Annotated in this window: 48 protein-coding genes; 13 read left to right on the plus strand and 35 right to left on the minus strand. The window is 50.9% G+C overall.

Annotation, left to right across the window (positions count from 1 at the left end):
* Positions 1 to 580: efflux RND transporter periplasmic adaptor subunit (locus tag NP589_RS13905; RefSeq protein ID WP_256607533.1), on the minus strand; the 580-nt coding region annotated here is incomplete at its 3' end.
* 62 nt (positions 581 to 642) lie between these two features.
* Positions 643 to 1,455: an oxidoreductase gene (locus NP589_RS13910; RefSeq protein ID WP_256607534.1), complete on the minus strand. Its 813-nt coding sequence runs from the start codon at positions 1,453 to 1,455 to the stop codon at positions 643 to 645.
* Positions 1,456 to 1,558: 103 nt separating this feature from the next.
* Between NP589_RS13910 and NP589_RS13915 the strand changes: the two genes are divergently transcribed.
* Positions 1,559 to 2,002: a winged helix-turn-helix transcriptional regulator gene (locus tag NP589_RS13915; protein WP_256607535.1), complete on the plus strand. Its 444-nt coding sequence runs from the start codon at positions 1,559 to 1,561 to the stop codon at positions 2,000 to 2,002.
* Positions 2,003 to 2,490: 488 nt separating this feature from the next.
* Here NP589_RS13915 and pmbA read toward each other — a convergent pair whose 3' ends face one another.
* The 6 genes from pmbA to NP589_RS13945 are packed head-to-tail and all read right to left on the minus strand — an operon-like array spanning position 2,491 to position 8,329.
* On the minus strand, positions 2,491 to 3,822 hold the full coding sequence (pmbA, locus tag NP589_RS13920; protein ID WP_256607536.1) for a metalloprotease PmbA: 1,332 nt from the start codon (positions 3,820 to 3,822) through the stop codon (positions 2,491 to 2,493).
* 57 nt (positions 3,823 to 3,879) lie between these two features.
* Entirely contained in the window at positions 3,880 to 5,319 is a 1,440-nt protein-coding gene (gene tldD / locus NP589_RS13925; RefSeq protein WP_256607537.1) for a metalloprotease TldD, read from the minus strand.
* 43 nt (positions 5,320 to 5,362) lie between these two features.
* Positions 5,363 to 5,827 (minus strand): hypothetical protein, encoded by a 465-nt coding sequence (locus tag NP589_RS13930; protein WP_256607538.1) that lies wholly within the window; start codon positions 5,825 to 5,827, stop codon positions 5,363 to 5,365.
* A gap of 2 nt (positions 5,828 to 5,829) precedes the next feature.
* Positions 5,830 to 6,696, minus strand: a complete 867-nt coding sequence (locus NP589_RS13935; RefSeq protein WP_256607539.1) for a 23S rRNA (adenine(2030)-N(6))-methyltransferase RlmJ — start codon at positions 6,694 to 6,696, stop codon at positions 5,830 to 5,832.
* A 38-nt stretch (positions 6,697 to 6,734) separates the two neighbouring features.
* Positions 6,735 to 7,085, minus strand: a complete 351-nt coding sequence (locus tag NP589_RS13940) for a DMT family protein (protein WP_036278996.1) — start codon at positions 7,083 to 7,085, stop codon at positions 6,735 to 6,737.
* The gene (locus tag NP589_RS13945) at positions 7,082 to 8,329 is read right to left on the minus strand and encodes a multifunctional CCA addition/repair protein (RefSeq protein WP_256607540.1); all 1,248 of its coding nucleotides are present in this window, start codon (positions 8,327 to 8,329) and stop codon (positions 7,082 to 7,084) included. The genes NP589_RS13940 and NP589_RS13945 overlap by 4 nt, the downstream gene beginning before the upstream one ends.
* Positions 8,330 to 8,422: 93 nt before the next feature.
* Here NP589_RS13945 and NP589_RS13950 point away from each other — a divergent pair, with 93 nt between their 5' ends.
* The 7 genes from NP589_RS13950 to pqqE all read left to right on the plus strand — a co-directional run bounded on the left by NP589_RS13950 (position 8,423) and on the right by pqqE (position 13,177).
* Complete coding sequence (locus NP589_RS13950) at positions 8,423 to 9,211, plus strand: sulfite exporter TauE/SafE family protein (RefSeq protein ID WP_256607541.1); 789 nt, start codon at positions 8,423 to 8,425, stop codon at positions 9,209 to 9,211.
* Between the two features lie 154 nt (positions 9,212 to 9,365).
* Positions 9,366 to 9,440: a pyrroloquinoline quinone precursor peptide PqqA gene (gene pqqA / locus NP589_RS13955; RefSeq protein ID WP_054760176.1), complete on the plus strand. Its 75-nt coding sequence runs from the start codon at positions 9,366 to 9,368 to the stop codon at positions 9,438 to 9,440.
* 109 nt (positions 9,441 to 9,549) lie between these two features.
* Positions 9,550 to 10,461 carry a pyrroloquinoline quinone biosynthesis protein PqqB gene (gene pqqB, locus NP589_RS13960; RefSeq protein WP_256607542.1) on the plus strand — a complete coding sequence of 304 codons (912 nt, stop codon included), beginning with the start codon at positions 9,550 to 9,552 and terminating at the stop codon, positions 10,459 to 10,461.
* Between the two features lie 12 nt (positions 10,462 to 10,473).
* Positions 10,474 to 11,202 carry a pyrroloquinoline-quinone synthase PqqC gene (gene pqqC, locus NP589_RS13965; protein ID WP_256607543.1) on the plus strand — a complete coding sequence of 243 codons (729 nt, stop codon included), beginning with the start codon at positions 10,474 to 10,476 and terminating at the stop codon, positions 11,200 to 11,202.
* A gap of 2 nt (positions 11,203 to 11,204) precedes the next feature.
* Positions 11,205 to 11,768: a Uma2 family endonuclease gene (locus NP589_RS13970; protein WP_256607544.1), complete on the plus strand. Its 564-nt coding sequence runs from the start codon at positions 11,205 to 11,207 to the stop codon at positions 11,766 to 11,768.
* Positions 11,769 to 11,802: 34 nt separating this feature from the next.
* The gene (gene pqqD / locus NP589_RS13975) at positions 11,803 to 12,075 is read left to right on the plus strand and encodes a pyrroloquinoline quinone biosynthesis peptide chaperone PqqD (protein WP_256607545.1); all 273 of its coding nucleotides are present in this window, start codon (positions 11,803 to 11,805) and stop codon (positions 12,073 to 12,075) included.
* Complete coding sequence (gene pqqE / locus NP589_RS13980; RefSeq protein ID WP_256607546.1) at positions 12,053 to 13,177, plus strand: pyrroloquinoline quinone biosynthesis protein PqqE; 1,125 nt, start codon at positions 12,053 to 12,055, stop codon at positions 13,175 to 13,177. Before pqqD ends, pqqE begins: the two co-directional genes overlap by 23 nt.
* 45 nt (positions 13,178 to 13,222) lie before the next feature.
* Here the strand turns inward: pqqE and msbA are convergent, their stop codons facing one another.
* The gene (gene msbA, locus NP589_RS13985; RefSeq protein WP_256607547.1) at positions 13,223 to 14,995 is read right to left on the minus strand and encodes a lipid A export permease/ATP-binding protein MsbA; all 1,773 of its coding nucleotides are present in this window, start codon (positions 14,993 to 14,995) and stop codon (positions 13,223 to 13,225) included.
* A 57-nt stretch (positions 14,996 to 15,052) separates the two neighbouring features.
* Between msbA and NP589_RS13990 the strand changes: the two genes are divergently transcribed.
* From NP589_RS13990 to NP589_RS14010, 5 genes are all read left to right on the plus strand, one after another.
* Positions 15,053 to 16,177, plus strand: coding sequence for a glycosyltransferase family 9 protein (locus NP589_RS13990; RefSeq protein WP_256607548.1), 1,125 nt, complete (start codon positions 15,053 to 15,055; stop codon positions 16,175 to 16,177).
* A gap of 93 nt (positions 16,178 to 16,270) precedes the next feature.
* A complete protein-coding gene (locus tag NP589_RS13995; protein WP_256607549.1) occupies positions 16,271 to 16,993 on the plus strand; it encodes a glycosyltransferase family 25 protein in 723 nt (240 codons plus the stop codon).
* Between the two features lie 11 nt (positions 16,994 to 17,004).
* The gene (locus NP589_RS14000) at positions 17,005 to 18,225 is read left to right on the plus strand and encodes an O-antigen ligase family protein (RefSeq protein WP_256607550.1); all 1,221 of its coding nucleotides are present in this window, start codon (positions 17,005 to 17,007) and stop codon (positions 18,223 to 18,225) included.
* Entirely contained in the window at positions 18,218 to 18,967 is a 750-nt protein-coding gene (locus NP589_RS14005) for a glycosyltransferase family 2 protein (RefSeq protein WP_256607551.1), read from the plus strand. Before NP589_RS14000 ends, NP589_RS14005 begins: the two co-directional genes overlap by 8 nt.
* A complete protein-coding gene (locus tag NP589_RS14010) occupies positions 18,964 to 19,797 on the plus strand; it encodes a glycosyltransferase family 2 protein (protein WP_256607552.1) in 834 nt (277 codons plus the stop codon). The genes NP589_RS14005 and NP589_RS14010 overlap by 4 nt, the downstream gene beginning before the upstream one ends.
* Here the strand turns inward: NP589_RS14010 and NP589_RS14015 are convergent.
* The 26 genes from NP589_RS14015 to NP589_RS14140 all read right to left on the minus strand — a co-directional run bounded on the left by NP589_RS14015 (position 19,794) and on the right by NP589_RS14140 (position 42,535).
* Complete coding sequence (locus NP589_RS14015; protein ID WP_256607553.1) at positions 19,794 to 20,216, minus strand: DUF2802 domain-containing protein; 423 nt, start codon at positions 20,214 to 20,216, stop codon at positions 19,794 to 19,796. The genes NP589_RS14010 and NP589_RS14015 overlap by 4 nt on opposite strands.
* Complete coding sequence (locus NP589_RS14020; protein ID WP_256607554.1) at positions 20,216 to 20,380, minus strand: hypothetical protein; 165 nt, start codon at positions 20,378 to 20,380, stop codon at positions 20,216 to 20,218. Before NP589_RS14020 ends, NP589_RS14015 begins: the two co-directional genes overlap by 1 nt.
* Positions 20,381 to 20,408: 28 nt before the next feature.
* Positions 20,409 to 20,882 (minus strand): chemotaxis protein CheW, encoded by a 474-nt coding sequence (locus NP589_RS14025; protein ID WP_020483661.1) that lies wholly within the window; start codon positions 20,880 to 20,882, stop codon positions 20,409 to 20,411.
* A 21-nt stretch (positions 20,883 to 20,903) separates the two neighbouring features.
* Positions 20,904 to 21,635 carry a chemotaxis protein CheW gene (locus NP589_RS14030; RefSeq protein ID WP_256607555.1) on the minus strand — a complete coding sequence of 244 codons (732 nt, stop codon included), beginning with the start codon at positions 21,633 to 21,635 and terminating at the stop codon, positions 20,904 to 20,906.
* Positions 21,632 to 22,435, minus strand: coding sequence for a ParA family protein (locus NP589_RS14035; protein WP_256607556.1), 804 nt, complete (start codon positions 22,433 to 22,435; stop codon positions 21,632 to 21,634). The genes NP589_RS14030 and NP589_RS14035 overlap by 4 nt, the downstream gene beginning before the upstream one ends.
* Positions 22,432 to 23,313: a flagellar motor protein MotD gene (gene motD, locus NP589_RS14040; protein ID WP_256607557.1), complete on the minus strand. Its 882-nt coding sequence runs from the start codon at positions 23,311 to 23,313 to the stop codon at positions 22,432 to 22,434. The genes NP589_RS14035 and motD overlap by 4 nt, the downstream gene beginning before the upstream one ends.
* A 10-nt stretch (positions 23,314 to 23,323) precedes the next feature.
* Entirely contained in the window at positions 23,324 to 24,070 is a 747-nt protein-coding gene (locus NP589_RS14045) for a flagellar motor protein (RefSeq protein WP_256607558.1), read from the minus strand.
* Positions 24,070 to 25,161 carry a protein-glutamate methylesterase/protein-glutamine glutaminase gene (locus NP589_RS14050; RefSeq protein ID WP_256607559.1) on the minus strand — a complete coding sequence of 364 codons (1,092 nt, stop codon included), beginning with the start codon at positions 25,159 to 25,161 and terminating at the stop codon, positions 24,070 to 24,072. Before NP589_RS14050 ends, NP589_RS14045 begins: the two co-directional genes overlap by 1 nt.
* A gap of 9 nt (positions 25,162 to 25,170) precedes the next feature.
* The gene (locus NP589_RS14055) at positions 25,171 to 27,375 is read right to left on the minus strand and encodes a chemotaxis protein CheA (RefSeq protein ID WP_256607560.1); all 2,205 of its coding nucleotides are present in this window, start codon (positions 27,373 to 27,375) and stop codon (positions 25,171 to 25,173) included.
* Between the two features lie 10 nt (positions 27,376 to 27,385).
* Positions 27,386 to 28,108, minus strand: a complete 723-nt coding sequence (locus NP589_RS14060; RefSeq protein WP_256607561.1) for a protein phosphatase CheZ — start codon at positions 28,106 to 28,108, stop codon at positions 27,386 to 27,388.
* 17 nt (positions 28,109 to 28,125) lie between these two features.
* Positions 28,126 to 28,500: a chemotaxis response regulator CheY gene (locus NP589_RS14065; protein WP_033193930.1), complete on the minus strand. Its 375-nt coding sequence runs from the start codon at positions 28,498 to 28,500 to the stop codon at positions 28,126 to 28,128.
* A 99-nt stretch (positions 28,501 to 28,599) separates the two neighbouring features.
* Positions 28,600 to 29,346, minus strand: coding sequence for an RNA polymerase sigma factor FliA (locus NP589_RS14070; RefSeq protein ID WP_064009028.1), 747 nt, complete (start codon positions 29,344 to 29,346; stop codon positions 28,600 to 28,602).
* The gene (locus NP589_RS14075) at positions 29,343 to 30,176 is read right to left on the minus strand and encodes a MinD/ParA family protein (RefSeq protein ID WP_033193931.1); all 834 of its coding nucleotides are present in this window, start codon (positions 30,174 to 30,176) and stop codon (positions 29,343 to 29,345) included. Before NP589_RS14075 ends, NP589_RS14070 begins: the two co-directional genes overlap by 4 nt.
* A 31-nt stretch (positions 30,177 to 30,207) precedes the next feature.
* On the minus strand, positions 30,208 to 31,614 hold the full coding sequence (flhF, locus tag NP589_RS14080) for a flagellar biosynthesis GTPase FlhF (protein WP_256607562.1): 1,407 nt from the start codon (positions 31,612 to 31,614) through the stop codon (positions 30,208 to 30,210).
* Between the two features lie 15 nt (positions 31,615 to 31,629).
* Complete coding sequence (gene flhA, locus NP589_RS14085; RefSeq protein ID WP_064009026.1) at positions 31,630 to 33,735, minus strand: flagellar biosynthesis protein FlhA; 2,106 nt, start codon at positions 33,733 to 33,735, stop codon at positions 31,630 to 31,632.
* A 19-nt stretch (positions 33,736 to 33,754) separates the two neighbouring features.
* Positions 33,755 to 34,882, minus strand: coding sequence for a flagellar biosynthesis protein FlhB (gene flhB, locus NP589_RS14090; RefSeq protein WP_256607563.1), 1,128 nt, complete (start codon positions 34,880 to 34,882; stop codon positions 33,755 to 33,757).
* A complete protein-coding gene (gene fliR, locus NP589_RS14095) occupies positions 34,883 to 35,659 on the minus strand; it encodes a flagellar biosynthetic protein FliR (protein WP_064037668.1) in 777 nt (258 codons plus the stop codon).
* Positions 35,656 to 35,928, minus strand: a complete 273-nt coding sequence (gene fliQ, locus NP589_RS14100; protein WP_371929673.1) for a flagellar biosynthesis protein FliQ — start codon at positions 35,926 to 35,928, stop codon at positions 35,656 to 35,658. The genes fliR and fliQ overlap by 4 nt, the downstream gene beginning before the upstream one ends.
* A 9-nt stretch (positions 35,929 to 35,937) precedes the next feature.
* Positions 35,938 to 36,684 (minus strand): flagellar type III secretion system pore protein FliP, encoded by a 747-nt coding sequence (fliP, locus tag NP589_RS14105; protein ID WP_256607564.1) that lies wholly within the window; start codon positions 36,682 to 36,684, stop codon positions 35,938 to 35,940.
* Positions 36,677 to 37,120, minus strand: coding sequence for a flagellar biosynthetic protein FliO (gene fliO / locus NP589_RS14110; protein ID WP_256607565.1), 444 nt, complete (start codon positions 37,118 to 37,120; stop codon positions 36,677 to 36,679). Before fliO ends, fliP begins: the two co-directional genes overlap by 8 nt.
* Entirely contained in the window at positions 37,120 to 37,572 is a 453-nt protein-coding gene (gene fliN, locus NP589_RS14115; RefSeq protein ID WP_064037666.1) for a flagellar motor switch protein FliN, read from the minus strand. The genes fliO and fliN overlap by 1 nt, the downstream gene beginning before the upstream one ends.
* Positions 37,573 to 37,590: 18 nt before the next feature.
* The gene (gene fliM / locus NP589_RS14120; protein ID WP_064009020.1) at positions 37,591 to 38,571 is read right to left on the minus strand and encodes a flagellar motor switch protein FliM; all 981 of its coding nucleotides are present in this window, start codon (positions 38,569 to 38,571) and stop codon (positions 37,591 to 37,593) included.
* Complete coding sequence (locus NP589_RS14125; RefSeq protein ID WP_256607566.1) at positions 38,572 to 39,120, minus strand: flagellar basal body-associated FliL family protein; 549 nt, start codon at positions 39,118 to 39,120, stop codon at positions 38,572 to 38,574.
* A gap of 283 nt (positions 39,121 to 39,403) precedes the next feature.
* A complete protein-coding gene (fbaA, locus tag NP589_RS14130) occupies positions 39,404 to 40,483 on the minus strand; it encodes a class II fructose-bisphosphate aldolase (RefSeq protein WP_064009018.1) in 1,080 nt (359 codons plus the stop codon).
* 103 nt (positions 40,484 to 40,586) lie between these two features.
* Positions 40,587 to 41,573 carry a transaldolase gene (locus tag NP589_RS14135; RefSeq protein ID WP_064009017.1) on the minus strand — a complete coding sequence of 329 codons (987 nt, stop codon included), beginning with the start codon at positions 41,571 to 41,573 and terminating at the stop codon, positions 40,587 to 40,589.
* Between the two features lie 284 nt (positions 41,574 to 41,857).
* Positions 41,858 to 42,535, minus strand: a complete 678-nt coding sequence (locus tag NP589_RS14140) for a hypothetical protein (RefSeq protein ID WP_256607567.1) — start codon at positions 42,533 to 42,535, stop codon at positions 41,858 to 41,860.
* Between the last annotated feature and the right edge of the window lie 82 nt (positions 42,536 to 42,617).

A 42,617-nucleotide genomic window follows, 5' to 3' on the forward strand; every position in this document is an offset into this window, starting at 1 on the left:
CCTCGACAGCCAGCGCCGTGACCACGCCATCGCGGTCGGCATGCAGCTCTGTATAGTTCAGCTGGTTGCCGGCCTCAGCCCATTGCGCTTCCAGCGCGGCTGCCCGCTCCCGCGCCGTGGTATACGAGGTTTCGTGGCGTTGGAATTCCGGTGGGCTGATGACTTGCTGGGCCAGCAGCTCGCGGTATCTCTCCAAGTCGTCGCGCAAGAAATTACTGTCGGCCTGGGCGGAAGCCAGCTGGGCCTTAATGGCCTGTACGGCGAGGCGATAATCGTTGCCGTCCAGTGTCGCCAGCAATTGGCCTTTACGCACCGGATCGCCAACGTCTACTTTGCGCTCCAGCAGCTTACCGGCTACCCGGAAGGATAAGGGCGTTTCGATTCTTGCCCTGATTTCTCCGGCAAAATTTCTAGCGTCAACTGCGGTATGGTCCTGGATTCGAAACACTTTCACCGGCCGCGAAACCGCTGGCGTTGGTTTGTTCTGATCGCTGCATCCGACGCTTACCATCAGCGGCAGCAAAGCGATCAGCAGCCGGCTGCTGGTGGCTGGTAGCAATGGAATTTTTGGTTTCGGCATGTTGCTTTCCTCTTTCGGTATGCTTCGAAAATGAATCATGTCGTTCTCTTCCGTTCAGCAACTCAGGCCGGCAAGTTATTAAATTTCCGCAAACTCTTGTCTACCATGGCTTCCGGGAGGAAACGGCGCAGGAAACGCACCTGGCTTGCTTGTTTTCCGGCGGTATATCGCCTTCTGGGAGCTGCGGCAGTTGCGGCTTTCAATACCGTATCAGCGACCACTTCCGGGGCGTCGCCGGCATTCACTCCATTCCGCATGAACGCTGCCATGCCTGCACGTACCGAGTCATAGACGGCAAGCGGCTGATCAGGTCTCGTTAGACTTTCTTCGAACGAGGTCCGGGTAAATCCGGGTTCGACCAACACAACCCGAATTCCGAATGTGCGCAGTTCGTGGTCGAGGGATTCGGAATAGCCCTCAACCGCATGCTTGGTCGCAGCATACAGCGCGTTGTAAGGCGATGGGATCAAACCAAGGACTGAGCTGATATTGACTATCCGTCCTTGCTTTTGACTGCGCATGGTCGGTAACACAGCCTTAGTCACGCGGGTGATGCCGAACACGTTCACGTCGAACAAGGCTTGGGCCTGGGCGGTGGACGACTCTTCCGCAGCGCCGAGCAAGCCAATGCCGGCATTGTTGACCAACAGATCGATGCGGCCGGCCTGTTTCAAGACTTCGGCTACCGTGTTCTTTACCGACGCTTCGTCGGTCACGTCGCAGGTCAGCATCGTGATGCCTGCTATGCTGGCAGACGCCTTGCGACTTGTGCCGAATACGCGGTAACCCGCTTGTTGCAGGGCCTTGGCCGTTACTAGCCCAATGCCTGAGGATGCGCCGGTGATCAGGGCTACAGAATTGTCTTTATTGCTCATATCAAATCTCCTTGTTGAGGTGGATAGTCTGGCGACTAAGTGTTACTATCAATTTGAAACCAATGTTACTATCAAAATGAAAGTAAGTCACTACTAAAAAAGTATGAACGATAAAAATATTTGCGCCGACCCCTGTCCGATTGCCCGCTGCCTAGCTTTTCTCGGAGACACCTGGAGTTTATTGCTTCTGCGGGACGCCCATATTGGCCTGACCCGTTTCGACCAATTTCGGAAAAGTCTTGGCATCGCGCCGACGATTCTGACCCGGCGCTTGGCGACGTTAACGGAGGAAGGATTATTGGAAAAACGGCTCTATTCGGAGCGTCCGCCACGTGAAGAGTATGTGTTGACGGCCGCCGGCCGCGACTTTCTGCCGGTACTCATGATGATTGGCGCCTGGGGGAGCCAGTATCGCGGCGACGGTCGGTTGGTGCGCGTCCAGGATGTTGAAACGGGAGAGTATATTAAACCGATCGCCATCGACGAGGTGACCGGGGCAAGAATCGGGACTCGCCCGCTACGCTTTGTGATGCCGGGCAGCGATTGAAGCACTATAGCTCCATACACGGCTAATGAAGACTTGTGCGTTGGTGGAATTATTGGAGAGTTCCAGAAAAAAAGCTCTCATGCACCAAGATGATCGCTTGCTTTGGTAATGCGGCCTGGATTCGCGAATCTCCAGAAGTTGTTGATAAGCAGATGATGGATTTAAACAGATGAGAGGGAACGAATACCAAAGAACCCCGACCTTGAAGCTGATAGAGTTTTGTAACTCAAAAAGCGTTTTGAACGCAAAGAAACGTGGTTATTTCAAAGTCCAATTCTCTGGAGCAGTCTAGTTCAAGTATCTTTAAACCAGAGCAACGGCCTCAAAGGAAATGCACAGGATTAATAAGCTACGTTAATCCCTGTTTCACTGACAAATCCGTAAAAAACCGCGCCTAGAAAACGTGTGGTCAAGTGCCTACTTCTGATGTTAACGAAGTCCAGGCGGGTGGATTTATATTATCGTCCACGCATACAGTCCAGCGGCATTTACTCACCGGCAATCGCCATCTGCTCCAGCAAAATAGAACCGACTCTAATATTGCCGCGTAAATCCACATCGTTACCGATGGCCACAATATTGCGCAGCATGGACTTCAAATTGCCGGCGATGGTAATTTCTTGCACTGGATACTGGACCACGCCGTTTTCCACCCAAAACCCGGAAGCGCCGCGCGAATAATCTCCGGTCACGCGATTAACGCCCTGCCCCATCAATTCGGTCACCAGCAAACCGGTGTCCAGCAATTTCAGCATGCCGGCAAAATCGTTACTGCCGGGTTCAACGGTCAGATTGTGCACACCGCCTGCATTACCGGTAGTTTGCATGCCCAATTTGCGGGCGGAATAGGTGCTGAGTATGTAACTGCGCAAAATGCCGTCACTGACAATATCCCTGGCTCTGGTCGCCACACCTTCGGAGTCGTAACTGGCGCTGCCCAGCGCGCCGCGCAGAAACGGCTGCTCATGAATCCGCACAAAATCCGGCAAAATCTGCGTATCCAGCGTATCCAGTAAAAACGAGGATTTGCGATATAAACTGCCGCCGCTAATCGCACCGATCAACGCCCCGATCAAACCGGACGCCATTTCCGACGCGAACAATACCGGACATTGCCGAGTACTTAGACTTCTGGCGTTCAGACGAGCGAGCGTCCGTTGCGCGGTTTTTTCGCCGACTTGTCTAGCTGATTCCAGGCCGGCAGCATTACGGGCCACGCTGTACCAATAATCGCGCTGCATCGCATCGCCGCTGCCGGCCAGCACCGAACAGCTCAGGGAATGCCGACTGGACTGGTAACCTTGCAAAAAACCGAGCGAATTACCGAATACCCGCGTGCCTTGATGCGTATTCACCGAAGCGCCTTCGGAATTGCTAATCGCCTTGTCGTAGCCGCGCGCGATGTTTTCGCATTCGATGGCGATGCTTATGGCTTGTTCGGCGTCAATATCCCAGGGATGGTTCAAGTCCAGATCCGGAAACTCGGTTGCTAATAACTCGGCATCGGGCAATCCGGAATACGCATCGTCGCTGGCATAGCGGGCGATACTACAGGCTGCCTTAACAGTTTCCTTCAATGAGTCAGCGGAAATATCGTTGGTACTTGCAGAGCCCTTTTTCTGGCCGAAATAGACGGTAACCCCTATGCCTTGATCGCAGTGATATTCGACGGTTTCCACTTCACCCAGGCGCGCCGACACGGACAACCCGTTATCAACGCTGAACGCCGCTTCGGCGCCGCTGGCGCCTTGTTGTTTGGCTTCGTCCAATAATTGCTGAACGACATTTTTTAAGCGATTAATTTCTTCCTGATTTTGCACGGTAAGTCTCTTAGAATTCGATTACATGTGTGGGCCGAAGCATGTTGGCCCGAGGCATTAAACGCTGGTGCCGCCGACGGTCAAGCCGTCTATTTTCAAGGTGGGCTGACCGACGCCGACCGGTACGCTTTGTCCGTCCTTGCCGCAGGTGCCGACGCCGCTATCCAGAGCCATGTCGTTTCCGACCATCGAGACTTTCGTCAACACGTCCGGACCGTTACCGATCAGGGTCGCGCCTTTAACGGGGCGGGTGATTTGGCCGTTTTCGATGAGGTAGGCTTCGCTGGTGGAAAACACGAATTTGCCGGAGGTAATATCGACCTGCCCACCGCCGAAATTCCTGGCGTACAAACCTTTTTTGACCGAGCGGATAATCTCGTCCGGGTCGCTGCTGCCGGGCAACATATAGGTGTTGGTCATACGCGGCATTGGCAAATGCGCATACGATTCGCGGCGCCCGTTGCCGGTAGGCTTTACGCCCATCAGACGCGCGTTGAGCTTGTCTTGCATATAGCCTTTCAAAATACCTTTTTCGATCAACACGGTATTTTCGGTGGGCGTGCCTTCGTCGTCGATATTCAAGGAACCGCGCCGCCCAACCAAAGTGCCATCGTCCACCACAGTGCATAAGTCCGACGCCACCCGTTCGCCGACTCGGCCGCTAAACGCCGATGTACCCTTGCGGTTGAAATCGCCTTCCAAACCGTGCCCGATGGCTTCGTGCAACAAAATCCCCGGCCAACCCGGCCCCAATACCACGGTCATATTGCCGGCCGGCGCTTCCTGAGCTTGTAAATTGACCTGGGCCAAACGCACCGCTTCGCGGCCATATTCAAAAGCCCGGTCGTTTTCCAGAAAGAAACTGTAATCGCTGCGACCGCCGCCGCCCATGCTCCCCTGCTCACGACGACCGTTTTCGACCATGATTACCGTGACGTTCATCCGCACCAAGGGCCGCACATCCGCAGCCAGAGAACCGTCCTGATTGGCAATCAAAACGCTATCGTAAGCTGCAATCAGGCTGACCATCACTTCCTCGATGCGGCTGTCCAACTTGCGAGTTTCGCTATCGACGCGTTTCAACAAATCGATCTTTGCTTGATCCTCCAATGACTTTAGGGGATTGAGCGGCTGGTACAACTGCGGCCAGCTCTTGGCGACTTCGATCTGACGCTGCGCCTGCTGCCCTTGTCTGACAATAGCTTTTACATTGTTGGCCGCTTCCAGCAAGATCGGCAATTCGATGCGGTCACTGTAAGCAAAGCCGGTTTTGTCGCCGCTGACGACGCGCACACCGGCACCGTGCTCGATCGAGTGACTGCCTTCCTTGATTATGCCGCCTTCCATGGACCAGGATTCGAAATGACTGGACTGAAAGTAAATATCCGCAGCATCGACCGGCACGCTGAGCAGCGCGGCCATCACTCGATCTATATCCTGGGTTTGCAAGCCGTTGACGGCAAGAATGGATTGGGTAACTTGTTCTAGTAATGGCATAAGAAAATTAAAAATAAAACGGTTTCGTCAAGGATGCGCACAATCACATCACGAAAAATGAGGCGATATAAGCAACAACCACGGCAGTCACGGCAATAGCCACCTTGTCCCTTATCGTCAGCGACAGCCAATACAACTCTAATTCGGTTTTCCGCCGCACCCAGGTATTCAGCAGCATTTGTTTAAAAGATGCCCAAAGCCGGGGTACTAATTTCGAGAGTCGATAAAAACCAAACCAGGCGATGGTGACCAATATATAAAACGTCACCACCTGGCTACCGTGGCGGTCTGATTCGAATAAATACTCGATAATTTCACCAACATCCAACAGGTGAAACAGTAATTCGACGGCTTCTTCAATGCCTAACTCGACGTACTCGAAGACTACATGAAAGCCTTCGAACACCAGATGCATCAATTCACCCAGTAACTCCAGCGTCACATCGTACATGACGATAGCGAGTACCACAAAACCGACGATGATCAAGTCGAGATTCTTTCTAATCATGGCTAATTCCTTACCGCACTCGCCGCTATCGACTCCGGCACCTGCCATTCGACTTTCCAATACCCCTTACCGTCCGCCAAGGCTTGATTCAAGCAAGGTAGCAGGGCTTCCGCTTGACTATCCAGCTGCCACGGCGGATTGATGATCAACATGCCGGAGCCGGTCATGCCGCGTCCCGGCCCGTCATCGGCTATACAATGCTCGATCCGTAACTGGCGAGGAATGCCACTTTGCGCCAATTGCCGCATAAAGTTTTCGGCCGCCGCCCGGTCAATGACCGGATACCACAGCGCATATACGCCAGTAGCGAAGTGCTTGTATGCAGTTGTCAGAGCCGCTACGATTTTTTTGTATTCGTCTCGCATTTCATAACTGGGGTCGATCAAAATCAAGCCGCGTTTTTGGATAGGCGGCAATTTCTTGCTCAAGGTTTGCAAGCCATCTTCCTTGGTAACACTCACCTGTTTATCGCCGGCAAATAATTGCTGAAGGGCCTCCACATCGCTACTGTGCAATTCCGACAATAGCAATCGGTCTTGCGCCCGGACCAAGCGCTTTACCAGCTGCGGGGAGCCGGGGTAGCGCACCAATTGCCGACCGGTATTTTCCGCACGCACCGCGGACAGATAATCTTTCAATTCCGGCGGCACATCCTGACTGTCCCAAAGCTTGGCTATACCTTGCTGATATTCGCCGGTTTTTTGGGCAAACTCGGATTTAAAAGAATATTTACCGGCGCCGGCATGGGTATCGATATAAACGAAAGGTTTATCTTTCTGCTTTAGTGCGTTGATCGCCAGCGTCAGCAGACTGTGCTTTAACACATCGGCAAAATTGCCGGCGTGAAACCCGTGGCGATAACTAAGCATGCTGTCTACCCATTTTTATTATTCCAATCCGTTCAATTTCAGCTTAATTTGGCTCTGAACATAAAAAACACCGCGCCTAGCAAACATAAACCGGCCCATAGATAATCCAGTTTCAGCGGCTCTTTCATGTAGTACACCGAGAAGGGCACAAATACGCTCAGCGCAATCACTTCCTGCATAATTTTCAGCTGGGCGACGCTGCATTGCGTGTAACCGATACGATTCGCCGGCACTTGTAACAAATACTCGAACAGGGCGATGCCCCAACTGACGAATGCGGCAAGCAACCAGGGCTTATTATTCAATTCCTTTAAGTGTGCGTACCAGGCAAAGGTCATGAAGACATTGCTGCAAATCAATAAGCCGGCGGAGATCAGGATGGCATTCATGCTGATTCTACTGTTAGGTGCTGATAGCCTTGCTTGTAATCGTTGATGGCTTGAGCCCGCAACTTCCGGATGGCGAGACCAATCTGTTCGCCTTGCAAGCCTTTCAGCAAAGCCGCCGAGGTATCGACAGCCGTGGCCGCCATGGCGGCTGAACGAATGTAGTCGGCTTGCGGGTAAGGCCTGTCTTCGAATCCGGTCCGCCCACGCGCGTCGGCTTCGCAAGCCTGTAAAAATTCATCCAGGCGGCTATCGGGCTTAAACGCGCCGATGGTTTGCAACATATCGGTCAAGGTATCGGCGCGCAACTCCAAAGCCCTGTGGCAATGGGTGTGGTATTGCATGACCTGAGCGCACAGCGATTTAAAATTATTCGGCACCCGCAATCTTTCGCATAGTTTGGCAAGCACCGGCAAACCTTTTTGCTCGTGTCCGTGATGACTGGGCCAATGCTGACTAGGGGTCAACGCCTTGCCTAAATCGTGCAACAAAGCCGCCAAGCGTACCTCCGCCCTATCGGAAAGCCGCGCGGCCTGCTCCAGCACCATCAAGGAGTGCACACCGGTATCGATTTCCGGATGGTATTTTTCCGGTTGCGGTACGCCGAATAAGGCGTCTACCTCTGGAAAAACCACCTGCAAGGCGCCGCAATCCTTCAATACCTGAAAAAACGCCGCCGGCGTCCGCTCCAATAAAGCTTTATGTAATTCCGCCCAAACCCGTTCGGCGACTAGAAAGTCTGCTTCGCCAGCGAAGACCATCTCGCGCATCAATTGCAGTGTTTCCTCGGCGACAGTAAAGCCCAAATGCGCATAACGGGCTGCGAAGCGGGCGACGCGCAAAATCCGCACCGGGTCTTCCACAAATGCCGCAGACACATGCCGCAGAATACGGTTATCCAAATCCCGCCGGCCGTTGTAGGGATCGATCAATTCGCCGTCGGCATCAATTGCCATCGCGTTGACGGTTAAATCCCGTCGCAACAAGTCTTCTTCCAGGGTAACATCCGGCGCGGCATGCACCGCAAATCCCTTGTAACCCGGAGCAGTTTTACGTTCGGTGCGTGCCAAGGCATATTCTTCGTGATCGAGCGGATGCAAGAAAACCGGAAAGTCTTTGCCAACCGGCCGAAAACCAGCGGCCAGCATGCTGTCCGCGGTCTCACCGACCACTAGCCAGTCGCGCTCCTTAACCGGATAACCCAGCAAACGGTCGCGAACTGCGCCGCCGACCAGATACGTTTTCATGCCTTACCAACTCGCCTGCTAAATGGATCAAAAGACACAGTATAAATGAGTCGCTATCATAGTGCTTTGCTTATTCCCCAGCCATTATTCATCATGACGGAAATTTTTTTAGCCCGCCTTTTACTGGGCATTCTTGCCGGTGTTTGCGCCGGCTTGTTCGGCATAGGCGGGGGAGCATTGATCGTGCCGGTCCTGGTCTGGCTATTCCAGGCTCAGCAGTTTGATCTGGAGCAAATCATGCTGATAGCCGTCGCCACGTCATTGGCAACTGCGATCTTTACGTCGGCGGCCTCGGTGCGAGCACACCACAAACTGGGAAACATCGATTGGCGACGAGCCTGGCATTTAGCCCCGAGCATGCTGCTAGGCGCCGGCGGCGGCGCGGTATTGGCCGAATATATCAGCGCGGATTTACTGCGCTGGTTTTTCGTTGCCTACCTGATTTATACCAGCGTACAAATGGCGATACCCAAGCAAACAAAAGCATCAACGCATCCCGCCAAACAACTTCTGGACTATCCGATAGGTCTATTGATAGGTGTGCTGTCTGCGATATTGGGCATCGGCGGGGGCACCATGACTGTACCTTACCTGGCGAGCAACGGTTTGATCATGAAAAACGCCGTCGCCACCTCCAGTACCTGTGCAATCCCTATAGCCCTGGCGGCTGCAACCAGTTACGCGGTACTGGGTTGGCAAGATAGTCAATTACCAGTTGGCAGTTTCGGCTACCTGTACCTGCCCGCCTTCGCCGGCATTGTCTTAACCAGCATATTTACCGCACCTTTAGGCGCCAAATTGGCGCACCGCTTGCCGGCACAAAAATTGAAACGTTACTTCGCGATCGTGCTGTTGGCGCTTGCGCTCAAAATGGCCTGGTAAGGCAGGGAACTTAAGCGCAGAGATATAGCTCGAACCAACGTTAGTTCCGGTTTGATTGCTCTGTTGCGCAAAGAAAAACTTCATCGTATACTTCGGCGCAGCTTTCTCGATCAAGCTATCGCACACAACAACAAAGCCTCTGGAGGGTATATAAATGAAATGGGAAACACCAGCTTATAATGACATGCGTTTCGGTTTTGAAGTTACCATGTACATCTACAACCGTTAATCCTTAGGGATGACGATAAAAAAGGGGCATTTTCCTGCCCCTTTTTTTTGCCTGGCGTTTTTTAATCCCGTATCATGCCTCGCTCGTTCACCAACCCCTAAAAGCGAACATGAAGATTAGAGTTCTCGGCGCCGGTGCCGGCGGCGGTTTTCCGCAATGGAACTGCAACTGCGATAATTGCCGACGCTTGCGTAACGGCCAATTCAACGGCAAAGCCCGCACCCAATCGTCGATTGCGATCAGCACAGACAACCGCAACTGGCTGCTGTTCAATACCTCGCCGGACATACGCGCCCAATTGGAAGCGTTTCCGGCCATCCAGCCCAAAGAAGGCATCCGCGACACAGGCATCAAAGCTGTGCTGCTGATCGACAGTCAGATCGACCATACCACCGGCATGCTGATGCTGCGCGAAGGCAAACCGTTAAACGTGTATTGCACCGACATGGTCAAGCAGGATCTGACCAGCGGCTTTCCGCTATTCAATATGCTGAAGGACTATTGCACCGTTAATCACCATCCGATTGCCTGCGACGAAACGCCGTTCGAGATTCCTGGGATTGATGACATCCGGATTTATGCCCACGCACTGAAAAGCAAGGCGCCACCCTATTCGCCTCACCGTCACGATCCGCACGATGGCGATAATATTGGTGTGATCGTCGAGCAGATTTCCACCGGCAAAAAACTGTATTACTCGCCTGGCCTCGGTGAAATTGAACCGCACGTGTTGCAGGCGATGCTGAATGTGGACTGCCTCATGGTAGATGGCACGTTCTGGACCGACGACGAAATGGTCGCTCGTAACATTAGCCACAAACATGCCCGCGAGATCGGCCATTTACCGCAATCCGGCCCCGGCGGCATGATTGAAGTGTTAAACGGCGTACCCAAGGCCCGGAAAATTTTGATTCATATCAACAACACCAACCCGATTCTCGACGAAGATTCGCCGGAACGTAAAACCCTGGATGCCAACGGCATCGAAGTGGCTTACGACGGACTGGAAATTGACTTATAACAAAGGTGTTACATGACTGCTGATAATCAACCCTGGAGCCGCGAAGAATTCGAAGCCAAATTGCGCGGCATGGAAAAGTTCTACCACATTCATCATCCGATGCACACGCTGATGAATGAGGGCAAGCTGACCAAACAGCAATTGCAAGGCTGGGTCGCCAACCGCTTTTACTATCAGGTGATGATTCCGATCAAGGACGCCAATATCATGGCCAACTGCCCGGACCGGGAAACCCGCGCCAAATGGGTGCAACGCATTCTCGACCACGACGGCCATCCAGGCGACCCAGGCGGCATCGAAGCCTGGATCCGCTTAGGTATTGCGGTTGGCCTGACCCGCGAAGAAATCACCTCGCTGGAGCACGTGTTGCCAGGCGTGCGGTTCGCCGTCGACGCTTACGTCAATTTCGCCCGCCGCGCCGAATGGCACGAGGCCGCCAGTTCATCGCTGACGGAACTGTTCGCCCCAAAAATTCATCAACAACGCCTGGACAACTGGCCCGATGTCTATCCATGGGTCGAACAAGAGGGTTACACTTACTTCCGTAAACGCCTGACCGAAGCCCGCCGCGATGTGGAACACGGCCTGGAGCTGACGCTGGACTGGTACAAAACTCGTGAGCAGCAGGAACGCATGGTGCAAATTCTGAAATTTAAACTGGATGTGCTGTGGACGATGGCCGATGCGATGTATCTGGCTTATGTTGCCGACATGCCGCCGTATTTCAACATCGAGCAATAGCGATGCAAACTGCCGAACAGATCCGTTTCAGCGCCGAAGATTATCTTACTTGGGAAGACACCCAAACCGAGAAGCATGAGTTTATCTCGGGCGAAGTGTTTGCGATGACCGGGGCGAGACAGGATCACGTCATCGTCAGTTTGAATATCGCTTCGGCTTTAAAACAGCGTTTACGCGATACACCTAGTCGGCCTTATATATCTGATTTGAAACTGCGCGTCAAAGCTTCGGATGCGTTTTTCTACCCTGATGTAATGGTTTCCTGCCATGCCGACGATCTGAAGAACGCGCGGTTTATCGAGCATCCATCGTTGATCGTCGAAGTCTTATCCGACTCAACCGCAGCTTTCGACCGCGGCGGCAAATTCGCCGCCTACCGCAAGCTCGCTTCGCTACAGGAATATCTGATCGTCGACATCGAAGCCCGCCGGGTGGAATGTTTCCGCCGCACCAGCGATAACGACTGGCTGCTGCACGATTATGTCGACGCAGTCGATTGCGAGCTGACCAGCCTTGGCATAGAAATCCCCATGGCCGAAATTTTTGAAGACATCGAACCGGCTTGATTCTGTTGCCGTTTGCTCAACCAATTAAAATCCTATGACCATCACCCCCGATCAACTTATCCAATTCTCGCCGCTACACCGGCTGCAATGGGAAGAAGCTCAACAAAAATACGTGATTCTCTATCCCGAAGGCATGGTCGAGTTGAACCAAAGTTCAGCGGAAATACTCAAGCTGTGCGACGGTAGCCGGATGCTGGCGCAAATCGTCGCCGAATTGGAAGAGAAATTCGCCACGTCCGGACTGACCAACGACATCACTAACTTTTTGAACGTGGCATTACAAAATGGCTGGATCAAACAAGCTTAACATCACTCCGCCGCGCTGGCTGTTAGCCGAGCTGAGCTACAAGTGTCCGTTGCAATGCCCGTACTGCTCCAATCCGCTGGATTATGCTAAATATCCCAACGAATTGAGCACCGAGGATTGGAAACGCGTATTAAGTCAGGCCCGCAAAATGGGCGCAGTGCAACTGGGATTTTCCGGCGGCGAACCGCTGACCCGCCAGGATTTGACCGAATTAGTCGGATACGCGCGCGAGCTGGGTTATTACTCCAATCTGATCACCTCCGGTTACGGCTTGAGCGAAGAGAAAATCGTGGAATTGAAGCAAGCCGGTTTGGATCACATCCAGATCAGCATCCAGGCCAGTACGCAGGAACTGAACGATCACATCGCCGGCACGGCCACTTACCAACACAAACAGGACGTGGCAAAGCTGATTAAGAAGCACGGATATCCGATGGTGCTTTGCGTGGTAATCCACCGCGAAAACATTCACCAAATGCCGCAGATACTGGAGATGGCCGAAAACCTCGGCGCCGATTATCTGGAACTGGCCAACACCCAATATTACGGCTGGGCGCATTTGAATCGCGACGCCTTGCTGCCAACCAGGGAACAATTCGAAGAAGCGGAAAAAATTGCGCAGGCTTATAAGGAAAAAGTCGCCGGTAAGATGAAGATTTATTACGTGGTGCCGGATTACTACGAAGACCGGCCAAAAGCCTGCATGAACGGCTGGGGTACCACATTTTTGACCATCGCCCCAGATGGCACCGCGCTGCCTTGCCATTCAGCGCGCGAATTGCCCGGCCTGGATTGCCCGAACGTGAAGGATTTCAGCATAGCCGAAATCTGGAACGAATCGAAAACTTTCAATTTCTTCCGCGGCACCGGGTGGATGCAGGAGCCTTGCCGCAGCTGTGACGAGAAACTCAAAGACTTCGGCGGCTGCCGCTGTCAGGCATTCTTGTTCAACGGCGATATGTACAGCACCGATCCGGTGTGCAGTAAATCCCCGGAACGGCACAGAATCGACACCGCGATCAATTCGGCGCGCGAACTAGCCTTATCGGACCGGGAAAAACCGCTGGTGTTTCGAAATAGCAAAAACTCCAAACAATTCTAAACAGTTATTTCCGCCGGCGGATCGCCAGAGCCACCGGCTGACTCATCACTCCTGCGACACAGGGCTCGCCGATTGCTCTACTGCTTCGGTTTGACTGACATCTTGAAACTGCATTTTATGTAATTTGGCATACGCCCCATCACGAGCCAACAGTTCGCGATGCGAGCCTTGCTCAACTATCCGGCCTTTATCCATCACCAAAATCACATCCGCGCCTTCAATGGTGGACAAGCGATGCGCCACCACCAAGGTCGTACGGCCTTGCATCACCCGATTCAGCGCGGCCTGGATGTAGCGTTCGGATTCGGTATCCAAGGCCGAGGTGGCTTCGTCCAAAATTAAAATCGGCGCATCCTTCAATAAAGCCCTTGCCAACGCTAAGCGCTGCCGTTGTCCACCGGAGAGTTTCACCCCGTTCTCACCGATTTCAGTTTCCAGCCCTTGCGGCATTTTGCTGATAAAGTCCATCGCATAGGCATCGACAGCGGCCTGCTCTATCTGTTCTCTGGCCGCGCCTTGTAGCGCGCCATAGGCGATGTTATTCGCGACGGAAGCGTTGAACAAGGTGACGTTTTGCGTAACCAAGGCAATCTGCCGGCGCAAACTGTCCAGGCGGTAGCGTTTTAACTCCACCCCATCGATCAAAATCTCACCCTGCTCGTACTCATAAAAACGCGGCAACAAGTTAATCATGGTGCTTTTGCCGCCGCCCGATGCACCCACCAATGCTACGGTCTGCCCAGGCTCGATAGTCACATTGATATTGTTCAGGGCAGGCGTTTCGCTGCCGGGATAACTAAAACTGAGATTTTTGAATTCGATGCGACCCTGACTGCGCTCGACCTGATAATCGCCGCCGTCGATTTCGGCCGGCTCGTCCAACACTTCAAATAAAGACTCGGCCGCCGCAATGCCGCGCAAGATCTCGGAATTCGCATCGCTTAACTGGCGAATCGGCTTGGGTAATAGAAACGCCGCTGTAAAAAAGCCGACAAATTCACCCGGACTGGACGATTTCATCATGATCAAGGCCAGATACATCATGCCGGCCAAAGCAAAAGAAATGACCAACTGCATCAGCGGGTTGTTAAGGGAGACCGTCATGATCAGTTTACGGTATTGGGTACGGTTATCCAGGCTGGCTTTTTTAAAACGCTGCCGCTCGTAATTTTCGCCGCCGAAACTTTTCACGATACGGTTTCCGGAAACCATTTCCGAGGTAATATGCGTCAAATCACCCACGGTATCCTGCATGTTGCGGCTCAATCGTTTCAAGCGCTTGCCGACATAACGCACCATGATCGCCACTACCGGCGCAATTGCCAAAAACACCAGCGATAACTGCCAGTTGGTATACGCCAGATAACCCAGCAAACCCACAGCGGTAAAACCTTCTCGGACGAACGAGCGTATCGAATCGGATGTAGCGCGCGTGACTTCGCCGATATTATTGGTAATCCGCGAAATCATGTAGCCGCTGTTATGCGCATCGAAATATTGCACCGACAAGCGCGTGTACTGATTAAAAATTTCGCAACGCAGCTTATGAATCAAATTGCCGGAAATCCGCGCCAGATAGTAATTACCCAAAAACGAGCCGATACCCCGCACCAGAAACAACACCACAAAGGCCAGCGGCAGGTATTGAATATCCCCCCGGTCCGGCGCTCCAAAGCTGTCGATGATGCGCTGAATAATCATCACCACCGCCGGCTCGGTCGCGGCATAGATCGCAAAACCGATGGCAGTTACCAAAAATAAACGCCAATACGGCACCACAAACGCCAGCAAACGCTTGTAAACTTGGCCGTCCGTCATTGTTTTGCGCGAATTTTGTAACGTGTTCAATACTGTTTACCTTTAAAATGTAAAGCCATGTTGATCAGCCAGCGCTCCATGCCCAACCAAAAACCGCTCAATATACAACCTAAACGCATTTTGGTGATAACCCTGCGTTATCTGGGCGATACCCTACTGGTGACGCCATTAATTTCTTCGCTGAAGCAAGCCTATCCGGGTGCGGAAATCGATGTTTTATTGCCGGCAAGTAACGCGGGCATGCTGGAAGGCAATCCCGACATCCATCGCTTGCTGCCCGTGACGGGTAAACTCGGCGGATTGGCCTTCGGCAAATTATTGTTTAGCCTATTTCGCCGTTACGATTTAGCTATTTCTACGCAAGCCGGCGACCGGCCCACGCTATGCGCGGCGATAGCCGGCAAGACCAGCATCGGCTTTGTGCCTGACGATGCCGCTAAGGCTTGGTGGAAGAAAGTGCTACTCAAGCGCTGGCTGGTATTTAGCGCGGATTACGGTCACGCTGTATTGGAAAACTTACGCCTCTGCGAATTGCTCGGCATAGCGCCTTGGTATCGTTTGACCCCGCCGCGCAGTTCATCGCCGATACCCGCTCTAGCCGATCCATATGCCGTTCTGCATATTATGCCGCAATGGCGCTATAAACAGTGGCATGCCGAGGGCTGGCGAGAACTCGTCGCCTTTTTAGACCGGCAAGGCTTTAAAGTCGTATTGACCGGCAGTGGCAATCCTGGTGAGTTGGAAGCCTTGCGAGAATTGCAACAACAACTGTCCGCAGAGGTGTTCAATCTGGCCGGTCAGCTTTCGCTGGCGCAATTGTCCGCTTTGATTGGCAAAGCGACATTGTTCGTCGGTCCCGACACCGGTATCACCCATTTGGCGGCGGCCACCGGCACCTTGACTTTTGCATTGTTCGGACCAACGGACCCTAATAGATGGGCACCCTGGCCGTATGGATACAGCGAGAATAAAGCACCTTTCGCGGCATGCGGCTCGCGCCAAGTCAATAATGTTTATCTGATACAAGGCCAAACCGAACAAAACTGCCTACCCTGCCAACTGGAAGGTTGCGATAGACACCGAAATAGCCACAGCGCCTGCCTCGATCAGTTATCCAGCGCCCGAGTGATAGACGTGATAGCGCAAACATTGCAAGCCGGACAACCCTCTGCATCGCATTGATTGCCGGACAACAGCAATAACAATGATGTTATTTTCCACAAAACCGTCGATAATCGGGGCTTTTTGTCAGCCGCCTAATTTCAAATTCGCATGATGCCATCGCCAAGCCTTGACCGCATTTTGGTTTTGAATGTTAAGAAATTCGCTCAACGGCGTATTTTTATGGAGCAGCAATTGTGCGAATTCGGATTATCAGCCGAATTTATTTTCGACTGGGACATAGACGATTTGACGGACAGCGTGATTGCCGAGTTTTTCAGCAACGACCATCTCACGCCGGCCCAGCAATCTTGCGCGCTAAAACACGTAGCAGCCTTACAAAAAATTGCCGATGCTAACGGGCAGGGCTTCACATTAGTACTGGAAGACGACGCGGTGTTTGGTAAGGACCTCAAGCTCGGCTTAGAAAGGGCGGTCGCCCAAAGCGAGCAGTTTCCCGGCGACAAAGTAATCTACATTGGCTCAGGCGGTAACTTTTTTACACCCAAGAGTCAGCGTAAACAGGGTCAGTACCTTTATCCAGGGCATCGCGGTCGCTTTGCCGACTCCTACCTGATCGATGCCAGCACCGCTCGCCGACGACTGGATTGGATTAAAGCTCACAAAATCGCGGAACCCATCGACAATCAATTCGAACAAATCGACAAACAACTGGGAATTCAAATACTTTGGCTGGAGGACCCGGTCATCGAGCAAGGCAGTAAGAACGGCCTGTTCAAAAGCGCACTGGAAGCAGATCCACCCACCTGGCTGAAAGGGCTGTTTTTCCGCTGGGAAAAACTCAAGCGCAAATACATCTACCAGTTATGGCGTTAAGGACGCAGAGCATGCTTGCATATCCCGCGATTTCAGAAAAATCCCTGAACCTCTGCCGCTACCTGACAATTGTCGCCGCCATCGCTGCGCCGATTTCCACTGCTATCGCGAGCATAGCCAGCGTGGCGTTGTTAGTATTCTGGCTACTCTCCGGCCAGGCAGTGCAGACCCTTAAGTTATCTTGGCAACAACCTGTCGGAAAAATGATCTTGATCTTCATTGCCTGGCTGCTGATCGGCACTCTTTACGCGGATACGGACTGGCACAGCAAATTGGAGACCTTATCCAGCTGGAAAAAGCTGCTTTACGTATTCTTGCTACTCGGCGTTTTTCAGCAACCGACTTGGCAAAAACGTTTTGTCTACAGCTATTTCATCGCCATGGTGGTGGCTGGCATTATTGCGATACCACTTTGGGCGTTGGATCTTATCGTTAGAGACGGCCGGGAAGCCGGTATTTTCATGACCAATCATGCCACTCAGAGCACTGCTTTTGTGGCCGCCCTGTTATGCGGTATCTTCCTGGTGCAAGAACCCCTCGCCAGCCGCCAAAAATACGCAATTTGGGCCGGAATAGCCATCTTTCTATTCAATATTTTCTTCATTAGTACGGGGAGGAGTGGCTATTTGGCCGTACCCATCGCTGCGGTTTTTGCATTGGGTTCGATATATGGTTATAGCAAACTACCGCAAATTATTGGCATAGCCGCGATTGTGTTGGTGGCATTTGGTCTAAGCTCCAACACGTTGCAAGAGCGATTCAGATTGGCTTGGGACGAACAAGCCAGTTATCAGAGCAGCAAGGATTTAACGTCAGTAGGTATTCGGGTAGTCTTTTATCAAAACACCCTGGAACTCATTGAGAAAGCACCTTGGTTCGGGTACGGCACCTCATCGTTCAAACCGACCTACAGTAATTATGCCTCGGCCAAAAGCCAGGGATGGCAGGGTACCAGCACCAGCGACCCGCATAATCAATACCTGTTCATTTGGCTGGAAAATGGCTTGGTCGGCTTGCTGCTGTTTTTTGCTTACATTTATGTCTCCCTGCGCCAAGGTATGAACAACCTACCCTACGGTCCGATTGCCGCCAGTTTTTTAGTGGCAATTTGTGCTTCAAGCCTGTTCAACTCGCATTTCAAAACCTTTGCCGAAGGTTATTTGCTGGCGTTCTTTCTCGGCGCCTTGCTAAGCCGTCCTAGCGATTCCACCCTTCGTCAGACTGATGCTTAGCGTTATTGTCATCACCAAAAACGAGGCGAAACATATCGGCCGCTGTCTGGCATCGGTTGCTTGGGCCGATGAAATTATCGTGCTCGACTCGGGTAGCAGCGACGAGACCGTCGCAATTTGCCAACAATTTACCGACAAAGTCTTCATCACCGACTGGCCTGGATTTGGCCCGCAAAAGCAGCGGGCATTGGATAAGGCCAATGGCGACTGGGTGCTGTCTATCGATGCCGATGAAGAAATTGGCCCCGCGTTAAAAGACGAAATTCAGCAAGCCATGCAGCAAAACGACGTGCAGGGCTTCGAACTCCCCCGTTTATCCAGCTACTGCGGCAAACAAATCAAGCATGGCGGTTGGTGGCCGGATTATGTGTTAAGACTGTTTCGCCGCGATGCCGGGCGTTTCAGTAACGAAGTAGTACATGAGCGGATTGAAGTTAAGGGGGCTATCCGTCGACTTAACAACCCGCTCTTGCATGAAGCCTTCGTAGACCCCGCAGAGGTGCTGCATAAGATCAACACTTATTCCTCGCTGGGCGCCGAGAAACTGTTCAACAACGGTAAGCGCGCCAGTTTGGGTAAAGCCATCGGCAAAGGCCTGTGGACGTTCATCCGCACTTACTTCATCCAAGCAGCCGTTTTGGACGGCGCGGAAGGCCTAATGCTTGCCATATCCAACGCCGAGGGCAGTTATTACAAATACCTGAAACTACGCGAGCTTTGCCGCAAAACAGCCAGCAAATGAACGGCTTGATCTCGGTCATCGTCACCACCTATAACTGGCCGGAAGCACTTTCCACCTGCTTGCTGGCGCTAATGGCTCAACAAGATCGCCGGTTTGAAATCGTCGTCGCCGACGACGGCTCCGGCACCGCAACCCAGGCATTGCTGAAAGACTTTATCGAAACCAGCGAAATTTCACTGCGGCACGTTTGGCATGAGGACCGGGGATTTAGGGCCGGCACTATCCGTAACAAGGCGGTTGCCGTCAGTCGCGGCAATTATCTGCTGTTTATAGACGGCGATTGCGTAGCACTACCGGATTTTATTAGTCGTCATCGACAACTGGCCGAAACCGGTTATTTCGTTCCGGGCAACCGGCTGTTATTGAGCGAGCGTTACACCTCACTGGTATTGCAGCAAAAAATACCGCTGCATGAACAGTCGTTTAACTTTTTTTTATGGCAATGGCTGCAAGGCCGCATCAACCGCTTTTTGCCTTTACTATATTTGCCGCTGCGCAACTGGCGTTATCGACAACCGCAGAATTGGCAAAAAGCCATGACCTGCAATCTGGCAGTTTGGAAAGACAATTTCCTGGCAACAAACGGTTTTGACGAAGTCTTCGAAGGCTGGGGATATGAAGATTCGGATCTGGTGATCCGTTTGATTCACCAAGGCGTTCAACGAAAGGAAGGCCGCTTCGCGGTGCCGGTTTTACATCTTTGGCACCGGCATAACGATAGAAGCCAACACGATGAAAACTATCAGCGTTTATTGCGGCGGGTTGCGGATAGAACGATGATTCGCGCGGAACAGGGCGTGAGTCAGTATCTGGAAACGATATGCGACTAACTCAAGCCGGAACGCTTGCTGCCGCCATGTAAGCGCATCAATAAAACCGCTTCGTCGCGGGTCAGTCCGCAATCCCTGACCAGTTCCTCAATACCGACACCACTACGGATTTTTTCAATCACATCTTCATAGCCGCTTGCGGGGATAGGCTCCGCGGGCGTTACGCTATTTACGGTTTGCCGCTGCGTATTGACTTGATCCACAATGCTATTTAAGCGCGAGTCGTTAGCAGCCAGCCGCCGATCAACAGCCACAGCGGCGGAGCAAAGGCCGGCTACATCCTCATTGCTACGCTGTACCCGCTCCTCGAGAAGTTGAAATTGTTTTTTTAGTGCTTGCTGCTGACGCAACAACCAAACCAAGATCACCAGCACAAATACGACTCCACCCGCCAAAACCAGCAATAGATATTCGCTCATCACACTATTTCGTCAACATGCTCAGCAGGCTGTTTATCGTTTTTGTTTGGGTCGGGTTTGGTCTGCGGTCGTTTTTGCGGAGGGTGTTTTTCACGTTCTTCCCGCTCTACCTTGTATATGGTGTGCACGGGAGAAAAAGGCGTGATCGGTGTAATCTCGGTCATGTTGCACCTCGCATGCCTAGTTAGGCAATCAAAACATATCCAACTCGGCTTTTTCGTCGTCGCTGAGGAATTTATTCAAATCCACCAGAATTAACAAATGATTGTCGCGACTGGTGACGCCTTGGATATATTTGGAACTCTCTTCGTTCCCGACATTCGGCGCGGTCTCAATCTCGGAAGCGCGCATTTCCACGACTTCGGCCACGCTATCCACCAAAATACCGATGATATGCCGATCAGTTTCGATAATCACCACCCGCGACGCATCGTCGGTGTCTTTGGAAGGCAAGCCGAAACGGTTACGGGTATCGATGACTGTCACCACGTTGCCGCGCAAATTGATAATACCTAATACGTAGGAAGGCGCACCGGGCACCGGGGCAATCTCGGTAATACGCAACACCTCTTGCACTTGCATGACATTGATGCCGTACTTTTCGTCGCCTAGACAAAAAGTCACCCACTGCATGATAGGGTCGCCTTGTTTTTTATCTTCGCTCATTTTGCTGTATCCAGATGCTGTTTAACTATTTTTTCTATGCGGTACCAGCTGTTTAACATCGATAATCGCTGTCAACTCGTCTATTACCGTGCCGATTAACCATGGTTTTTTTTGTCTGGCCGTTCGCCATCTGACCCCATCCGGCTTTACTTTACCGATGGAGAGAATTTCATCGCACACCAAACCCCATTTTTTATCCTGGGTTATTAAAATGCGCTCGGACGGATATTCCTCACTATCCGGTTGCGCGCCTCGGCTTTTGCCGAAAATCAGCTGCCGGGTATCAAGCACGCCGATACGGCTATCGTTCTCATCCAGCAAACCCAGGAACCAAGAGGGTTGTCCAGGAATTTTCGTGGGTTTGCGGTCGATTTTGATTGTTCTTGATAACTCGATCAGCGGCGTTGCCAATATCAGCTTATCAACCTTAAAAAACAAAGCCTGAAACTCGTACTGCGACCAATCCGGCATTATAGACAGTGCCTGTAGTTTAGCCGGGATTTCCGGCTCTACAAGCTTGCTTTGTCGGTTCCTAACCAGTGCTTTGGAAGTTGCTTTCGGACTGCTGATCACGACCGGAACTGGATCCGGCAACTTGATAGGTGCCTCAACGACGAGCCGTTCCACCGCTATCGCGGGTTTTACACTAGCAGCTTCGTCCGCGTCGGGCACCTCATCCAACAGAGTCTGCAAATAAACATCGAGCGCTAACTGTTGATGAACAATACTGGGGGGTGGTTTTGCCTGAGTCATTTATGCGGCGCCAAGTTTTTGTCTGGACTCTTATCAAGCAATAACAGTTCCAACAATTCGGCATACGCTTCGGCAGCGCGCGCGCTTTTGTCATACAAGGGCAAGGGAATACCGGCCTGACTGGCGTCCCGGACTTTGGTATCCACCGGCACCACCGAACTCCAGGCATTATCCGGGTACTGCTGATGTAACGCCGCTAAGCTGTCGCGGGCCGCCTTGGTGCGTTTGTCAAACATGGTCGGCACGATAGTGAATTTAGGCGGCGTTTTCCGGGAATGGAACACCATTTTTATGGTGTGCACCATTCTATCCAGGCCTTTTAATGCCAAAAACTCGGCTAAAACCGGAATAATTAAATGATCGCACGCCGCCAGTGCATTGATCATTAATACTCCCAACATCGGCGGACTATCGATAATCACATAGTCGTACTCGTCGGACACTTTGTTCAATGCAGTAGCAACCACCAAACCCATGCCGCCAATTGCGGCTACCTGCCTATCCAAAGTGGCGATGGCAGTCGATGCGGGTAATACGCCTATACCGTCAAAGTCGGTCTTGGCGATATAAACCGCCGGATCGATATTTTTCTTTTTTTCACTGGCATCGAGAAATAAATTGTAAACACCTAACTCGATCTCGTCCGGGTTCATCTTAAAATAGCTGGTCAGCGAACCGTGCGGGTCCAAATCGACCAGCAAAGTTCTGAATCCCCAGGACGATAACAAACCACCCAGCGTCACCACGGTAGTCGTTTTACCGACCCCACCTTTTTGATTGGAAACTGACCATATTTTCATAACTGAGCCGGCGGTTCCGGCGCCTTTTCAACTGCGGTTTCAGGTGGCGAACTGGGTTGCGACGGCGCCAAATTCAGTACTTTCGCGCGTTCATCGTCAGTCATGCCGTAACGGGCAAAGGCTTGCGACATCAACACTAATACAACTCGCCGATTCTTAAAGCGCCCTTCTTCGTCTTTGTTATCGGCGATAGGATGAAATTCTCCATAGCCCACCGCCGATAATCGTGTCGCCGGAATATTGTTTTTTACCAATTCCTTGACCACGCTGGTCGCCCTGGCCGAGGATAAGTCCCAATTAGACGGGTAAAAGCCGGTGGAAATAGGCACGTTATCCGTGTAACCCTCTACGTTAATCACATTAGGCACATCTCGTATCACTTCCGCGACTTTTGCCAGCACGGGGAGCGCTTTAGCGGACAGTTCGGCCTTGCCGCTGGCGAACAGCAATTCGCTGTTCATTTCTAATTCCACCCAGAAATCGTGCTTTTTAATACCGACGAGCTTGCTTTCGACATAAGGCTGCAAAGCACCTTGAAACTGCTCGGAGACCTCACTAAGCCGCTGCTTTTCCTGCAAAATCTCCTCACTTAGCTCACGTTCCTCAGCAGTCGCCAAATTAGGCAGCTCGATGGGCTGAATCGTGGTGGGAATCACACCGATCTGAATCGGCTCGGCTTCCTTTTGAATCTTCTCGTTGTGAAACAGAGCCTGGTCCAGCGATTCGGAGAATGTTTCGTATTTGCCCTTATTAACCGATGAAATCGAATACATCACCACAAAAAACGCAAACAGCAAGGTCACAAAATCAGCGTAAGACACCATCCAGCGATCATGATTATCGGCCTCTTGCAATGTCCTGCGTCTGCGCCGACTCATAAGGCCTCCATTATTTTTCCAATAAAAAACCGGACAATTTCAACTCGATATTGCGAGGATTTTCGCCCTCGGCTATCGAGGAAATGCCTTCTATCACCATTTCCCTGGCTTGCGATGCTTCGAAAATCAGACTCTTCAGCTTATTTGCTATAGGAATAAACAATAGATTGGCTAGGCCGACACCGTAAATAGTTGCCACGAAGGCTGTCGCAATGCCGCTACCCAACAACTCCGGTTTGGCTAGATTCTGCATCACGTGAATCAAGCCTATCACCGCGCCGATAATGCCGATAGTCGGCGCATAACCGCCCATAGCCTCGAAAACCCGGGCAGCCTGGGTATCCAAATGCTCCTTTGTAGTCAGCTCAACCTCAAGGCAATCGCGTATCACTTCCGGCTCGTTACCATCGACCAGCAACTGCAAACCTTTTTTGGCAAAACTGTCTTTTTCGGTTTCGATAATGGATTCCAGCCCCAGCAAGCCTTCCTTACGCGCCAAAGAGCTCCAGCGTACGATTTTGTCGATTTGCTTTTTAAGCTGCAAATTTTGCGGCACAAATATCCAACTCAAAATTCGTAAACTGCGCATAAATACTTTGGGAGGGAATTGCAACAGTGTAGCTCCCAGCGTACCGCCCACCACAATAATGAAGGCGTGATAGTTGACAAGGGCTCCCAGCTCGCCGCCACCCAGCATGTTGCCGCCGATAATCGCGGCAAAGCCTATCAATACACCCAAAATACTGAGAATATCCATCAATGTAATTTTTTAAATTGGTTGGCAATCTCTTCCAGAGAATAAATATGATCAGCCAGACCGGCTTCAGCGATGGCTTTCGGCATGCCGTAGATAGTACTTGTCGCCTCGTCCTGCGCCCAGATTTGCGCACCGCGCTGCCTTAACTTCATCGCGCCAGCCTTGCCGTCGGCCCCCATGCCGGTCAACACCACCGCCAACACATGCCCGGCAAACACTTCGGCAAGTGAGTCAAAAGTAATGTCAACGCTCGGGCTATAAATTTCCCCGCTTTGCTTGGGCCTTAACGCAATCCGCCGTTCACCGGCTACTTGCTTAACTTGCATCTGCATTGCACCTGGCCCTAATAATGCTGTGCCTGGCTGCAATACGTCGCCATCCCGTGCTTCTCTGACATTAATGCTGCAAAGCAAATTCAAGCGTTCGGCAAAGCTTTTAGTGAAATTGGGCGGCATGTGTTGCACCAGCAATATGGGTATCGAACACTCAGCCGGAATTTTGCTAAGGACATATTGCATGGCCACGGGCCCGCCGGTCGAGGCGGCAACCACCAAAAGCTCGATTTTGCCGCTCGATGACGTCTTGGGCCATACAGACACAGCGCGTATCGGTTTAACTATGGGCTTTTCGGCGGTTAAGCTCTCGCGTTCTTCTAGGCCAACGCGCGCCATAGGGCGGGAGGACATTCTAGTGGCCTGAGAAGCCACCATCCTCACCCGATATCTAAGCAAGTAGCGGGCAGTTTCACGATTAGCATCAATGTCTTCCAACTGCTTGGGCAAAAAGTCGATAGCGCCGGCATTTAACGCATCCAGGGTTGCTTGAGCGCCGACTTGCGTCATTGCCGAAAACATCAGTATCGGACAGGGCCGGGTGCCCATGATTTTTTTGACTGCCGTGATGCCATCCATGATCGGCATCTCCACGTCCATGGTTATAACATCCGGTTGCAGACTTGCCGCAAGCTCGACGGCTTCGCGACCGTCATGAGCTACACCGATAACTTTAAACTCTTGATCCTCTTCTAAAATTTCCCGAATTCTTTTACAGATAAAATTGGAGTCGTCGACGATCAGCACCCGAATGGTCATATCGCCGCGTCACATCGCATACTTCTTCATCAGACCAGGCACATCGAGTATCAGCGCTATCTTGCCGTCACCGGTAATGGTTGCTCCCGCCAACCCTTCCAATCCATGTAACTTGGCACCAAGGGCTTTGATCACCACCTCTTCCTGTCCGATTAATTGATCCACCACGAAACCAACATGCCTGCCGCCGGCGTTGACTACCACCACGTGATTGGTCGGTTGCGTTTCGCCTGTGAAGTAAGAGCCTCTGACCAGCCATTCGCTCAAATAAAACAGCGGTAAGGCCTTGTTTCTGACCATTACCACCAGCTGACCGTCTACTTTATTGGTTTTGCTCAAATCCAGATCGAGAATTTCCAGGACGCTGGCCAATGGCAACGCAAAAGCCTGTCCGCGCAGCTTCACCATAAGGGTCGGCATGATCGCCAAAGTCAGCGGCACCTTGATCAGAATGGTGCTGCCTCGGCCTTCCACCGAATCGATTTCCACCACGCCGTTCATTTGCGCGATCCGCGTCTTTACCACGTCCATGCCGACACCGCGGCCGGACACGTCGGAAATTTCAATTTTAGTCGAAAAACCGGGTAGAAAAATCAGGTTGTAACATTCTTTTTCGTCGAGACGCGCGGCACTTTCTTCATCCATCAAACCTTTTTCCACTACTTTGGCGCGCAATACATCGGAATTCATCCCCTTACCGTCATCTTTGATGGACAATTGGATGTGATCCCCTTCCTGGGAGGCTTTCAAGATCACCACGCCTTCCCTGGGCTTGCCTTTGGCCTCTCGCTCGTCCGGCGATTCGATACCGTGATCTACGGCGTTTCTCACCAAATGCACCAAAGGATCAGCCAGCGCCTCAACCAGGTTCTTGTCGAGATCTGTGTCTTCTCCCACCAACTCCAGTCTGATTTCTTTTTTCAGACTTCGGGCCAAATCGCGCACCACGCGTGGAAAGCGGCCGAATACTTTTTTGATGGGCTGCATCCGGGTTTTCATCACCGCCAACTGTAAATCGGCGGTCACCACATCCAGATTGGATATAGCCTTGGACAACTGTTCACCGGCTTCGGCATTGGCTTTAAGGGTTTGGAAGCGATTGCGTACCAGAACCAGCTCGCCGACCATATTCATAATATCGTCCAAAATCTGGGTATCTACCCTGACCGTCGTATCGGCTTGCGGTGTTGCGGCTTTACTTTTGTCGGAAACCGAATCTACTACCGGAGCTACTTTACCGAGGTTATTTTCGGGTTCCACATCGGCAGGCGTTTTCGCGACCGGCTCTGGTTTAGCTGCTACGACCGGTTTCTCGACAGGCGCCGCCACATTTTTAATTGGTGTGTCTTTTTCACCCGCAGCTTGCTCATCAATCTTGCCCAAATTGGCAGCATCGAACTTACCTTTACCGTGTAAAGCATCGAGTACTTTATCGAACTCCTCATCGGTAATATCGCCCGAATCGCTGGCTTGAACAGGCACCTCGGCTTTTACCGAAAACTTGCCTTTGCCATGCAACTCGTCGAGCAAATTTTCAAACTCATCTTCACTAATTTCGTCATCCGCGGCCGGGGCTGCCGATTGCGGCTCTATGTGTACAGTAGGAGAACCACCTTTTCCATGCAAAGCATCCAGCAAATCTTCGAATTCCTGTTCGGTAATTTCGTCAGCATCTTCCGCGGCGGATTCGCTGGCCAATAGCTCCTCGGGATCAAGCATCGCATCGTAGTCTTGAGCTGCGGATTCTTGAGGGGATAATTGATGAGGCTCCGGAGTTTCATTCAATACAACTGCTTCTACCGCAACCTCTGCAGCGCTAGCTTCGGCTGGCCCGGCGTAGGCTTTCAAGCGTTTTAAAAGGCCTTGATCGGCCGATTTTGGCGTATTGCCTGAACGGACTTGCCCGAACATCTCGTTGACGATGTCCACCACTTGCAAAATCACATCCATCAAATCAGGGGTGACTTGGCGATCACCCTGCCTGAGCACGTTAAAAACGTCTTCGGCGTTATGACAAACATCGACCAAAGCGCTGATAGCCAGAAAACCGGCACCGCCCTTTATGGTGTGGAACCCGCGAAATATCGAGTTGAGGAGATCAAGATCGCCGGGCGATTGCTCCAGTTCGACCAGTTGCTCACCCAGTGAATCGAGAATCTCCCCGGCCTCGACCAGAAAGTCCTGCAATATTTCGTCATCCAGATCGATCGCCATGTTGTTTTCCTCAGAAACCTAGACTAGACAGCAAATCATCAACATCGACCTGACTGGTGGCGACATCGCCGGCTCTGTCATCTACTCCGGGTACAACCGGTCCGGGCACTTCGGGCTGTAGCGCCGCCCCGCTGCTTGGCGTGATTTTGCGACTGGAAATTTTGATCAGATTAACCATGCTGCCTTCGAGATCCTGCACCAAATCGATCACCCGGCGGATAATCTGCCCGGTAATATCTTGAAACCCTTGCGCCATCAAAATATCGTTTAAACCCGCCTGGATTTTGTCCAGAGACACGCGCGACTGCTCAAAATATTGACTGAGGTCGGCACTCATCGCCTTAAACTCTTCGAACGGCATTTCCCGATCCAAAAAGCGATTCCATTGCGCGGACAATTGGTTAACCTGACCGCTCAATTCATCGGATACCGGCATTAACTCTTCAACGGCGGTTAGGGTCTGATCCGCGGCCTGTTCGGTCATCGCGATCACATAATGCAAGCGCTCCTTGGCGTCTGGAATATCGTGCTCGGCCATTGCGGCTATTTTGGAATCGACGGAAAAACTAACCATGGTGTCGTGCAATTGGCGAGTTAGGCGGCCAATTTCTTTAAACAATTGTGTTTCTCTCAAGCCGGCTACTTGATCGAGAATTTCGTCGGCAGCCGCTTCATCGCATTTTTCTAATGCTGCGACCAAATCCCGGGCCAAACTCAGCAGGTCAGTATTCATCGTTATCTCCCTGTGCTTCAGCCGTCGATGCGTTCAAAAATCTTTTCGATTTTCTCTTTAAGCGTAGCAGCAGTAAAAGGCTTGATGACATACCCGTTTACGCCGGCTTGCGCAGCCATGATGATCTGCTCACGCTTGGCTTCGGCAGTTACCATCAACACCGGCAGATTGGCCAAACTGGGAGTAGACCTGACAGCCTTCAACAAATCTATACCGGTCATCCCGGGCATGTTCCAATCGGTGATCAAAAAATCGATACCGCCTTTTTCCAAAATAGGCAGCGCCGTTTTCCCGTCGTCCGCTTCCACGGTGTTGGTAAAACCCAGATCTTTCAACAGGTTTTTTACTATTCTCCGCATTGTCGAAAAGTCATCGACAACCAGAATACGCATATTTTTATCCAAGGATAATCTCCACCCAGATTACTTTATTGTTAAGAAACCGCTAAGTTGTCACTGATAATTGCGAAAAATTCCTGCAATAACCACACATTAGCTGCACTTTTCATTATCTTTCCCTTCCACCCAATCCGCAAGTCTAGCGCGTAAGCGCAACATCGCCTGACTACAAATTTGGCTAACCCGCGATTCGCTGACATCGAGCACCTTGCCAATCTCACGCAAATTCAGCTCTTCGTCGTAATACAGCGATATCACCAAGCGCTCCCGTTCCGGTAATTCCGAAATAGCCTTGGTCAGGGCTTTTTGAAAATTCTGTTGGATCAGCACATCTTCGGGCTGCTGATTGCCGTGCACATCGTCAATGACGCTATCTTCACCTTGCACCAATTCTTCGACGCTAAAGGTCTTGCAAGACACCGCATCCTGCAAAATATGGTGATATTCATTTAGGCCTATGCCCATATGCCCGGCCACTTCGGTATCCTTGGCGTCGCGTCCCAGTTGATTCTCAACCTCGCGTATCGCCTCCGCCACCATCCGGGCTTTCTTATGCACCGAACGCGGTGTCCAATCGGAACGGCGCAATTCGTCCAGCATGGCCCCGCGAATGCGGATGCCGGCGTAAGTATCGAAGCTGGCCCCCTGACCGGCGTCGTAGTGTTTCAGCGCTTCCAGCAAACCCAGCATGCCGGATTGAATCAAATCATCAAGCTGCACCGTATCGGGCAACCGACCCATCAAGTGGTAGGCAATGCGTTTTACCAGCGGCGCATGTTGAATGACTAAAGCATCAACATTTCCAGCCTGCACGGCAGCATACATTGCCGCTCCGCTCATGCAACATCCTCTTTCGCGCTGTACTGGATCATCCGTTCGACAAAAAACTCCAAATAACCGCCCGCTTTAGGCTTGATGGGCCAGCTATCGATTTTCCGCGCCAAATTCTTGATGGCCAGTGCCGCCTTACTTTGCGGGAATGCTTCCACCACCGGCGTTTGTTTTTGCACTGACTTTTTCAAATATTCGTCCTGCGGCACCGCGCCGACAAAATGCAAAGCCACATCCAAATAACGGTCCGTCACTTTACTCAGCTTATTGAACAGGGCCTGTCCGTGCTCAGCCGACTGCACCATGTTCGTAATAATGTGAAAGCTATTAAGCCCGTAATCTCTATTCAACAATTTGATATAAGCATAGGCATCAGCCAACGAGGTTGGCTCGTCACAAACCACCACAATGATTTCCTGGCAGGCGCGGGCAAAATTCACCACACTTGCCGAAATACCGGCTGCGGTATCGACTATCAACACATCCAGCTCTCGGTCGATTTCGCTAAAAGCCCGTATCACGCCGGCTTGCTCGATACTCGACAAATCAGACATTCGCTGAATACCTGACGAAGCCGGAATGATTTTCAGCCCGGAGGGACCGGTCATCATGATGTCCTTCAAACTTTTTTCGCCGCTCAATACGTGCGACAAATTGAATTCGGGAAACATGCCCAGCAAAATATCGACATTAGCCAAGCCCATGTCGGCGTCGAGTATCGCCACTCGCCTACCCATTTTCGATAGCGCCACGCCGATATTCACGGAAAGATTGGTTTTACCAACCCCGCCCTTGCCACTTGTTACCGCGATTACTCGCACCGGTTTCATATGTCTCATTTGTCTAATTCCAGCTGCCTGATCGAATGACTTATGCATGGCTTTCCGCCAGCCAGTCTTCAACATTCACATCGTCGCCATAGCCATGGTCCTGATCGACACTTTCCATACACTGCTGAATCAAACCATCGGCATCGGGTAAGTAAATATCTTCCGGAACCTGCTGACCATCAGTGATAAATGACAATGGCATACGCCGCTCGATAATCGCCGACAACGCGGTACCTTTGCTAACTGCCTCATCAAACTTGGTTAGTATAGTCGCTTGTGGTTCGAGTATTCGGAACGCGTCCATAATTTCCAGCATTGCTTTGTATTGCGTGGTTGCAGACATCACCAAATAGGAGCGGATCGGCAAATCGCCGTGTTGCAAAGTTTTTAGCTGCTCAGCCAAGCGCATATCGCGCTGGCTCATGCCGGCGGTGTCGATCAAAATCAGGCGTTTATCGGAAAAACTGTTGATATGCCTGCGCAATTCCTCCGCATCGCCCGCCACTCTGACCGGCACATCCAAAATTCTGCCGTAAGTATTGATTTGCTCGTGAGCACCTATCCGATAATTGTCCGTGGTAATCAGTGCAATCTGCCGGGAACCGTGTTTTAAAATAAACTGCGCGGCCAACTTAGCGACTGTCGTGGTTTTACCGACGCCGGTGGAGCCAACCAATGCGGCGATACCGCCTTGATCCAGCAAGTTGTCGTCGGCTATCGGCACCAGTCTGGCCAACATTTCTTGCGCTTTGCCGATGGCTAAATCGAATTGTTTATGACTACCCAACCGGTTGGCTATCTTGCCCGCCAAATTTTTCGAGAAGCCGCACTCCAACATCCGATCACGCAAATCGTCGTGTAAAGGTAGCCCGTGTTGCGGCATTTGCATGACTATATTCGACAACTTGCTGTCCAACATGGTCCGCAGTTCTTTCATTTCCGCACGCATCTCATCGATGAATTTATCGCCATTGTGCGACTGAACCGGCCTAGGCTCGGTCAACGGTTTAATTTTGGGATCGGCACTCGCCCAAGCCGGCTTTTCGACTTGGCGAACTTTTTCGGAGATTTTCTGCGCGCTGTTATGACCAACCTGGAGTTTTTCGGCATAACCGACATATTGATCCAGGTTGCGACGAATCGGATTTTCCGGAATGCTGCCTTCCGCGCCGCGTTTTCTGGCGCTACTTAAAACATGCAGCGATTTTTTTTCGGCTTCGAGATCGGGCAAATCGACTTTTTTAACTTCATTGGGCGGCGATTTTTCGTCTTCGCGTTGCTTGAGATTTTTATGAATGACCTGCTCGTCAAAGTCGCGGGCCGCAACGATTTCCACGCCACCATCCACCGAACGGTTGGACATAATCACTGCATCGGCGCCCAATTCTTCTTTGACCATGCGCATGGCCTGCCGTATGTCTGCTGCAAAAAAGCGTTTAATTTTCATCGCGCAACCTCTGTTTTATTGTCCACGCTGTCCCACTGTGGAAACCACCCTGATCTGCCGATCTTGAGGGATTTCATTATAGGCCAGCACATGTAAGCCGGATATCGAATGACGAACGAAGCGAGCCAACCAGGGACGAATATAAGAAGACACCAACAACACTGCGGTCTGCCCTTCCATTTCCATCCTTTGCGCACTTTCCTCCAGGGATTTGTGCATCTGCTCGGCCAAGCCCGGTTCTAAACCCGCACCGCCTTCGCCCGCCGTCTGCAATGACCTATGCAATATCTGTTCCAAGCCTGGATCGAGTGTAATAACCGGGATTTCTGTCTGTACACCATTGATTTCATGGACAATTGAGCGCCCCAAGGCCGCCCGCACCGCCGAGGTCAAGATGTCCGGATCTTGACTCTTCACCCCGTACTCCGCCAAAGTTTCGGCGATGGTCCGTAAATCCCGAATCGAAACCCGCTCTTGCAGCAGGTTTTGTAAAACCTTCACCAAAATACCCAATGGCAAGGTTTTCGGTACCAGATCCTCGACCAGCTTCGGCGCTACTTTGGACAAATTATCCAGCAACTGCTGCGCCTCTTCGTAACCGAACAATTCGTGGGCATTGCTTTGCAGAATATGACTGAGATGCGTGGCGACCACTGTACTGGGATCAACTACCGTATAGCCCAGGGTTTGCGCCTGGTCTTTTTGATTGGCATCGATCCAGATCGCATCCAAGCCAAACGCCGGATCCTTGCACGGCGCACCTTGCAATGTGCCGAACACCCGGCCGGGATTAATCGCCATTTCTTTCTCGGGCATGATATTGGCTTCGCCGACACTCACGCCCATCAAGGAAATCCGGTATTCGGTAGGTGACAAATCCAGGTTGTCCCTGATATGTACGGACGGAATCAGAAAGCCCAGCTCTTGCGACAATTTCTTGCGCACACCCTTGATGCGCATCATTAATTGTCCGCCCTGATTTCTATCCACCAGCGGAATCAAGCGATACCCCACTTCCAGGCCAATCGCATCGACCGGCATCACATCATCCCAGCCCAATTCCTTGATCTCGGTTTTCGCCAGCTGTTGCGGCGAGACGATGCGTTCCATTTCCAGGGCTTTTTCTTCCTCCAACTTACGCCGCCTATCGATAAGATAGGCACCGCCGACCAGCGTCAACGCCAGCAAGATGAACACCAGATTCGGCATGCCGGGAATAATGCCGAGGATGCCCATTACCGCCGCAGTCACCAGCAGAGTGCGCGGATCTTCAAACAGTTGCGAACTCAGCTGCTTGCCGATGTCCTGTTTGCTGCCCCTAACCCGCGTGACTACCATCGCCGCAGCGACCGATAATAGTAGCGACGGAATCTGCGCCACTAAACCGTCGCCGATGGTCAGCAACACGTAAACATTCGCGGCGTCGGCAAAGCTCATACCGTGCTGGCCCACACCTATCGCCAAGCCGCCGATCATATTCACGAACAAAATAATGATGCCGGCTACCGCGTCGCCGCGCACGAATTTACTGGCGCCATCCATCGAACCGTAAAAATCCGCTTCGGCGGCCACTTCCTCACGGCGAGCCCGAGCCTCATCCTGATTAATCAATCCGGAGTTCAAATCGGCGTCGATAGCCATCTGTTTGCCCGGCATCGCGTCCAGGGTAAAACGAGCACTTACCTCCGCCACCCGGCCGGCGCCTTTGGTGACAACCATAAAATTGATGACCACCAAAATCGCAAACACCACGATACCCACCGCAAAATTACCGCCGATTACGAATGAACCGAAGGCTTCGATGACCTTTCCGGCGGCATCCCCGCCTTCATGCCCGCGGATCAACACTACCCGGGTAGAAGCCACGTTCAGGGACAGGCGCAACAAGGTTGCCACCAGGATCACGGTTGGAAAGGAGGCAAACTCCAGTGGCTTGAGGGTGTAAATCACCACGAGCAGAATAATCAGAGAGAATGCGATATTGAAGGTAAAAAACAGATCCAGCACAAACGGCGGTAGCGGCAAAATCAACAATGCCAGCAACATCACGATTAACAGTGGCGCACCCAAGCCCAAACCCGTCAGTGCTTTGAGAGCGTTGAGTATTTTCGTAAAATCCATAATTCAGCTCGATACCGGGCTATTGCTTAAAGTCGTCGGGTACTTGCACATCGCTAGGCGGAACCGGTTTGTTCCAGCCGTATTGCGTCGAAGCCCGTAATTGAAAAACATAGGCTAATACTTGAGCGACCGCCAAAAATAAGCCACGCGGTATTTCCTGATTCAAGTCGGTGGAATAATACAAAGCTCTCGCCAGTGAAGGCGCCGCGACCAAAGGTACTTGCGAGGCCATTGCCAACTGCCGAATCTGCGCGGCAACCAAATCGGTACCTTTAGCAACCAGCAAGGGCGCGCCATTACCGCTTTGATCGTATTTTAAGGCCACCGCAAAATGGGTGGGGTTGGTGACAATGACGTCAGCGCTAGGCACCGCATCCATCATCCGCCGTTGTGCGGCCTCCATCTGCATGCGACGGATTTTACCTTTGACCTCGGGATTACCCTCTTGATCCTTGGCTTCATCGCGAACTTCCTGCTTGGTCATTTTCAGCTGGCGCTGGTGATTCCACAATTGATAGGGTGCATCCAGCATCACCAACAATAAAAAAGTGGCACTCAGAATCATTAAACAGAAGGAAATAATATCGCCGACATGATGAATAGCCTGATCAATAGGCAAACGACTCAAACCCATGAAATCGTCGAAATACAGCTTGAACAAATTCCAGGACACGACGGACACCAATATAACTTTTAGAATGGCCTTGATCAGTTCGACCACACCTTGAATGCCGATGATTTTTTTGATTCCGGTCAGCGGATTCAGCTTGGAAAACTTCACCTCGAAGGCTTCGCTGGTAAAGTTCCAACCGCCCAACATCAACGCTGCCGCCAAATCGGCAACCACCAACACCACCAAAAACGGCAGAATTACCCACAAACCTTCGGCAAACGCCGCCTTCAGATAAATCAAAGGTGTCGCCGGATCGAACACTGCCTCCCGCGACAACTGCAAGGGATGCTTCATCATCTCCAGCATACTGCGCCACATGCCTTGACCGGAATAGAAAAACAGCGCGGCACTGGTAATCAAGGTCACAAAGGTATTGAGTTCCTTGGAGCGCGGTACCTGACCCTTTTTTCGCGAATCGGTAAGTCGCTTACCGGTGGGGTCTTCGGTTTTATCTTGACCGGAATCTTCTGCCATTTATTGCAACCTCAACAATGCACCGACCAGCGCAAAACCGTTATGCAGCATGTCGCTAAAGCCTTCAAGCATGGTCGGCAGGCCAATCCAGATTAAACCCATACCCAGCATGATGGTGATCGGAAAGCCGACACCGAATATCTGTAACTGCGGCGCCGCTTTTGACGCAACACCAAAACTGATGTTAACGAATAACAATGTCGCCATCACCGGCATGGATAGCAGTAAACCATCCGCGAAAATCAGACTACTCCAACTGATTACCCGCCATAAGTCGGTCTTATCCATGCCGATACTGCCTACCGGCAGAGTATGGAAGCTTTGCGCCAACATTTCGATCAGCAATAAATGACCATCCACCGCTAAAAACAGCAAGCTGCCGCTAATCACAAATAACTGGGCAATCACCGGGACCTGTACGCCAGTTGCCGGATCGACCATGGATGCAAAGCCCAAGCCCATGCTGTAAGCGATAGTCTGTCCGGCAAACAACATAATAGAAAACACCATCTGCAAGATAAATCCTGTGGTCAGGCCCAAAGCGACCTGCTGTACCGCCACCATAAACCCTTGGTAGCCAAACATTTCAATATCCGGCATCGCCGGTAACGTTGGCATAATTACCCAGGTAATCAATAGGCTAGCGATTAATCTTACTTTGGCAGGCACCGCTTTAACGCTAAAAACCGGCACCGTGATGAACATGGAACTGATACGAAAGAATGGCCAGACAAACGAAGCAAGATACCTCAGTAACTCGTCTTCGCCGAAGTTCATCCTATTAGCGTAGGAATATCGCGCATCAAATCTTGGAAATAATCGATGAGCATTTGCAACATGCCGGGGCCGGCTATCATCAACACCGCGATAATCGTCGCCAGCTTGGGAATAAATGTCAGAGTCTGTTCTTGGATCGAGGTCGCCGCCTGGAACATGGACACCAGCAAGCCAACAACCAAGGATGCAATCAGGATAGGCCCCATTAATTTCAAGGAAATCAGTACCGTGTCCTGGGCAATTACCGAGATGGTTTCCGGCGTCATCATCGGGTTAACCTATACGTAAAAGCTGGCTGCCAGCATTTCCATCACCATGGTCCAACCGTCCGCCAGTACAAACAACATGATCTTAAACGGCAACGACACGATCATCGGGGACAGCATCATCATACCCATGGACATCAATACGCTGGCCACCACAAGATCGATGACCAGGAACGGCAAGAAAATCAGAAAACCTATCTGAAAAGCGGTTTTCAGTTCACTGGTCACATAAGCCGGCACTAACAAGGAAAACGGCACATCTTCCGGCTTATCGATTTGCTCGCGGCCGGAAATCCGCACAAAGGTATCCAGATCCGTCTCGCGGGTTTGCTTGAGCATGAACTGTTTGAAGGGCTCCGAGGCATTTTGCAACGCAGTTACGGCGTCAATTTTTTCTTCCATGTAAGGCTGCACGGCAGTTTCATTAACCTTTTCTAACACCGGCATCATGATGAAAATAGTTAGAAATAGAGATAGCCCCAATAACACTTGATTGCTTGGCGCTTGCGCTGCACCTATGGCTTGGCGGAGCAAGCCCAATACGATCATGATCCGGGTGAAAGACGTCATCGATAACAACAATGCAGGCAACAAGGTCAGCATGGTCATCAACGCTAAAATTTGAATGGTGACCGTGTAGGTTTCGCCGCCCTTGGGGTTGCTAGTCACGGTAATGGCATCAACGCCCACTGCGGCATAAACAGTTTCCGGCAGAAACAGTAACGCGGTGATCAGGCACGAAAAAATCAACTTAATCATGGTGCTTACCTTGCATGACTTGCAGCAATTTCTTGGCAAATACGCTGGTTTCCTGTCCCTCTGCGTTATTCATAAACAAACGTTGATCACCCTCGAGCTCAAGCAGTTTATCGATACGCCCGCCACTAACACCTAGCAATAGTTGTTTCTCACCGACTTTAACCAATACCAATTTCTCGCGCATGCCCAAGGACAATCCGGCCAACACCGCCAACTGACTTTTACCGACAAAAGCCAAACCGCCGCTTTTACGCAACAGCCAAACCGACAGAAAAAATACCGCCAATACCAATATCAAAGCCAACAGCCATTGTGCGACATCTCCGGAAGATACTACTTTTGCAGTCTGCCTGGGTAGCGTAGCAGCTTCGTCAGCCCATACATAAGGAGCGATTGATAGCGAAACAATTAGGGTAGTCAGGCGAGATACAGACATCAGCCGAGCTTTCTGACTCGTTCCGACGGACTGATAATGTCGGTCAGCCGAATACCAAACTTGTCGTTGACCACCACTACTTCGCCATGAGCGACCAAAGTACCGTTTACCAGCACATCCATGGGTTCGCCGGCAAAACGATCCAGTTCCACTACAGAACCCTGGTTTAGCTGCAACAAATTGCGGATATTAATTTTGGTTCGGCCGATCTCCAACGATACCGTCACCGGCACATCAAGAATCACGTCCAGCTTGACTTCATCACTGCTGGGACCGTTATTTTTGGATTTTTGCTCGCTAAACTCCGGAAACTCCGCAGCGGCAAAACCTTGTTGAGCGCTTTTGGCGGCGTTTGCTTGTTCCTTTAGCGCATCACCCCAATCAGCTTCAGCATCGGCTTGCTCGTTCATAGCGGCGGCCCAGTCGTCGCCGATTTCGTCGTTTTCACTCATGCTTATCCTTCCCTGCTGTCAAATGTTGTCCAGCGTCATTTTTTCTATAATTTCGATGGCATAGTTACCATCCGAAAGACCCAATTTACCCCGAAAAACCGGCACGTCTTCAACTTCCAGCAATACGGTTTCCGGCATTTCTATAGGAATCACATCGCCTTTTTTAAGTTCAATCACTTCGCTGATAGACATTTCTTTTTCTATCAGTTTACTGTTGACTATCACTTCGCTACGCATAATTTCATTCCGTAGCGAGTCTTGCCAGCGACCATCGACTTCACCGCGGTCGCTGGTTACAGCATCCAGCAGCTCTCTAATCGGCTCGATCATGGAGTAAGGCATCGCGATATTGATATCGCCGCCGCCGCCTTCCAGTTCCACATGGATAGTGGATATCACCACGATTTCCGAAGGACTGACGATGTTGGCAAACTGCGGATTTACTTCCGAATTGATGTATTCAAAGTCGATGTCCATCACCGGTTTCCAGGCTTCAGCCAGATCTTTGAAAATCATATCGATAATTAGCCGAATAATGCGCATTTCAGTCGGCGTAAATTCCCGGCCTTCGACTTTGTTGTAAAACTGTCCCCCGCCGCCGAAAAAGTTATCGACAGCGGTAAACACCAAACGTGGTTCCATCACAATTAGTGCCCGCCCGCGTAAAGGCGACATCCGAATCACATTCAAATTAGTCGGCACGAATAAGCCTTGAATGAATTCGGAAAACTTCTGCACCTGAATCCCGGAAACAGATATTTCCGCAGCGCGCCTTAAAAAATTAAATAAAGCAATCCGGAAATGGCGAGCAAAGCGCTCGTTGACCATTTCCAAGGTGGGCATGCGCCCCCGAACAATCCGTTCCTGACTATTAAAATCATAGACTCTGGCCGAGCCTCGACTATAGTCATCGTCAACCCCGGTATCGACGTCGCCGTCGTCCACGCCATGCAGTAGCGCATCGATTTCATCTTGAGATAATAGATCGGCGGTTGACATTTATTGCATTACAAATTCAGTGAAATACACATCTTTAACGGTATTTTTACCGGCCATTTTTTCTAAAACCTTGCCAATTTCTGCCTGCATCATGGCTTTTAGTTCTTGCTTCCCTTCCAAAGTTTTGGCTTTTTCAGCGCCAATTGCACTGATTGCCATCAATAAATTATTGCGTATCATGGGCTCATGCTTTTTCATTGCATCCTTACTCGCCTCGCCTTTCATCAGTATTGTCAGAGAAATTCTGATGACTTTTGCGCCAGAGCCTGCGGGGAAATTAACCAATAATGGGGTTGGTAAATCATAATAAACATCAGGCTCAGCGACTTTTTCGTGGTCGGCTTCTTCTTCGTGCGCGGCTTCTTCCTTATGCTCTTCCTTGCCGTGCTTGGCATCCCCTTCTTCTTTATGCTCAGCGTCGGCTGGCTTGTTCAGAAAGAAATAAGCCCCACCTCCCGCACCCGCCAAAGCCAGCACAACCGCAGCGATTATTACGATCATTTTTTTGGAAGACTTCTTACCTTCGTCTTTCCCTTGGGCTTCTGCCATGTTCCACCTTTTAATTTTTTACAGCACAATACGCGCCAAAATACTTAAGTTCAATCAGACAACTGCCCTAAAAACAGCTGGATTCGATCATACAAGAAAAAACATCGTTTTAGAATAATAGTATAGCCGTCACTGGAAAGCAGTTAGGCAAAAAGCGGGGTTCAGGTATGCAAAAAATACCTGGAGGAAGTGTAGCTCTTAAGTCAAATTTTTGACTCAGATTATGAATGTTTTACAGAGAGGACTGCAAAGACCTAGCGGCCTTTGCAGCTTTATCAAGATATTACAGCGAATTAACAGCGTTTAATTCTTGGAAGGCTTGCTCTAAACGAGTCACCATGCCAACTTGACCGGCACGTTGCCAAACACGGGGGTCATAGTATTTTTTGTTCGGTTTATCGGCACCTTCCGGGTTACCGATTTGGCCTTGCAAATAAGCTTCGTTTTTCTTGTAAAACTCCATCACACCAGCCCAGGAAGCCCATTGGGTGTCGGTATCGATGTTCATTTTAACGACGCCGTAGCTGATAGATTCTTTAATCTCTTCTGGAGAAGAGCCTGAACCGCCATGGAACACGAAGTTCAATGAGTTTTGCGGCAAGCCGAATTTTTCCGAAACGTATTTTTGCGAGTTAGCCAAAATTGTCGGCGTCAATTTAACGTTACCTGGAGAGTAAACACCATGAACGTTACCGAACGAAGCAGCAATAGTGAATCTGTGACTGATTTTGCTCAGTTGCTCGTAAGCGTAAGCAACATCTTCCGGCTGGGTATACAGCGCAGAATGATCCATACCGCTGTTGTCGACACCGTCTTCCTCGCCGCCGGTACAACCCAATTCGATTTCCAGAGTCATACCCATTTTGGACATGCGCTCCAGGTACTTACCGCAGATTTCGATGTTTTCTTGCAGGCTTTCTTCGGAAAGATCCAGCATGTGCGAGCTGAACAATGGCTTACCGGTTGCAGCGAAGTGTTTTTCGCCCGCATCCAACATACCGTCAACCCATGGCAGCAATTTTTTTGCAGCATGATCGGTATGTAAAATAACCGGTACGCCGTAATGTTCAGCCAGAGCATGCACGTGATGAGCACCGGAAATCGCACCAACAATTGAGCAGCCCTGTCCTTCCAGTTTCAAGCCTTTACCGGCAACAAATGCCGCGCCACCGTTGGAGAACTGAATCACTACCGGTGACTTTACTTTTGCCGCCGCTTCCAATACCGAGTTGATGGTATCGGTGCTGATCACGTTCACAGCAGGTAAAGCAAATTTGTTCTCTTTGCAAATTGCAAAGATTTTTTGTACATCTTCGCCGGTTACGACACCGGGCTTAACAACATCTAATATTTTCTGAGACATGCCATAAATCCTGCTTAGGAATCGGATTGCTCAAAAACTAAGCAACCCGAGAAATTCGTGATGAAACACTGGCAACGAGACCAACTCGCTGCCAGCTATCTTTTTAAGCTTCCAAACTAGCCAAACGCTCTGACAACAATTTTTCCAAGGCTTCTAAAGCTTTGGCGAAACCGTCGATACCTTCCGCCAATTTTTCTTTTGCCATACGGTTTTCTTCGTGCATACGCTCAAAAGTAGCTTTATCGACAGTGATTTTTTCAATCGTGGCATTTGCAGCATTTGCAGGATCCAGTTTACGCGGCAGGTCGCCTTCAACGGATTGCAGTTCAGCCAACAACGATGGTGCAATAGTCAATAAATCACTACCGGCCAGTTCGGTAATTTCGCCGATGTTTCTGAAGCTTGCGCCCATTACTTCGGTTTTGTAACCGAATTTTTTGTAGTAGTTGTAGATTTCAGTTACTGACAATACGCCTGGGTCTTCGGTTGGCGCGTAAGAGTCGCGACCGGTGTCTTTTTTGTACCAGTCCAGAATACGACCAACGAACGGAGAAATCAGCGTAATACCGTTTTCCGCGCAAGCAATCGCTTGATGCAAACCAAACAACAACGTCAAGTTGGTGTGAATGCCTTCTTTTTCCAATACAGCAGCAGCTTGGATACCTTCCCATGTTGCAGCAATTTTGATCAGCACGCGCTCTTTAGAAATACCGGCGGCTTCGTATTGTTTAATCAGGTCCCGGCCTTTGGCAATGGTGCCTTCAGTATCGAAAGACAAGCGCGCATCGACTTCGGTTGATACACGGCCTTCGATGATTTCCAATATTTTGAGACCAAAAGATACCGCCAAACGATCAAAGGCCAAAGAAACAACATCTGCGGCTGAAGCGCCAGCCCCCAGGGTTGCTCTTGCACCTTTCAAAGTATCATCAACGATACCTTGATACTGCGGCATTTGCGCGGCAGCGGTAATCAATGATGGATTGGTGGTCGCATCGCGTGGTTTAAATGTTTCAATCGCTTGAATGTCACCGGTATCGGCAACAACAACAGTCATTTCGCGGAGTTGTTCGAGTAAGTTTTTTGCCATAGGATTATCCTCAGATGTGTTATTAATTTTTCCCCCTCGTTTGAACCGAGCTTTACAAGTAAAAGATGTTCAGCAATTCTTGCAGGAGATTGATTGCAAAAGAGTCCCTGGTGAAGAAACTCTATTTTTAGATATATTGATAAGACTGAATCGCCACTTGGCATATATTCAAAGCCGAAAAGCACGCTTTAAAACATACGAAGTGGCGATTACTTAAATCTACCGGATGAGAGTTAACGCTTAACCCTTAAGTTCCAGCGATCAGCATCATAAATCAGATGCTATTAACCTTTATCACGCAAATACTTTTCCACGCCGGTCGCTTTCGCAGCGGCCGCTTCCCTGTCTCTTACGATTTGCTTTGCCATGTATTTGGCAACACCTGTAGCAGGATTGGAATCTTGTTTTTCCAAGTATTTGGCAACACCGGTTTTATTGGCACCCATTTTTTCCAGATACTTTTCCACACCTGTTGCACCAGATGCAACTTGGTAATCACTTGCTGAAGAACCTTTGACACTTTTAGGCGATTTTTTGTTGTAGATAAAAAATCCGGCCACTGCCAACAAAACCAAGCCGATGTAGGAAAAATCGGAAGAAGCAGCTTTTTCTGTTTGTATAACATCTACTGCTGCTTCCGCAGAAGTTGTGGAGACAGATGAGCTTGACGATTTAGCCGCACTTGGTGCTGCCGCGCTATGCTTATACTCAGCATCGCTGTATAACACTTTAGGTTGGAAGTTCGTCGCTGGGAAAGCTGGATCTGCTTCAACTTCTTTCGCAGCTGGTTTTGCCGCGGGTGCTGCAGCAGCTGGTGCCGCTTTGCTGTCGTTATATTCAGGATTGGTATAGAGCACCTTTGGCTGATAATCAGCCGCCGGATAATCCGATCCCGCCATAGCTAAGGAACTGGTCAGCATTAGAGCTGCCATCACGCCTTTCGTTAATTCATTTCTTTTCACGTCTATCACCTATGCTGTTAGAAACGTGAGGCTTCGATCATTTAATCCAAGCCTCACCTAAGTTTACAAAATTAAAGAACGG

It is taken from the genome of Methylomonas rosea, from assembly GCF_024505055.1.
In the GTDB taxonomy this organism is placed as follows: domain Bacteria; phylum Pseudomonadota; class Gammaproteobacteria; order Methylococcales; family Methylomonadaceae; genus Methylomonas; species Methylomonas rosea.

Coding starts and splice junctions, on each gene's coding strand:
- NP589_RS14075 (WP_033193931.1), bottom strand. CDS start 30,176: ATGAGACATATGAAACCGGTGCGAGTAATCGCGGTAACAAGTGGCAAG.
- pqqC (WP_256607543.1), top strand. CDS start 10,474: ATGACTGCTGATAATCAACCCTGGAGCCGCGAAGAATTCGAAGCCAAA.
- tldD (WP_256607537.1), bottom strand. CDS start 5,319: ATGCCATTACTAGAACAAGTTACCCAATCCATTCTTGCCGTCAACGGC.
- NP589_RS14065 (WP_033193930.1), bottom strand. CDS start 28,500: ATGCGTATTCTGGTTGTCGATGACTTTTCGACAATGCGGAGAATAGTA.
- NP589_RS13940 (WP_036278996.1), bottom strand. CDS start 7,085: ATGAATGCCATCCTGATCTCCGCCGGCTTATTGATTTGCAGCAATGTC.
- NP589_RS14050 (WP_256607559.1), bottom strand. CDS start 25,161: ATGACCATTCGGGTGCTGATCGTCGACGACTCCAATTTTATCTGTAAA.
- NP589_RS14010 (WP_256607552.1), top strand. CDS start 18,964: ATGAACGGCTTGATCTCGGTCATCGTCACCACCTATAACTGGCCGGAA.
- NP589_RS14070 (WP_064009028.1), bottom strand. CDS start 29,346: ATGAGCGGAGCGGCAATGTATGCTGCCGTGCAGGCTGGAAATGTTGAT.
- NP589_RS13970 (WP_256607544.1), top strand. CDS start 11,205: ATGCAAACTGCCGAACAGATCCGTTTCAGCGCCGAAGATTATCTTACT.
- fliN (WP_064037666.1), bottom strand. CDS start 37,572: ATGAGTGAAAACGACGAAATCGGCGACGACTGGGCCGCCGCTATGAAC.
- fliM (WP_064009020.1), bottom strand. CDS start 38,571: ATGTCAACCGCCGATCTATTATCTCAAGATGAAATCGATGCGCTACTG.
- NP589_RS13995 (WP_256607549.1), top strand. CDS start 16,271: ATGCCATCGCCAAGCCTTGACCGCATTTTGGTTTTGAATGTTAAGAAA.
- NP589_RS14025 (WP_020483661.1), bottom strand. CDS start 20,882: ATGAGCGAAGATAAAAAACAAGGCGACCCTATCATGCAGTGGGTGACT.
- fliP (WP_256607564.1), bottom strand. CDS start 36,684: ATGATTAAGTTGATTTTTTCGTGCCTGATCACCGCGTTACTGTTTCTG.
- NP589_RS13945 (WP_256607540.1), bottom strand. CDS start 8,329: ATGAAAACGTATCTGGTCGGCGGCGCAGTTCGCGACCGTTTGCTGGGT.
- NP589_RS13915 (WP_256607535.1), top strand. CDS start 1,559: ATGAACGATAAAAATATTTGCGCCGACCCCTGTCCGATTGCCCGCTGC.
- NP589_RS13910 (WP_256607534.1), bottom strand. CDS start 1,455: ATGAGCAATAAAGACAATTCTGTAGCCCTGATCACCGGCGCATCCTCA.
- NP589_RS14005 (WP_256607551.1), top strand. CDS start 18,218: ATGCTTAGCGTTATTGTCATCACCAAAAACGAGGCGAAACATATCGGC.
- flhF (WP_256607562.1), bottom strand. CDS start 31,614: ATGAAAATTAAACGCTTTTTTGCAGCAGACATACGGCAGGCCATGCGC.
- flhA (WP_064009026.1), bottom strand. CDS start 33,735: ATGGATTTTACGAAAATACTCAACGCTCTCAAAGCACTGACGGGTTTG.
- NP589_RS13930 (WP_256607538.1), bottom strand. CDS start 5,827: ATGATTAGAAAGAATCTCGACTTGATCATCGTCGGTTTTGTGGTACTC.
- pqqE (WP_256607546.1), top strand. CDS start 12,053: ATGGCTGGATCAAACAAGCTTAACATCACTCCGCCGCGCTGGCTGTTA.
- flhB (WP_256607563.1), bottom strand. CDS start 34,882: ATGGCAGAAGATTCCGGTCAAGATAAAACCGAAGACCCCACCGGTAAG.
- NP589_RS14135 (WP_064009017.1), bottom strand. CDS start 41,573: ATGGCAAAAAACTTACTCGAACAACTCCGCGAAATGACTGTTGTTGTT.
- NP589_RS14045 (WP_256607558.1), bottom strand. CDS start 24,070: ATGGATATTCTCAGTATTTTGGGTGTATTGATAGGCTTTGCCGCGATT.
- NP589_RS14020 (WP_256607554.1), bottom strand. CDS start 20,380: ATGACCGAGATTACACCGATCACGCCTTTTTCTCCCGTGCACACCATA.
- fliO (WP_256607565.1), bottom strand. CDS start 37,120: ATGTCTGTATCTCGCCTGACTACCCTAATTGTTTCGCTATCAATCGCT.
- motD (WP_256607557.1), bottom strand. CDS start 23,313: ATGAGTCGGCGCAGACGCAGGACATTGCAAGAGGCCGATAATCATGAT.
- NP589_RS14000 (WP_256607550.1), top strand. CDS start 17,005: ATGCTTGCATATCCCGCGATTTCAGAAAAATCCCTGAACCTCTGCCGC.
- fliQ (WP_371929673.1), bottom strand. CDS start 35,928: ATGATGACGCCGGAAACCATCTCGGTAATTGCCCAGGACACGGTACTG.
- NP589_RS13935 (WP_256607539.1), bottom strand. CDS start 6,696: ATGCTTAGTTATCGCCACGGGTTTCACGCCGGCAATTTTGCCGATGTG.
- fbaA (WP_064009018.1), bottom strand. CDS start 40,483: ATGTCTCAGAAAATATTAGATGTTGTTAAGCCCGGTGTCGTAACCGGC.
- NP589_RS14125 (WP_256607566.1), bottom strand. CDS start 39,120: ATGGCAGAAGCCCAAGGGAAAGACGAAGGTAAGAAGTCTTCCAAAAAA.
- NP589_RS13990 (WP_256607548.1), top strand. CDS start 15,053: ATGTTGATCAGCCAGCGCTCCATGCCCAACCAAAAACCGCTCAATATA.
- pqqD (WP_256607545.1), top strand. CDS start 11,803: ATGACCATCACCCCCGATCAACTTATCCAATTCTCGCCGCTACACCGG.
- fliR (WP_064037668.1), bottom strand. CDS start 35,659: ATGAACTTCGGCGAAGACGAGTTACTGAGGTATCTTGCTTCGTTTGTC.
- NP589_RS14015 (WP_256607553.1), bottom strand. CDS start 20,216: ATGAGCGAATATCTATTGCTGGTTTTGGCGGGTGGAGTCGTATTTGTG.
- NP589_RS13950 (WP_256607541.1), top strand. CDS start 8,423: ATGACGGAAATTTTTTTAGCCCGCCTTTTACTGGGCATTCTTGCCGGT.
- msbA (WP_256607547.1), bottom strand. CDS start 14,995: ATGACGGACGGCCAAGTTTACAAGCGTTTGCTGGCGTTTGTGGTGCCG.
- pqqB (WP_256607542.1), top strand. CDS start 9,550: ATGAAGATTAGAGTTCTCGGCGCCGGTGCCGGCGGCGGTTTTCCGCAA.
- NP589_RS14055 (WP_256607560.1), bottom strand. CDS start 27,375: ATGGCGATCGATCTGGATGACGAAATATTGCAGGACTTTCTGGTCGAG.
- NP589_RS14035 (WP_256607556.1), bottom strand. CDS start 22,435: ATGAAAATATGGTCAGTTTCCAATCAAAAAGGTGGGGTCGGTAAAACG.
- NP589_RS14030 (WP_256607555.1), bottom strand. CDS start 21,635: ATGACTCAGGCAAAACCACCCCCCAGTATTGTTCATCAACAGTTAGCG.
- NP589_RS14060 (WP_256607561.1), bottom strand. CDS start 28,108: ATGAATACTGACCTGCTGAGTTTGGCCCGGGATTTGGTCGCAGCATTA.